The sequence below is a fragment of the Microvirga ossetica genome (assembly GCF_002741015.1).
Classification (GTDB): Bacteria; Pseudomonadota; Alphaproteobacteria; order Rhizobiales; family Beijerinckiaceae; genus Microvirga; species Microvirga ossetica.
On record NZ_CP016617.1, the window covers coordinates 1,082,492 to 1,138,718 of the forward strand.

53 protein-coding genes and 6 pseudogenes (2 of these 59 cut by a window edge) are annotated in these 56,227 nt (G+C 62.4%); 30 read left to right on the forward strand and 29 right to left on the reverse strand.

From position 1 onward, the window contains the following. The 3 genes from BB934_RS33190 to BB934_RS33205 form a co-directional block, all read left to right on the forward strand. A protein-coding gene (locus BB934_RS33190; RefSeq protein WP_099514072.1) for an SOS response-associated peptidase crosses the window boundary here: on the forward strand, positions 1–332 show its 3' portion. It extends 319 nt beyond the left edge of the window; the window shows 332 of its 651 coding nt (coding positions 320–651); the start codon falls outside the window, past its left edge; its stop codon occupies positions 330–332. Positions 333–451: 119 nt separating this feature from the next. Continuing rightward, entirely contained in the window at positions 452–631 is a 180-nt protein-coding gene (locus tag BB934_RS33195) for a helix-turn-helix domain-containing protein (RefSeq protein ID WP_099514073.1), read from the forward strand. Between the two features lie 967 nt (positions 632–1,598). Continuing rightward, entirely contained in the window at positions 1,599–2,105 is a 507-nt protein-coding gene (locus BB934_RS33205; RefSeq protein ID WP_099514318.1) for a Ros/MucR family transcriptional regulator, read from the forward strand. A gap of 47 nt (positions 2,106–2,152) precedes the next feature. Here BB934_RS33205 and BB934_RS47685 read toward each other — a convergent pair whose 3' ends face one another. The 5 genes from BB934_RS47685 to BB934_RS50700 form a co-directional block, all read right to left on the reverse strand. Beyond that, a complete protein-coding gene (locus tag BB934_RS47685) occupies positions 2,153–2,308 on the reverse strand; it encodes a hypothetical protein (RefSeq protein ID WP_157934469.1) in 156 nt (51 codons plus the stop codon). An 88-nt stretch (positions 2,309–2,396) separates the two neighbouring features. Further along, positions 2,397–2,777, reverse strand: a complete 381-nt coding sequence (locus BB934_RS33210; RefSeq protein WP_099514075.1) for a hypothetical protein — start codon at positions 2,775–2,777, stop codon at positions 2,397–2,399. A 475-nt stretch (positions 2,778–3,252) separates the two neighbouring features. Beyond that, positions 3,253–3,927, reverse strand: a complete 675-nt coding sequence (locus tag BB934_RS33220; protein WP_237050426.1) for a transposase — start codon at positions 3,925–3,927, stop codon at positions 3,253–3,255. 195 nt (positions 3,928–4,122) lie between these two features. Continuing rightward, on the reverse strand, positions 4,123–5,274 hold the full coding sequence (locus BB934_RS33225) for an IS110 family RNA-guided transposase (RefSeq protein WP_099514077.1): 1,152 nt from the start codon (positions 5,272–5,274) through the stop codon (positions 4,123–4,125). A 34-nt stretch (positions 5,275–5,308) separates the two neighbouring features. Further along, positions 5,309–5,536, reverse strand: coding sequence for a winged helix-turn-helix domain-containing protein (locus BB934_RS50700; RefSeq protein ID WP_335645653.1), 228 nt, complete (start codon positions 5,534–5,536; stop codon positions 5,309–5,311). A gap of 75 nt (positions 5,537–5,611) precedes the next feature. Between BB934_RS50700 and istA the strand changes: the two genes are divergently transcribed. The 4 genes and pseudogenes from istA to BB934_RS33250 form a co-directional block, all read left to right on the forward strand. Next, a complete protein-coding gene (gene istA / locus BB934_RS33235; RefSeq protein ID WP_099514078.1) occupies positions 5,612–6,865 on the forward strand; it encodes an IS21 family transposase in 1,254 nt (417 codons plus the stop codon). Next, a pseudogene (locus BB934_RS33240) lies at positions 6,862–7,482 on the forward strand (ATP-binding protein); the annotation flags it as partial. The gene istA and the pseudogene BB934_RS33240, both read left to right, overlap by 4 nt. 50 nt (positions 7,483–7,532) lie before the next feature. After that, positions 7,533–8,674, forward strand: a protein-coding gene (locus BB934_RS33245; protein WP_418294697.1) for an IS3 family transposase whose coding sequence is annotated in 2 segments (ribosomal slippage) — positions 7,533–7,791 and positions 7,791–8,674 — 1,143 coding nt in all. Because the reading frame shifts where the segments join, the coding sequence is not laid out codon by codon here. A gap of 32 nt (positions 8,675–8,706) precedes the next feature. Next, positions 8,707–8,967: pseudogene (locus BB934_RS33250) on the forward strand (ATP-binding protein); the annotation flags it as partial. 19 nt (positions 8,968–8,986) lie between these two features. Here BB934_RS33250 and BB934_RS33255 read toward each other — a convergent pair. Genes BB934_RS33255 through BB934_RS33270 form a run of 4 tightly spaced genes read right to left on the reverse strand, consistent with a single transcriptional unit; the run spans position 8,987 to position 12,394 of the window. Beyond that, positions 8,987–9,403 (reverse strand): helix-turn-helix domain-containing protein, encoded by a 417-nt coding sequence (locus BB934_RS33255; protein WP_237050427.1) that lies wholly within the window; start codon positions 9,401–9,403, stop codon positions 8,987–8,989. A gap of 49 nt (positions 9,404–9,452) precedes the next feature. Continuing rightward, positions 9,453–9,848 carry an NUDIX hydrolase gene (locus BB934_RS33260; RefSeq protein WP_237050428.1) on the reverse strand — a complete coding sequence of 132 codons (396 nt, stop codon included), beginning with the start codon at positions 9,846–9,848 and terminating at the stop codon, positions 9,453–9,455. A 12-nt stretch (positions 9,849–9,860) separates the two neighbouring features. Further along, entirely contained in the window at positions 9,861–11,675 is a 1,815-nt protein-coding gene (locus BB934_RS33265; protein ID WP_099514081.1) for a carbohydrate-binding protein, read from the reverse strand. Continuing rightward, positions 11,672–12,394 (reverse strand): hypothetical protein, encoded by a 723-nt coding sequence (locus BB934_RS33270; protein ID WP_099514082.1) that lies wholly within the window; start codon positions 12,392–12,394, stop codon positions 11,672–11,674. Before BB934_RS33270 ends, BB934_RS33265 begins: the two co-directional genes overlap by 4 nt. A gap of 182 nt (positions 12,395–12,576) precedes the next feature. On the opposite strand from BB934_RS33270, the gene BB934_RS33275 reads away from it, so the two are divergent. Both BB934_RS33275 and BB934_RS33280 read left to right on the forward strand, forming a co-directional pair. Beyond that, positions 12,577–12,804, forward strand: a complete 228-nt coding sequence (locus tag BB934_RS33275; RefSeq protein ID WP_099514083.1) for a hypothetical protein — start codon at positions 12,577–12,579, stop codon at positions 12,802–12,804. Positions 12,805–13,037: 233 nt separating this feature from the next. Continuing rightward, positions 13,038–13,292 (forward strand): hypothetical protein, encoded by a 255-nt coding sequence (locus BB934_RS33280; RefSeq protein ID WP_099514084.1) that lies wholly within the window; start codon positions 13,038–13,040, stop codon positions 13,290–13,292. Positions 13,293–13,632: 340 nt separating this feature from the next. Here the strand turns inward: BB934_RS33280 and BB934_RS33285 are convergent, their stop codons facing one another. After that, entirely contained in the window at positions 13,633–18,588 is a 4,956-nt protein-coding gene (locus BB934_RS33285) for an AAA domain-containing protein (RefSeq protein WP_099514085.1), read from the reverse strand. Positions 18,589–18,705: 117 nt separating this feature from the next. Beyond that, positions 18,706–19,662, reverse strand: coding sequence for an IS630 family transposase (locus BB934_RS33290; protein ID WP_099513636.1), 957 nt, complete (start codon positions 19,660–19,662; stop codon positions 18,706–18,708). Positions 19,663–20,515: 853 nt separating this feature from the next. Between BB934_RS33290 and repC the strand changes: the two genes are divergently transcribed. Both repC and BB934_RS51165 read left to right on the forward strand, forming a co-directional pair. Beyond that, a complete protein-coding gene (gene repC / locus BB934_RS33295; RefSeq protein ID WP_099514086.1) occupies positions 20,516–21,661 on the forward strand; it encodes a plasmid replication protein RepC in 1,146 nt (381 codons plus the stop codon). 467 nt (positions 21,662–22,128) lie between these two features. Beyond that, positions 22,129–22,476: an HNH endonuclease gene (locus BB934_RS51165; protein WP_418294800.1), complete on the forward strand. Its 348-nt coding sequence runs from the start codon at positions 22,129–22,131 to the stop codon at positions 22,474–22,476. A 435-nt stretch (positions 22,477–22,911) separates the two neighbouring features. Here the strand turns inward: BB934_RS51165 and BB934_RS33305 are convergent, their stop codons facing one another. The 4 genes from BB934_RS33305 to BB934_RS47695 all read right to left on the reverse strand — a co-directional run bounded on the left by BB934_RS33305 (position 22,912) and on the right by BB934_RS47695 (position 25,858). Next, on the reverse strand, positions 22,912–24,282 hold the full coding sequence (locus BB934_RS33305) for a transposase (RefSeq protein ID WP_099514088.1): 1,371 nt from the start codon (positions 24,280–24,282) through the stop codon (positions 22,912–22,914). 166 nt (positions 24,283–24,448) lie between these two features. Continuing rightward, complete coding sequence (locus tag BB934_RS33310) at positions 24,449–24,853, reverse strand: helix-turn-helix transcriptional regulator (RefSeq protein ID WP_099514089.1); 405 nt, start codon at positions 24,851–24,853, stop codon at positions 24,449–24,451. A gap of 335 nt (positions 24,854–25,188) precedes the next feature. Next, a complete protein-coding gene (locus tag BB934_RS47690; protein WP_162299240.1) occupies positions 25,189–25,335 on the reverse strand; it encodes a hypothetical protein in 147 nt (48 codons plus the stop codon). A 361-nt stretch (positions 25,336–25,696) separates the two neighbouring features. Then, positions 25,697–25,858: a hypothetical protein gene (locus BB934_RS47695; RefSeq protein WP_157934471.1), complete on the reverse strand. Its 162-nt coding sequence runs from the start codon at positions 25,856–25,858 to the stop codon at positions 25,697–25,699. Between the two features lie 257 nt (positions 25,859–26,115). Here BB934_RS47695 and BB934_RS33320 point away from each other — a divergent pair, with 257 nt between their 5' ends. Together BB934_RS33320 and BB934_RS33325 are read left to right on the forward strand one after the other, a co-directional pair. After that, the gene (locus BB934_RS33320; RefSeq protein ID WP_099514091.1) at positions 26,116–26,469 is read left to right on the forward strand and encodes a DUF6894 family protein; all 354 of its coding nucleotides are present in this window, start codon (positions 26,116–26,118) and stop codon (positions 26,467–26,469) included. Between the two features lie 9 nt (positions 26,470–26,478). Then, entirely contained in the window at positions 26,479–26,673 is a 195-nt protein-coding gene (locus BB934_RS33325; RefSeq protein ID WP_099514092.1) for a hypothetical protein, read from the forward strand. A 910-nt stretch (positions 26,674–27,583) separates the two neighbouring features. On the opposite strand, the gene BB934_RS33330 is transcribed toward BB934_RS33325, so the two are convergent. Then, entirely contained in the window at positions 27,584–28,993 is a 1,410-nt protein-coding gene (locus tag BB934_RS33330) for a DUF1254 domain-containing protein (RefSeq protein WP_162299250.1), read from the reverse strand. Between the two features lie 14 nt (positions 28,994–29,007). Beyond that, the gene (locus BB934_RS33335) at positions 29,008–30,441 is read right to left on the reverse strand and encodes a DUF1254 domain-containing protein (RefSeq protein ID WP_099514093.1); all 1,434 of its coding nucleotides are present in this window, start codon (positions 30,439–30,441) and stop codon (positions 29,008–29,010) included. A gap of 714 nt (positions 30,442–31,155) precedes the next feature. Between BB934_RS33335 and ltrA the strand changes: the two genes are divergently transcribed. Both ltrA and BB934_RS33350 read left to right on the forward strand, forming a co-directional pair. Continuing rightward, positions 31,156–32,439 (forward strand): group II intron reverse transcriptase/maturase, encoded by a 1,284-nt coding sequence (ltrA, locus tag BB934_RS33345; protein ID WP_237050430.1) that lies wholly within the window; start codon positions 31,156–31,158, stop codon positions 32,437–32,439. Between the two features lie 355 nt (positions 32,440–32,794). After that, positions 32,795–33,136 (forward strand): annotated as a pseudogene (locus BB934_RS33350) (YnfA family protein). Positions 33,137–33,150: 14 nt separating this feature from the next. Here BB934_RS33350 and BB934_RS33355 read toward each other — a convergent pair. From BB934_RS33355 to BB934_RS33365, 3 genes are all read right to left on the reverse strand, one after another. Continuing rightward, a complete protein-coding gene (locus BB934_RS33355; protein ID WP_237050107.1) occupies positions 33,151–33,549 on the reverse strand; it encodes a Fur family transcriptional regulator in 399 nt (132 codons plus the stop codon). Positions 33,550–33,721: 172 nt separating this feature from the next. Further along, positions 33,722–34,936: a ZIP family metal transporter gene (locus tag BB934_RS33360; protein WP_237050431.1), complete on the reverse strand. Its 1,215-nt coding sequence runs from the start codon at positions 34,934–34,936 to the stop codon at positions 33,722–33,724. Next, complete coding sequence (locus tag BB934_RS33365; protein WP_099514096.1) at positions 34,933–36,051, reverse strand: multicopper oxidase domain-containing protein; 1,119 nt, start codon at positions 36,049–36,051, stop codon at positions 34,933–34,935. Before BB934_RS33365 ends, BB934_RS33360 begins: the two co-directional genes overlap by 4 nt. A 720-nt stretch (positions 36,052–36,771) precedes the next feature. Here BB934_RS33365 and BB934_RS33375 point away from each other — a divergent pair. The 5 genes and pseudogenes from BB934_RS33375 to BB934_RS33400 all read left to right on the forward strand — a co-directional run bounded on the left by BB934_RS33375 (position 36,772) and on the right by BB934_RS33400 (position 40,249). After that, positions 36,772–36,963: a hypothetical protein gene (locus BB934_RS33375; protein ID WP_099514098.1), complete on the forward strand. Its 192-nt coding sequence runs from the start codon at positions 36,772–36,774 to the stop codon at positions 36,961–36,963. Between the two features lie 191 nt (positions 36,964–37,154). After that, on the forward strand, positions 37,155–37,916 hold the full coding sequence (locus tag BB934_RS33380; protein WP_237050432.1) for a gamma-glutamylcyclotransferase: 762 nt from the start codon (positions 37,155–37,157) through the stop codon (positions 37,914–37,916). A gap of 110 nt (positions 37,917–38,026) precedes the next feature. Continuing rightward, positions 38,027–38,317, forward strand: a pseudogene (locus BB934_RS33385) (ABC transporter substrate-binding protein); the annotation flags it as partial. Between the two features lie 139 nt (positions 38,318–38,456). Then, the gene (locus BB934_RS33390) at positions 38,457–39,206 is read left to right on the forward strand and encodes a DUF1194 domain-containing protein (protein WP_099514100.1); all 750 of its coding nucleotides are present in this window, start codon (positions 38,457–38,459) and stop codon (positions 39,204–39,206) included. Between the two features lie 818 nt (positions 39,207–40,024). After that, complete coding sequence (locus BB934_RS33400; RefSeq protein ID WP_099514102.1) at positions 40,025–40,249, forward strand: DUF6894 family protein; 225 nt, start codon at positions 40,025–40,027, stop codon at positions 40,247–40,249. A gap of 51 nt (positions 40,250–40,300) precedes the next feature. Here BB934_RS33400 and BB934_RS50295 read toward each other — a convergent pair whose 3' ends face one another. Continuing rightward, positions 40,301–40,432 carry a hypothetical protein gene (locus BB934_RS50295; protein ID WP_257792376.1) on the reverse strand — a complete coding sequence of 44 codons (132 nt, stop codon included), beginning with the start codon at positions 40,430–40,432 and terminating at the stop codon, positions 40,301–40,303. A 259-nt stretch (positions 40,433–40,691) separates the two neighbouring features. Between BB934_RS50295 and BB934_RS33405 the strand changes: the two genes are divergently transcribed. The 4 genes from BB934_RS33405 to BB934_RS33420 all read left to right on the forward strand — a co-directional run bounded on the left by BB934_RS33405 (position 40,692) and on the right by BB934_RS33420 (position 43,487). Then, positions 40,692–41,360, forward strand: a complete 669-nt coding sequence (locus BB934_RS33405; RefSeq protein WP_099514103.1) for an exopolysaccharide biosynthesis protein — start codon at positions 40,692–40,694, stop codon at positions 41,358–41,360. Positions 41,361–41,433: 73 nt separating this feature from the next. Next, the gene (locus tag BB934_RS33410; RefSeq protein ID WP_099514104.1) at positions 41,434–42,726 is read left to right on the forward strand and encodes a hemolysin family protein; all 1,293 of its coding nucleotides are present in this window, start codon (positions 41,434–41,436) and stop codon (positions 42,724–42,726) included. Further along, entirely contained in the window at positions 42,726–43,193 is a 468-nt protein-coding gene (locus tag BB934_RS33415; RefSeq protein ID WP_099514105.1) for a hypothetical protein, read from the forward strand. The genes BB934_RS33410 and BB934_RS33415 overlap by 1 nt, the downstream gene beginning before the upstream one ends. Positions 43,194–43,292: 99 nt before the next feature. Beyond that, positions 43,293–43,487, forward strand: a complete 195-nt coding sequence (locus BB934_RS33420; RefSeq protein WP_099514106.1) for a hypothetical protein — start codon at positions 43,293–43,295, stop codon at positions 43,485–43,487. A 509-nt stretch (positions 43,488–43,996) separates the two neighbouring features. On the opposite strand, the gene BB934_RS48615 is transcribed toward BB934_RS33420, so the two are convergent. The 4 genes and pseudogenes from BB934_RS48615 to BB934_RS33440 all read right to left on the reverse strand — a co-directional run bounded on the left by BB934_RS48615 (position 43,997) and on the right by BB934_RS33440 (position 46,632). Then, positions 43,997–44,575 (reverse strand): phosphate acyltransferase, encoded by a 579-nt coding sequence (locus BB934_RS48615; RefSeq protein ID WP_418294772.1) that lies wholly within the window; start codon positions 44,573–44,575, stop codon positions 43,997–43,999. Positions 44,576–44,585: 10 nt separating this feature from the next. Continuing rightward, positions 44,586–44,810, reverse strand: a pseudogene (locus BB934_RS33430) (SDR family NAD(P)-dependent oxidoreductase); the annotation flags it as partial. Between the two features lie 87 nt (positions 44,811–44,897). Continuing rightward, on the reverse strand, positions 44,898–46,070 hold the full coding sequence (locus BB934_RS33435) for an acetyl-CoA C-acetyltransferase (RefSeq protein WP_099514107.1): 1,173 nt from the start codon (positions 46,068–46,070) through the stop codon (positions 44,898–44,900). A gap of 235 nt (positions 46,071–46,305) precedes the next feature. Continuing rightward, a complete protein-coding gene (locus BB934_RS33440; protein WP_099514108.1) occupies positions 46,306–46,632 on the reverse strand; it encodes a DUF1476 domain-containing protein in 327 nt (108 codons plus the stop codon). An 810-nt stretch (positions 46,633–47,442) separates the two neighbouring features. Here BB934_RS33440 and BB934_RS33450 point away from each other — a divergent pair. The 4 genes from BB934_RS33450 (at position 47,443) to BB934_RS33465 (ending at position 50,982) form a co-directional block, all read left to right on the forward strand. Continuing rightward, positions 47,443–48,411, forward strand: coding sequence for a Bug family tripartite tricarboxylate transporter substrate binding protein (locus BB934_RS33450; protein ID WP_099514110.1), 969 nt, complete (start codon positions 47,443–47,445; stop codon positions 48,409–48,411). Positions 48,412–48,500: 89 nt separating this feature from the next. Next, positions 48,501–48,977: a tripartite tricarboxylate transporter TctB family protein gene (locus BB934_RS33455; RefSeq protein ID WP_099514111.1), complete on the forward strand. Its 477-nt coding sequence runs from the start codon at positions 48,501–48,503 to the stop codon at positions 48,975–48,977. Positions 48,978–48,985: 8 nt separating this feature from the next. After that, positions 48,986–50,485: a tripartite tricarboxylate transporter permease gene (locus BB934_RS33460; RefSeq protein ID WP_099514112.1), complete on the forward strand. Its 1,500-nt coding sequence runs from the start codon at positions 48,986–48,988 to the stop codon at positions 50,483–50,485. A gap of 161 nt (positions 50,486–50,646) precedes the next feature. Next, a complete protein-coding gene (locus BB934_RS33465; RefSeq protein WP_099514323.1) occupies positions 50,647–50,982 on the forward strand; it encodes an acyl-CoA thioesterase in 336 nt (111 codons plus the stop codon). Between the two features lie 26 nt (positions 50,983–51,008). Here BB934_RS33465 and BB934_RS33470 read toward each other — a convergent pair whose 3' ends face one another. From BB934_RS33470 to BB934_RS33480, 3 genes are all read right to left on the reverse strand, one after another. After that, positions 51,009–51,986 carry an ABC transporter substrate-binding protein gene (locus tag BB934_RS33470; RefSeq protein WP_157934472.1) on the reverse strand — a complete coding sequence of 326 codons (978 nt, stop codon included), beginning with the start codon at positions 51,984–51,986 and terminating at the stop codon, positions 51,009–51,011. Between the two features lie 110 nt (positions 51,987–52,096). Next, entirely contained in the window at positions 52,097–53,500 is a 1,404-nt protein-coding gene (locus BB934_RS33475) for a sensor histidine kinase (RefSeq protein WP_099514114.1), read from the reverse strand. Continuing rightward, entirely contained in the window at positions 53,497–54,162 is a 666-nt protein-coding gene (locus BB934_RS33480) for a response regulator transcription factor (protein ID WP_099514115.1), read from the reverse strand. Before BB934_RS33480 ends, BB934_RS33475 begins: the two co-directional genes overlap by 4 nt. Before the next feature lie 220 nt (positions 54,163–54,382). Here BB934_RS33480 and BB934_RS33485 point away from each other — a divergent pair, with 220 nt between their 5' ends. Beyond that, positions 54,383–55,669, forward strand: coding sequence for an ATP citrate lyase citrate-binding domain-containing protein (locus BB934_RS33485; protein WP_099514116.1), 1,287 nt, complete (start codon positions 54,383–54,385; stop codon positions 55,667–55,669). Positions 55,670–55,706: 37 nt separating this feature from the next. Then, positions 55,707–55,913 (forward strand): annotated as a pseudogene (locus BB934_RS51170) (hypothetical protein); the annotation flags it as partial. Here BB934_RS51170 and BB934_RS33490 read toward each other — a convergent pair. Next, a protein-coding gene (locus tag BB934_RS33490) for a recombinase family protein (RefSeq protein WP_099514117.1) crosses the window boundary here: on the reverse strand, positions 55,828–56,227 show its final stretch. Its footprint extends 1,340 nt past the window's final position; 400 of the gene's 1,740 nt are visible here — the last part of the coding sequence; the start codon falls outside the window, past its right edge — the gene reads right to left on this strand; the stop codon is at positions 55,828–55,830. The pseudogene BB934_RS51170 and the gene BB934_RS33490 sit on opposite strands and share 86 nt — an antisense overlap.

Here is a 56,227-nt window from a genome sequence, read left to right on the forward strand (position 1 = left end):
GCAAGACGCCCATCTGGTTCGCCCTGTCGAAGGAGAGGCCCTTGGCTGCCTTCGCCGGGATCTGGCGGCCTTGGACAGGTGTGCGCGGCACCAAGGCCGATCCGGTCGAGGGTGAGCACCTGCTCTACTCGTTCCTGACGTCAGAGCCGAACGGGATCGTCGGGCCAATCCACCCCAAGGCCATGCCGGTAATCCTGACGACCCCTGAGGAATACGAGACCTGGCTGACAGCGCCGACCGAGGAGGCCCTGAAGCTGCAGCGCCCGCTGCCTGACGATATGCTTGAGATCGTGGCAGAGGGGCAAAGGTCGGATCAGCCAGAGGCGGCATAGGATTCGGAGGCCTCGCGCTCGCTTCCCTGTGAACATCGGGGAAAAATCCCCCGCCATCTTGGCTTTCTGGCTTATAGGCAGATTGTTCCTGTTTCGTTCCTCACGAGTCGAGCGGGTACATGCGGCGGACTACCAAACTGACGGTGGAGCAGGTCTTGGAGGCTAGGCTGCGCTATGCGGCCGGCGAGCGGGAGTTCCAGAAGCTCGCTCGAGAGTACCGAGTCGGGCGCTCTACCATCACCAAAGCTGTCCTCGGCTACACTTTCAAGGAACTGCCCATGCCGCCGAGGAGGCTCTGATGCCGCTTAAGTGGAAATCTTGTGAACAGAGTGGGGATAGGAGCTTTAAGGGCGGCCAGGGCCTCCACGGCTTTTGCGTCTATCGGCCAGGGGACGTCTGGATCAGCAGCCGCTGCAGATACTTTTAGTCGTTCTTCTCAGCTTCTCGTCGCGAGTGCGCTCCAGAGCCTCCGACTTCTTGCGTTGGGTCTCAGCCATGGCGGCCCCATCCTCGTGGCTAAAGGGCTTAGCGGTAACGGAGCCAGAAGCAGACCCCTTTGCCGCCTGTCCTTGGGCCTGTGCAGCGTGGGAAGCAAGGGAGAGAGCAAGGACAGTGACGGCGGTGACGATGCGCATTAAACTGCTCGCTAGGAGGGACCTGATACCCAAGCCTAGCACGTCTATGTGCGCAGCACGGACGTCTATTCCGCAGTTGATCGCTCACTTAAGGGTGATGGTTCATATTCCCGGGTTAGTCTCAGCCACTCCGCAACGCCCAACATGAAAAGGGCCCACGCGAACATTGTGGACCCTTAAACTTTGGAGCGGGCGGGCGGTGCTGCCCCGCCGCCGTGCAAGGTCGACCCTTGCCGTTGCCTGCTTCACCCGCAATGCATCGAGGATAGTCAGCATTCGACACCAAACAACTGAACTCGTGGGCTACCCCAACATTCCGCGACTTTAATTTTTTGCCGGGCAAAGTATCGCCGCATCCACTCAATAGGATCGAAGGATAGCTTTGGGAATTGCAATTGGCGTCGGTGTTGGGGCTGCTCTTGGTGCGGCTCTGGACATATCGCAATCGGCATTGCGCTAAGTATCGCCCTGGGGGCCAGCGTGGACCATGTCTCCGAACGCTGGTAAGCCCTTCTACTCCTCAGCGTCGGCACACTTGGCCGGGGAGTTCCTGCTACGCCTCGAGGAGCTTGACCCGAAACGGCACCTGTACGATCTAACGCACGACAATTTCCCATGTATTGGACGAGTTATGGACCAGCCTGAACAGCAGTTAGACTTTGCCAGCATTACGGCAGACATCGTTTCATCTTACGTTGCGAATAACTCGGTCCATCGCGCCGACCTTCCGAACGTGATCGCAGCCGTGCATGCGGCGCTCCAAGGCATAGTCGCTCCCAAGTCGGCGGAACCTGAGAAGCCACAGCCTGCGGTTTCGATCCGCAAGTCCGTCACCCCTGATTTCCTGATTAGTCTTGAGGACGGGAAGAAGTACAAGTCCCTCAAGCGCCATCTCAGAGGGTTGGGGCTGACCCCGGAGCAGTACCGGGCGAAGTGGGAGCTCCCAATCGATTATCCGATGATTGCGCCGAACTATGCTGCGAAGCGCTCGGAACTCGCCAAGAGCATAGGCCTTGGCCATCTGAGAAGAAAAGCGGCGCCAAAGGCAGCTGTCATTGCGGACGAGAAAGTCGCGACGCCTGTTGAGGGCGCAAAGCCGAAGCGCGGTAGACCTGCCAAGAGCAAGACAATCGAGTAGGACCGGAATGCCTCGGGACGGCGTAGCATGAACGCCGTCCCAGCCGCCTAGCTCAGGCGCGGTTTTCCTAACTCACCATTTAAGGCCTGCAGCCTTACCCTGTTTGCTTCGGCCATTGGCAGAGTTCGGGCGATGCAAACTCCGTCGACAAAGACCGCATAGGTCTGTCTCGCCTCGTTGTCGAGCTTGATCGAGATGTTCATGGGAGCGTCCCTTCCAGGACTGACATCGTTGCTGGATAACGCAATCTGGCTCGCTCAGTTCTCAGAGGCCTACCGCCACGCGAACTCCTTATTCGACAGCGATCGCTTTGAGCGCCCGTCTGACGGCAACCTTGGCGGCTTCAACGTGTCCTGCAGCCAGCAGTTCATCAACGATCCTGAGAGCCATCACGGCATCAGGTCGCTGGCCCGCATCTGATGTTATTGCGGTCGCGCCGGCAGCCCCCATAGCGCCAGCAAGGTCGTCGCTCTGGCCCATAAGGTAGGCCGGATTGCACTTGAGCACGGTTGCGAGGCTCGAAAGGGCATCTTCTCCTGGAACTTGGGAGCGCCCCGTGATGATGTCCTGAATGAACCCCGCTTCGAAGCCCGCTTCTAGGGAAGCCCGGCGCCACGAGATCTTGAGCGCAGTCACGCGTTCTCCGATGCGCTCTTTCAGGATCGCGTTCACGCTTAGCTCCTTCGGGTGAAGACGTGACCAAAAGCCAAAAGGCGGGAAGGCGGTACATCCGCACTCTCCCCGCCTACCTTTTGGCTACCATCATCTTAGGCCGGGTATGGTTAATAGTGCGCTAACTCAGCGGCCGTTGACGCTCTCCAGTATATCGACCTTCGCCGGGTCCGACTCCGTCTCGTGGGCTTCGTCGAGCAGGTTGATCGTCTGCATCGCGCGGATGCTGTACTCCCCCAGATCGCCTGACGCGTCTTAATCGCCTCCAACCACTAAATCCAATTTGGCGGCGGCGCTGAGCCCGAGAAGCAGAGACGCAACGTCGTGCGCTTGGATGAGCCCGCCCGTTTGGCTCATTCTGACGGCCTCGCCAATGCTCACCAGGTGAACGTCAATTGTCTCCGCAGGGTCTGGCCTCTGTGCCCCATCCGGCCGTGCGTTCATCGCCAGAACGACATGGAAGAGGTTCGTGCGGCTAAGTAGGTCGCCAAAAGTTCTGCAACAGCTTTCTGAGCCAGAAGTGTTTGGATGCCATGCCCGCCTTGCGACACGCTTGTTGTGGCGTCAGCGCCAGAACCCAGGCTGCGGCATCGGCGGCCAGGGCATCGATGGATGCGGCCTGCCGGTTGGCCGCTACCAACCTCTTGAGTTCGCGCCAGAGCTGATCCATCGGGCTCAGTTCGGGTGCCTGCCGGGGCAGCCACACGAAGCGGATCCGCAACCGGTCTGCCAGCGCCTGGGTCTGCGGGGCGGTGTGGGCGCTGGCCCGGTCGCTCAGCAGCCAGAGCCAGCCGGCGCCGCGGTAGCGGCGCCGCAATGCGCGCAGGAACGCCTGGGCATCGGCCTGACCGGCGCGGTGGCGGATCAGCACCACCCGGCGCGCGCTTCGCAGGTCGATCGCCCCAAACAGCACCCGCTTCGCGTTGCGGCCGGTGATCGGCACGGTGGCCTGAGTGCCCTTGAGCGCCCAGGTCGCCCGCAGCGGCGGAAACAGCCGCAACAGCGTCCAGTCGAGGCACAGCAGCCGATCGCCTCTGTGCCAGCCCGCCTTCAGACGCCGGGTGATGCCCCTTATATGGGCCGATACGTCAGTCAAGTGCTGGTCGCAGATGTTGCCGTGATCTCCGAGGTTGAGCCCGATGGCGCTCATGCGAACCGGTCGTCCGCATCACCTTATATCCGGTTGGGCCATAGCCCTGACCATGATCCCGCATGCGACGGGCACGGGCTCCAAGGTGAGCGCGACCATTCTTTTTTGCGGCATTCTTCCAGCCAGGGGGCGAAAGCGGTCGCGCTCCCCTCAGACATCACGCGCTGACAATCCAGCGCCAGCGCGCAACGAGGTTCAGGGCTTCACGACAACATCGGCCGGAAGGGCGCCTGTTTCGACATAGCGCCACAGCAGGATCAGCAGCTTGCGGGCGAGCGCCACAATCGCAATGCGTCGGACCCGACCGGTGGCTGAACCCACACGGCTGCGGAACCAGCCCGCGAGCGCACTGTCAGGTTGGTTGCGCACCCACAGCCAGGCGAGTTCGATCAGCGCCTTGCGGGCGCGGGCATTCCCGGCCTTGGTGATGCCCTGCTCGCGTGACCTGCGGCCGCTCGCAAACGGACTGGGGGTCAGCCCTACATAGGAGGCCACGTGGCGCCGGCTGGCAAAGCATCGGTAGAACACCTCCTTGGCGAGGACAGTTGCAAGCTCAGGCCCAATGCTCTTCACGTGCAGCAAGGCCCCGAGCTTGGATGAGGTCGCTGCTTTCGCCGCCGCCGCTTCGGCATCGCGCCTCGTCTCGACCTCTGCCAGCTGCCGCAGCACGAGTTCGAGCCAGTCGAGCTGATGGGCGATCTCCTCCGACAGTCGCGGTGGCAGGGGCCGACCATCCCCCGTGATTAGCTGCGGCAGGCGCCGACGGCGATCCGGCCGCAGCGGCTCGTAGTCGGCGATCCCCTGCGTGGCGCACAGCCCCTGGATCCGGTTGACGAGGCGGATGCGCTCCTGCAGCAGCGTGGCGCGCTCGCGGCTCGGACGACGCGCATCCTCCTCATCCGGCGACGGCGGGCGGACCATGGAGCAGACCTTCGGCTCGCCGCGGGACCAGGCCATCAGCGCCCGCAGCAGAGCCTGGGCATCCAGGCGGTCTGTCTTCGCCCGCCGCGCACGGCGGTCAACCTGCAGAGAACTTGGGTCCATGACATGGCTGCTGACGCCGTGCGCCTCGAGAAGGCGGTGCAGCCAGAACCCGTCGCGGCCGGCCTTGTAGCAGCATGACACGTGCGGGCTTGCGCTGGTGCGTCGTTCCACACGGGTTTGGATGCGGGCGAGCAGGTCGAGCACCGCCTGTCCGTCACCGGCGGGGAGCCGATGCAACTCGATCTTGGCGGCATCGGGCGCATGTAGCGCCACAAGCCAGGAGCGGCGGCTGAGTTCGAGAGCCAGAAAGATCGTGTGGGTGCTGTCCGAGAATGAAGCGTCGGCTGATGGAGAGTGGAACATGAGCGACCTCCAGAGGTGAGGTGACCGCCTTACTTCACCAATCTGGCGGTCCCTGGCCCATGAGATCTTTTTTCTGCGCCAGATGAGGCGCGCGCTCGACATAGACGTAGCGCGGGCGCTTCCAGCGATAGCCTGCCTCGTGCAGCCGGCGCCGCAGGGTCCGGGGGCTGACCGCGAGGCCCTTCGTGGCCAGGTGTTGATGCCGGAGTAAAACTCCCCAGACCTGCCGATTGAATTTTCCCCAGGTGAGAGCGGTGGCCAGTTGGTTTGGCCGTCTCGGGGAAGACGGGCAGGCCCTCTTCGCTGATGCTGCTCCTGATGATCAGGAGGGCATGCGGTGATCCAGCTTGGGGAGTTAGTCATGATCCTGGATTGGCACCGGCAGGGCATGTCGGTCTCAGCCATTGCCCGACAGAGCGGCCTCGATCGCAAAACCGTGCGCAAGTATATCCAACGCGGCCTGGAGGCTCCGGCTTATGGCCCACGCAAGCCGCGTCAGACCGTCATTGATCCCTTCACCGGCTACTTGCGCGAGCGGGTGAGCGCCTTCCCGGGCCTGACCGGAAGCCGCCTGTTCCGCGAGATCAAGGAGCACGGCTATGCCGGGGGCTACACCGCCGTCACCGACTTCCTGCGCGAGATCCGCCCCACCCCGTCATCCTCCTTCGAGGTCCGCTTCGAGACCGCGCCCGGCCTGCAGGCCCAGGTCGACTTCGCCCAGTTCCAGGTCGTGTTCGCCGACGAGCCTACAACCCCGCGCATCGTCTGGCTGTTCTCACTGGTGCTCGGCTACAGCCGCCTGATCTGGGCCCGCTTCGTGCTGCATCAGGATCTGGCCACCGTGCTGCGCTGTCACGTGGCGGCTTTCGAGGCTTTGGGCGGAGTGCCGCACGAGGTGCTCTACGACCGCATGAAGACCGTGGTCACCGGCGAGACCTCTCCCGGCGGCATTATCTACAACCGCGCGCTGATCGACCTGGCCCGGCACTTCGGCTTCCATCCCAAAGCCTGCCGCCCGTACCGGGCCAAGACCAAAGGCAAGGTCGAGCGGCCCTTCCGCTACATCCGCGAGGACTTCTTCCTGGCCCGCTCCTTTCGCAATCTCGAGGACCTGAACCGGCAGCTGCAGCACTGGCTGTCCACCGTGGCCAACCCGCGCGTTCATGCCACCACGCGCCGCGTTGTCATGGAGGCCTTTGCCGAGGAGCATCCCTTCTTGCGGCCTCTGCCGCTGGCCCCCTTCCGGTCCGTCTTGCGGCTGGAGCGGCGGATCTCGCGCGACGGCATGGTCAGTGTCGGCGGCAACTTCTATAGCGTGCCCGATGCCACACGCCGGCGCGTGGTCGAGGTCCACACCCTGGCTGATGAGATCCGCATCTTCGAGGAGGGTGAGCTGATTGGCGCCCATCCCGTTCTGGAGGGCCGCCACCAGCGCCGGGTCGCGCCGGGCCACCGCAAGAGCTTTCCCGCACCGCAAAGGCGTGAAGCCAAGGTCGCTCCGGTCGGCCGCACCGGCGACGTGGTCGCCCAGCGCTCGCTCGCGTTCTACGACGCGGTCGCCCGTCACCTGGCCCGGGAGACGCGCGCATGAGTGCGCCCCTGGAGCTCATTCCCACGACCCTGGAGCGGATCCGTCAGGATCTGGTTGGCCTGAAGATGCCGCGCGCCCTGGAGGCGCTCGATGCCATCGTGCGTCGCCTCGAGCAGGGCGAGATCGGTGCGCTGGAGGCGATCGACACGCTGCTGTCCGAGGAATTGAGCCTGCGCGAGAACAGCCGCATCAAGACCGGCTTGCGCATGGCGCGGCTGTCGACGATCAAGACCTTGTCGGGCTTTGACTTCACCTTCCAACCCTCGCTCGACCGGGACCGCATCCTGACCCTGGCGCAGTTGGGCTTTATCGCCCGCTGCGAAGTGGTGCACTTTCTTGGCCCGCCCGGCACCGGCAAGAGCCATCTCGCCATCGCCCTGGGGGTAGAGGCGGTCAAGGCCGGCAAGAGCGTGTACTTCTGCACGCTGGCGGATCTGATCGGCATGCTGGCCCGCGCCGAGCGTGAGGGGCGTCTGCCGGAGCGGATCCGGTTCTTCTGCCGGCCTTCGCTGCTGATCGTTGACGAGATCGGGTACCTGCCCGTGGTGTCCGGCGGGGGCAACCTGATCTTCCAGCTGGTCAACGCCCGCTATGAGAAAGGCGCCATGATCCTGACTGGTCTTGCTTCGAAAAAATGGAGAGCTTCTGATGAAGCAGGAGGATCTCCATGCCGAAGACCCGTTTTAAGAGAGAGTTTCAGGATGAGGCCGTCCGCCTCGTTTTGACGAGTGGGCGCTCGCAACGCGCGATCGCCGACGATCTTGGGGTGAACCGTTCGACGCTCGCGCGCTGGATGGCGGAGCACCAGGATATGCGGCCTTCGTCGGCCCCGCCGCCCAATGAGGATGTCATGGACGAGCTCAAGCGCCTCCGTCGCGAGAACGAGGTGCTGCGGCAAGAGCGCGACATCCTCAAGAAGGCCACCGCTTTTTTCGTCAAGGAGGGAAGTCGATGAGGTTCACGTTCATCGATGCGGCGAAAGCGGAATTCCCCATCCAGCGCCTGTGCCAGGTTCTTGAGGTGAGCCAGAGCGGCTACTTTGCCTGGCGAAGTCGTCCGGCCTGCCAGCGTCAGCGCGACGATCTGGTGCTGCTCGCCCATGTCCGATCCGCCTTTCGAGAATCGAATGGCACCTATGGCAGCCCACGGATGACGCGCGAACTCCAGGATCAGGGCCTGCCGATCGGGCGCCGTCGGACGGCCCGACTGATGCGCGAGAATGGGCTCAAGGCCCGGCAGAAACGTCGCTTCAAGCGCACCACCGACAGCCACCACGCCTTTCCTATTGCTCCCAACCTGCTCGAGCAGGACTTCTCGGCCGAGCGCCCGAACCAGAAATGGAACGCGGATATCTCGTACGTGTGGACGAGCGAGGGCTGGCTCTACCTGGCCGTGGTCCTGGATCTCTTCGCGCGCCGGGTGGTTGGCTGGGCGGTGAGCGACCGGCTGCACAAGGAACTGGCGCTCGAGGCGCTGCGCAAGGCTCTGGCGATCCGAAGACCCGGTGAGGGGCTGACCCATCACGCGGACCGCGGCAGTCAATATTGTTCGATCGAGTATCAGGCCGAGTTGCGGAAGCACGGCATCCGGATCTCAATGTCCGGGACAGGCAATTGTTTCGACAATGCCGTGGTCGAGACTTTCTTCAAGACCTTGAAGTCCGAGCTGGTCTGGCGCACCGTCTTCCAGACGAGAGCCGAGGCCAGGAAGGCGATCGGTCGTTACATCGATGGCTTCTACAATCCCGTCCGGCGTCATTCGACACTGGACTATGTCAGTCCGGCTCAGTTCGAAAGGCTGGCCGGATAGCTACCAAACCGCTCTCCACTAAACCGAAGCAAATCCAGACCTCCAATCGCGGCTTTGCGGAATGGGGCGAGGTTTTTGGCGATCCCGTTGTGGCCACGGCGCTTTTGGATCGCCTTCTTCACCATGCTGTGGTGGTGCAGATCGAAGGCTCGAGCTACCGGCTGCGGCAACACGCCGAACTGATGCCCGAGCATGTGCGCTCCAAGGCGCTGATCACGCCACCCAATCCGGTGTCCGTCTCCCGTCCGCGAGGTCGGCCTCCGAAAAATGGTCCCGAGCCCCTGGGGACGTAAGCGGCAGAAGTGGGGAATTTTACTTCGGCGCTTCTGGGGATGATTCACACGGCATTGACACCAGGTCGTGCGCCAGCAGCGGCACCGTCCAGCTCGTGGCCTGATAGCCGCAGCGGCGCGGGTCGCGCGCCAGGGCCGCCGCCAGCCGCCGCGGCGTGAGGGTGTGGTGAAGGCGAGGCCGCCCGCTACGCGGCCGGTCGCACAGCGCGGTGGCCTCATGCTCGGCCCGGTACTGGGCCAGCCAGCGGTGGACGCTGGAGCGGTTAACGCGGCAGCGGCGGGCCGCCTCCGCCATGGAATGTCCCTCGGCCACCAACAGCAGCGCTTCGAGGCGGCGATACACACGGGCCTCACGGGCGCCAGCAAGCGCGGCGGCCAGCCGCTTGCGATCCGCCTCGTCGAGCCACGTCTCGGGAGAGTGATCATGTCGTTGCATGCTCCCCAGAAAACACCCGCAGCTCTCGCGTTGCAAGACTTATGGCGGCCTACTTAGCTGCTCCAGCCGATAGCTGCCCCACAATGCGCAGATCGTCGGAGAAGTAGCCCGTCTCGTCGGCCAACTCCCGGGCTGCCGCGGCGATCGGGTCGGGGTCGCTCGGATCGATAATCCCGCCCGGGAACTCCGTCGTTACCTCGCCAAGGCCATGCCGGTACTGCCGGACCAGAACGACCTGATCGTTGGCTGTGATGGCGAGGACCAGCACCACGTCGGGGTACTCGAGCACGTAGAAGGGCGCGACATCGACGCCGTCGGCCGTAACGCAATCGTCGGCCCGGACGCTGATCCAACGATCTTTGTGGATGTGGCGGGAGGCTTTCACCCGCCATGGAAGCAGTCGGTTCTTGGTCATGCCGTGGGTATAGACAGATGCTAAAGGCACGCCAAGCCGGCATTAGGCCGTGTAGGTCACGCCTCCGGCGCCACCGATCACCATGTTCACCGAGTTGCCAGCAGGAGCCGTTCCGATCTTCCCCGGACCTGCCTCGGCATAGCCGCGGATAACGACGTGATTGCCGGATCCACAGTAGGTGAAGTCGACCGCCCCAAGGTCGCAGCCGTTGACCTGGGAATTGATGATCGCGAAGTTGACGTTGTTAGCGCCATTCTCGTTGTCGCCGAGCTGGATGCCCTTCGATGCCGGCCGTCTCGCTCCCGAGGCCGGCCCGCTGACCTTGCCGTTGAAGACGATGCCGCCCTTAATGATGACGTTCTTTCCATTCCAGGGCGCATAGAAATAGCAGCTCGCGTCGACAGAGGTATCAGGCCCCTTGAAGAGCGCGTTGCAGTACCAAGCGCCCTCGAAGTGCGAGGATGAGATATGAAGCCCACCAGACTTATCGTGAAGCGCGATATTATGCCGGAAGGCCAGAGACCCATTCGTTGCCATATGGGTTTGGACAATCCCATACATGCGATTGTTCGCGTGACAGTTGGATAGCCGGGACGGCGCGAACTTCTCGAACAGGAAGGCCTCGTAGGTGTGATCGGCAGCCTGGCTGGCATCGAGCACCACGACGTTGTTCAACTTGCTGTCGTTCGGGCCGGCATTCCAGAAGCCGTACTTGCCTACGGTGTCGATGTAGACATTGTCGTAGAGATTCTCGATACCACCCCGCGGCCCGCCTTGGGTCCATTCTGTCCGAAGCCCATGGTCCCGGAACATGGTGATGAAGACGTCACGGAAGATATTGCTGTAGCCGAACACTTCGACGCCGGATCCGCCAGCGTTGTTGAACCAGTTGCCGTCCAGCGTCAGGCCGATAAGGCCGGCGCTGTAGATACCGCCGGCTGTCGGAGCAGCAAAAAGCGCATCTGCGTTCTCGCCCTTGATCAGCGACGTATTGGTCCCGTTGCGTAAGCGCAGGACTGAGACGTCCTCTCCGGAGCCACGCAGAATGACCTTGGTGCGGAGGGTCAGAGTTCCACAGCAGTAGACGCCGGGCGGGATGTCAACGTAGCCGCCACCCTTTGCCGAAACGAAATCGATCGCGGCCTTTACGGCCGCAGTGTCGTTAGCCGCGGTTGCCGTCGAAGCATCAATAGGAGTGACGGTGCCGTTTCCGATCGCGCCGAACATGCGAATGTTGATGTTGGTTCCGATCAGCTCCCACCAGGCGCCGTTTGCGCTCTGGAAGTGCCAGGCCTTGGCCAGCGACGGCGCCGCTCCGAGCTTTTTGTAACTGGCCTCGCCGCCGTCGCCAGCGCTGTGATACCCACCCAGCCGGATAGCTTCTGCTGCCTCGGGAATTGCGGAGGCTGCAGCGACGGCTCGGGTTGGATATTGAGCGGACACGCTGAGCGCTACGTCCGGTATCACGATATCAGCCAGACTGAAAAGGAAGCGCCACAGCTCCGTCGCGATGGCCGGGGTGCTGCCAACCTCGGAGGTATGGGCCTGACGGGCAGAGTACAGCGCGTTGTCGAAGTAGACCCCGTCACCCGCCGAATAGGCCACGCCCGAACCCCATGTTCCACGCATAGTGAAGCCGATACTCAGGCCGGCCGCTAAAGCCTCGGGCCCCACGATGCCGTTCTTGAGCTTTCCGTCGGATCGGCGCACGTCATTGAGGCCGTCGATGACCCCGCCGATCGACTGCTCGATGTTCTCGAGCTCGTTGTCGACCTTCGGTGCCGGGAGCGGCTGGCGCGGATTCGTGGCCTGGTAGCCGGAGAAGCTGTAGCTGCGCTGATATTTTGTCGGGGTCATTTGTTGTTCCAATCAGCGTCGTCGGCCTCACTGCCGAGATCGAAATCGTAAAGTTGAGCCTTGGATTGCATGGGGTCCTCTGCTGCCGATGCGCCGGCGCGGCCTTCGGGCTCTGAATTTTGGAAGTCGCATTGCTCGCGGGCGTGACTTTCGGGACCCATTTCAGATGGTGCCATTGCGTTGCCTTCCTTCAGTAAAGGGTTGCTGTCGGTCTGCAGCAGCGAGTGGATCACCTCGGCGCGGCGCCGATGGGCGCGCTCTTCAATCTCTTCGGCCAGGCTGATGTTGTGGAGCTGGTTTCGGAAGATCCGGGCGTGGGCACAGGTGTCGGCGTATGTGTCCCGCGGCCAGACGGCCCGCTGCTCGTCGTCCGCAGCCCAGTAGGTGACTATGCCTGCAAGGGCTTCCATGCCCGTGAAGATCATGGACCGTCGGCAGAGTGGCGGAAGCGTTCTATCTGCTGTGAGGTAAGCGGAGGTGATAGCGGCCAGGAGTCGGTCCCGTTGGCGCTGGTAGGGCCTTAGGCCGTTGCGCCGCCTGTATCGCGACATGATCGAAGCCATCGCGCTCGAGAGGGCCCACGCAATGTGTTCACCTCGGGCCGCCTGGTTCAGGAGGCTGATGTCGAACTCAACGATGTGGTCGAACCCGATCTCCTCGTGCGTCGGAGGATCGGGCGAGAAATCTTCGTCGGCGTAGTTGGGAAATAGTTCGGCCATATCGGCTGCGCCTGAGTTCCTCACTGATCGGTATCGTGAGGTTAGGCCGTCTCGGTGTGCGAAAAAACATAGGCTAATAGGGCTCCAATTCGCACATGTCAGAGGGAGTGTGCGCTTCCCACTCACTTTGAATGCCCGCATAGTCGTTCACCGAATCAGCCGGCGGTGGGAGCAGCGGGACGATGATAAAAGGCTATCCGCCTATCGACGCTCAGACGATGGGCTTAGTGCGGGAGTTCATCCGTCAGTACGGGTGCCCCGATGAGGTGGCGCTGAAATACCTGCTCAAAGTCGGGAAGTATCCTCAAAAGGCCAATGAGGACGATAAGGCCTATGCGGCGCGGCTCGATCGGCTATCGGGCTCGAACGTTGTGGTGGCTTGGGGCTTGCGGGCCGCGAATGACCTGTGAGGCGTAAGGGTCAAAAGTTCGGCGCGGCCGAAAATTTCTAGCGGGGTCGGACGTGGCCCCGGCACGGCACGGCGCACTGCCACCCAGGGGGTAGGGTCCGGGTGCCAAGTAGGGCATGGGCAGGCACCGACACCACGTCCTTGACCTCAAGATCAAGTTTCCACAGCGTCGGCTGGCCGATACGCTTTCTCCCGGGCCTCCCACCTGGCGTTCCATTCGAGAACCGCCGCTTCATGAGCTCGGTCGCGATCCTCAAACGTTTTGAAACGGTGAACCCCGTTGATGTTTCGATGATCGATCCCAAGCTCTCTTATCGCAGCGTCAAGTGCGCCCTTCCAAACTGGATCTGGCCTTCCACGACCTACTTTGCGCTTTGGCCATGTTGGGCGCTCGCGAGCCCGGATGGTGAATGGGTCGATGTCAGCCCGTACCATCTGAACTCTCTGCTCTCTGAGCGGAGCATCCTCTGGCAGGTTGTCGAAGAGTAAGCGCTTGCTGAAACTCATGGTTTTTCCACGGTGGCCGAAGGCCATCATGGCTTCCAACATGCAGATCCGCAACCTGTAGTCGGGCGCTAGGTTGCCAAGCGCCTGGTTCAGTTAGGGTACGGTTCAGCGAAACCAATCCTAGTCCGGTTCCGTAAGTAACTATGACGGTTTAAACTGAACCGGAATTTGTAAACCAACTCATATATACAGCGGTATTCTCGCAGTGCTCCTTTAATGATCATTATGCAATTGGATGTGAGAGTATAAGAAGCCTGTTACGGGACCTCAGCCCTTGTGGGAACGGTTCTACACGAACTTAGGAGGATATCTGGTTGGGATGTTAGTGAGTTGCGACCGTCCTCTCGGTTCGCACAATGAGCACACGCCTCATACGGCCGTTCACTTCGAATTCGGTCTCGTCCTCCTCAGTCAGGCCGACCAACTCTTTCCCTAGCGGAGAGTTTACAGCCAGAAAGCCATTCGTGAGATCGTCACGGGTGGGGCTCAACATGAATGTCGCTGTCTTGTTGTCATCAAGGTATCTGATCACAACTCGATCACCAACGCGGATCCCATTGGAGAAGCCAGTGAACCCTTCAGCGCTTTTGCCGTCTATCTCATTGTACTTCTGAGTGGGAGGCTGGGTTCTCTGCTCGGGCTCGCTTGACTTGAACGTATCACCTTTCGCATGTGCCTCCGGCGCCGTGATGTGAGCTGTAAAAACACCACCATTGGCAGCACCGTCGCCTGGCTCAATTCCATTGCGTTCCAAGGTTAAGAACAGATCGTCCATGCATCCATTGGGATCGAGTGTGAAACTCGACGCCCAGCAGCGCCAGAAGCGCCAGCCAACCCGCTCCAGAATGCGCTGACGGCGCATATCGTCCGCCCAGCGCTCCGGACCATGATACTGATCCCCATCACACTCGACGGCCAAGCGCCGTCCGTTTGCTCCTTCGACAACAAGGTCGATGCGGTATCCCATAGCTCCGACTTGGGGAGTGACCCGGTATCCCCGCTCCAGAAGGCGGCGCAGCACCTCGCGCTCGAAATCCGACTCGCACAATGCCTCAAGGTCACCCGTCGGCGTAGCCGCGCCGGACATCGGGTCACGGAAATGGCGGATCACACGCGCCTTCAGGTCATCGGGCTTTAGCTCCTGCTCACGAACCGAACGAACGAGCACAAGACGGTCGCGGGCACGGGAGAGCGCCACGTTGAAGCGCTGCTCAAACTGGGCGGCCGTTTGCGCCTGCTTGCTGTTGGGATCAGCAATCATGGACAGGAAGACGACGTCGCGCTCATTGCCCTGGAAGGTGGCGCTGTCACCGCAGGCTATGCGGTGACGCATCATCACATCTTCCCCAAGCTCATCGAGAAGCATGCGGTTAATGAGGGCAGCCTGCTTTGCTCCGATCAGCGATACCACGCCGATCGTGCGCCAGCGGTCCTGTGCCTCGATGCGGGCAAGGCTGGGATCATCGACGATCTTGCGGATCTCGCTGACGATGATCTCCGCCTCCCGCGGGTTCTGCTTATCCCCTTGGCGGCGCCCGTCCGGCACATAGATGTCGACGAGCGGCGGGTTGAGCCGCTCATGCGCCGTTGGCACGCGCAGCGGCACTAAGGGTTCAGGGTAGAACTGCATAGAGAACCGGATGATCGGCTCGACGCACCGGAAGTGCTCCTTGAGCATGACCAGCTTGTCCGGGAACATGACCTTGGCGAGGTCGTAGAGCGAGGCTCCTGGAAGGAGAAGCGTCTTGAACGGCTGCCCTTTGAGGAAGCCGTGCTCCAGGCGGTCGATCTTCGCATTCTCGATGAAGGCAGCCGTCGGGCTCACCTGCTTGTCGTCACCGACCACGAGGATCTTCTTGCCACGAAGGAGCGCTGGGACCTCACGGATGTCCGATTGTGAGGCTTCGTCCATAATGACGAGGTCGAACGAGCCGACCTCACCCGGTAACTGCTCGGCGACGCGCCATGTCGGCATGATCCAGCACGGAATGGCGTCGTAACACTGGGCCATGGCGCTGCGGGCGTCGCGGCGGTGCCGGACAGCCCCTTTGCCGGTGCCCTTGCCAGTCTTGCGCAGGGCTGTGGCGAACATCATCAGGGCAGACCGCACAGGCCCAGACATGGACCGACCAAGCTCATAGAAGGTTCGCTCGCGCACCACCCGCTCGAAGGTCTTTCTGATTTCAGCATCAAGGCGGACCCGTTCCTCGGCCAGGCTACGCAGCCGGTACCGGTCGTCGATCCGCGCCAGATAAGCCGAGGCTGCGGCCCAATCCCATGCCTCACGCCAGTCGACGGGGATCAAGGTATCCGTTTCGCCTTCGACTGGTTCTGTGGCCAGACGCCGGCTCCAAAGAGGAGCCCCTGCTTCGCGGATCCGGCCTGTGACGGTACGGACAAGCGCCAGATGGTTCTTGTGCTGATTCAGGTCATCGATCTGGCGCCTTAAAACACCCCAAAGGCGGGCGACGTTCTGCGTCTCGATATCGGATCGGCCAATCGCCTCGCCCAGCAGGTCACGAGCCAGTTTCCCGATCTTGCCTGATGCGTCCGAGAAGAGCCCCTCAAGACGGGACACTTCAACGCGCGCGGCAGCGAGCCGTGCGGAGGCCGCCGCATTCCGAAGCGCTGCCTCGGCATGTTCCATCCGAGCAGGATCGTGCCAGAGCTCCCGAGGCGAGCTCGCCCCAGGTACGACTTGGCTGAATACCTCCTCGAGCGCACGCATAGCGCCGGCCCCCTCCACGAGGATGGCATTCAGGAGGCCGACGAGTTGCTCGATCTCCCGCGCCGATCCTGCAGACGGAGCGCCAATCTCCTCGGCCAGCGCCCGCCACCGTACGCTCAATGAAGTGACTTGCTCCCGCCAGATGAGGTATTGGCGAATGTGATCCCAGTCCTCCCGAGCCGCTGGTGTGCGCCCTTGCACCTTGATGGCCTGCACAACCGGCCGGAGTGCCTTCTCGCGAAACGCAAAGAAGCCAAACACCTCCTCGCCGTTGGCGAGGCGGCCGATCAACGTGGTCGCCTCAACGGCCGCGAGCTCGAAGGTATCGGGCAGTTCCACCGGCTGGGCGAGGTAGCGCTTCCGCTCCTCGACAATCGGCTTCGCGTCTTCCGCAAATTGCAGGAGCAGTTCCAGCGCGCCGGCTCCTCGCTCACCAGCAATCGCATGCTGAGCCACCGGCTCAAGCCAGGGATTGGCCTTGGCGAGCGTCTGAACACGCTGGAGGGTCTCAAGGGCTTCGGCTCCTCGCAGCGCCTGCCCGGTGGCACCAGCCGAACCAATGCGGATCGTCAGCGAGCCATCCCGTGCGGCCGCCTCCGCGAAGCGCTCGGACCGGACGAGGTCCTCATGCAGCCGGGCAATGACCTCTCCGTCGGGCAGATCCTCAACCGACGGGAGCACCGCATCCAGATGCTCGAGCCGGGAGCCGAGGGCCACACGTGCCGCTCGGAGGGCGGAGATCTCATCGTCCGACAGACCAGCATCCTGCGCGGACTGCTCCGGGCGATCCTCGAACCACCTGTATTGCTCTGCCGAGGAGACAATCCGTTTTGCAAGCTCCGCCGGCCGCTCGTCAGCCGCGGTTGGGGCGAGCTGCAACAGCGCGAACCGCTCGATTTCCTTGTCGACCTCCTCAAGTCGGGTCCGGAGGCCAACAACAGAGGCTTCCAGGTCCCGGATCAGACGCGACTGCTCGCTGGGCCTGATGCTCTCGACCACCGACTGCAGGAGGCGCACGGCTGTCTCAAGCTGTTTGAACCCTTCACGCTCTGTCGCCGTGATGCTGATTGCAAGATCCCGAACACCCTCAGGTAGCTGGCTCCGCAGGACCGCAAGGGCGGGCTCGCCATGCGACACGACCAGGACCCGCCGGCCTGTGGCCATGTAGTGGCAGATGATGTTGGAGATCGTGTGCGTCTTGCCCGTGCCGGGTGGTCCCTGGACAACGATGCCATCGGTGCCTTCCAGACGCCGGACGATCTCGATCTGGTCATCGTTGAAGGGCTTGGGAAAGAAGAGGTCCGTGGCTTCAGTCTGAGGTGCGGCCTCGGCTGTGCCGCCAACGGTCTCGCCGACGCGATTTCCCAATGGAGCCCAGATATCATTCGGCTGTGCTGTGGAAGGCCCCATCACGAGGGTCTGAGCCGGACCTGGCAAAGAGCCTTCCTCGGCTGCCTTCTCCACCGACTTCTTCAGGTTCTCGAGGTCGGCCAGGATGAAGCTGTCAGACCGTCTGCGGGCAAACAGAACCCAACGATCTGAGACGGTGAGGTGTTCGTTGGCCGCAGGCATCGGCTGGTCGGGTGCCAGTGCCTGGCGATCGGGCAAATACACGCCTTCGGCATCCAGACGGGCCTGACAGGCGCGAAGGACTGGCTCGAACCCGTCGCGTCGGTAAGGTGAGACACCTTCATCCGCATCCACCGCTGCGATCGCCCGGCGCGACGCGTCTAAGGCCAGGGAAGCCCCTTCGACACCGAGTTCCTCAAACGGACGCATGTTAACGCTGGCTGTTGCCGCGCGGGGGCGGACCTTGATCTCACCGCCGGCAAGATCGTCAATCTCGATTTCCACGAGACGCTCGACCAGAGGCAGGTCGACCTCATTGCCATCCCTGAGCCAGCGGGAGAGCCCCATGCCCCAAACGAGCTCGAAGGATTTGTCCCCGCCTCCGAGCTCGGCGAGCTGGGTGACCTCGAAGAGCTTTTGATAAAGCGCCAGCGATCGGCGAACCGGACGTTCCGCCACCGACCAGGGCAGCCATTGTTCGGTGATCCACGTCTCGGCGGCGGTCCTGACGTCAGGACGATCCTCCAGGCGCAGGCGCACATCCCAGCGGGGGATGGTCTCGTCCTTCTTGATGGCTTCCGCCACATCCTCCGGGCGCACGGCTCCGGAGGCCAGAAGGTCGTCCCGTTCCGTCTCCGTTACCGTCCGAAGCATGTAATCCCGGAGTTTCGGCTCCCGCTCTGGATCGGGGGAGATCTCCAGCCAGTCTGCGGCTTGTTCTGGCGGTGCGGGAGGATCACTGCGCCGGAGCCGCTCCACGGCAAGCCACACCGGGCCATCCTCGTCCACCAGATCGTGACGAACCCCAGGCATGGCATGCAGTTCGTGCTGGTGCAGCACAAAGGTCTGTCCGGTTGGAAGCCGATGCTCGGACAGCCGCAGGGCTGGCCGCTCATCCAGCCGGACCACTTGCTCGACGTATCCCAGAAGATTGTGAAGGCGCTCAGCGGCAGGTGCGACGGTATCAGGTGCAGACATCATGTTCTTTGGTTTGCTTCGTTCCTAGCCCCTCGAACGAAGCTTTGTTGCTAAAGAGACTCATCTGAGCGTCCAGCATTGGTCAAGCCTAAAGTGTTGGTCCATTAGAGCATCGGACGATTACACGGACGCATATCCGGCGGCCTTGAGATAGTTCCAGCATTCCTGCGGCTCGAACAGATTGCAGATGTTGCCGACAGCTCGCCAGAGCGCGTCAACGGTTCGGGCTTCGGCTTTGTGCAGGTGTGCTTTGATCTTTGCGAAAGCCTGCTCAATTGGGTTCAAATCGGGCGAATATGCAGGCAGGAACAGGAACCAGGCACCTCGTTGCTTCAGACATTCCGCCGCCCTCGCACTCTTGTGGACCGCAAGGTTGTCGAGGATCACCACATCACCCTTCACCAGCGTGGGCGCCAGTTGCGTCTCAATATAGATGTCAAACGCCGAGCGCGTGATCGGGCCATCGATGATCCACGGCGCACTCAGCTCATGACAGCGCAGCGCGGCCAGAAAGGTGTGGGTCTTCCAGTGGCCAAAGGGGGCTGCAGCGCGCAAGCGCTGACCTCTGCAGCTCCGGCCGCGCAGGCGCGTCATCTTGGTATTGACGTAGGTCTCATCCAAGAACACCAACCGATATGGCTGCTGGCGCATCCGCGGCTGACGCTGCGTGTGCCAGACCCGGCGCTCCTCACGCACGTCGGCGCGTGCGCATTCCGCGGCCATCTGGGCTTTTTTATAGGTGAAGCCGTGCCGGCACAGCAGCCGCGAGAGAGTGGCCGGGGCGGCGACGATCCCATGCTCCTCCAGCAGCCGAGCCGCGAGTTCGGGCATGGTGATGTCCGGCTTGGCCTCGACGGCTTGGATCAGAAACGTCTCGTAGGGCGAAAGCCTCCGGCGTCCGGGTGGACGGCCCTGTCGCGCCGGAGTGGGCGATCCGGACGTCTTCTGGCGCTGAAGCAGCTTGATGGCGAAGCTGTCGCTGACCCCAAAGTGGCGCGCCGCGGCCCGGCAAGAGTGACCCGCTTCCACAAACGCCACCACGCGCACGCGTAGATCGAGAGAGTAGCTCTGGGTCATGATCCACCTCCTGGTCAGAAGGGAATCACAGCTCCCGCCCAAAGTGAACCCGTTGAATCCGCGTTCCTGTCCGATGCTCTAGCGTCACAATGACCACGGCGAGACAAGCAGACGGACAGAGCTCCTCGCCTGCAATCGCAAGTGATGGCTGTCAGCCTGACGCTTGGTAGCCCCAATCGGCCTTCATCGACACTGATAGTATTCAAGATGATGAATGATGATTTCGAGTCTGTGTGGCACTGCCGCAGTGACAATGATCTTAGCGCATCCAGCAGCCCCCCAGAGTCAAAAGCGATTCTCGCAGAGTCAAGGCAGAACTTTTATCTTTCTTTCGACTCGCCGCTTTCGACCTCAAGAATCCTGCAGTTTCAGTTTTCCAATGCGATCTGCGTTAACAATCGCTCAATCATTTCAGATCGACTCCACACGCAACATCGAATCAGCCATCTCTTGAACGGTTGCGAGAAGAGCGGGTGCGCAGGCTCCAGTTCTTTGCGCCACAAGAGCAGCGCTCCCACAGGCCTATCGTCCCGGTAGGTCGGTGGGAGCCTGACGTGTTGGCGCTCACGAACGTCGATGGCGGGACCAACGTCCTCACTGAGGCTCCGTCCGCCTAGGCAGTCTGCTCCGAAACTCCCGCAGCCCTCTTCGAACAGGAGAAGCAACCCGTGAACTAAGGCCAGGCAAAGCAAAAGGCCCACGAAGCTGGAAACTTCGAGGGCCTTTGGAGACCCACCGAGGGGTGGGCGTATGGAAACTTAAGCACCTTCCTTATGCCATCCCGACAAGCTGACTGTCAAGAACATCGGTTTCGGTGAACGCTCCCGCTTTGCCCTCACATTGGAGGGACGCGATGCAACTCGCATCGTCAGGAGGCCGGCGGCTGAGACATGCCGCTCTGGCCGCGAGAAGACTCGTGCTCGAAACCGAGCACACTGTGACGCGCAAGGAACTCTCGGCCGCAGCTCGGGACGCTGAAAAGGCGCTCCGGCTCAGCGCCACCCAGCGCATCGTGTTGGGTCAGCTGGTGGCATGCTGGGGTGAGCAAACGGCAGACCGGCTCCTAGTGTGGCCATCCAACGCCCGTCTAGTGGCGACCACCGGGCTGTCCGAGCGCGCGATCCGCAACGCCATCCGCGCCATGATCGACCTGCAGCTCGTGATCCCGAAGGACTCGCCGAACGGCAAGCGATACGCCATCCGCAATGAAGCCGGTGAAGTCATTGACGCGTTCGGCTTCGACCTGACGCCGGTCTATGCCAGACGCAAAGAATGGGCGGAGAGCCTTGCAGAGCAGAAGCGGCTCAAGGACACTCTCAAACGGCGGTTCGACGAGATCACAATTTGCCGCCGAGCAACGGAAGAGGCCTTGAGCGCCCTTGCCCAACACTACCCCGACATTGACCGCTCGGATCTGGAGTACCGTTTGGAAACCGTGAAAGCGAGATCCCCCAAACGATCCGGATCGTCTCTTCCTGACGGCCTGATCGACGCTTGGAGGGAGGCAAGACACCTTGCTGAGGAAGCCTTCTACAAGGCAGGCTGTGACGGCACAAAATGCCGGCACATTGAAGCAGAGAACGGGTTTCCTAGTGAAACTTGTGACAATGCTCTTCGCGCGCCTACCCATGACGTAAGCGCTCCATCGTGTTCTCCGCAGATCGCACCGGGATTGGTGGCCGAGGCTTGTCCCGTGATCTCCTACTATGGGCATCCGATCAGAGATGCTGCCGATGTTGTTTCGGCTGGCCGCTACTTGCGAGCTTCGTTAGGAGCCCATCCCAGCACATGGGATGAGGCTGTCCGGACCATTGGTGATTTTTCAGCGGCAGCCGCTGTCATCTACGTCCTACAACTCTATGACGATGATGTTACGAGCGGACGAAACCGCATCCGAAATGCCGGTGGATACTACCGGTCGGTTGTGCGGATGATCGGGAGAGGAGAAATCGATCTTCAGGCGGACCTCTTGGCGATGCGGAGACGAAAGCTCGTGTAACGAAACCCCATCTTAGACCCACTCAGAGAATTGCTGGCTCGCATTCGCGATGAGGTGCGTGGCGTGTTTCACTGAGTGACAGGCGCTGTTGATGCGAGGCGGGATGTTGGCATAGCGGATCTGATCAGGCTAAAGGAGAGACAGTGGACATGAAATTTTTCTAGACGCTCCGGTAACGCGAGAAGCGCTACAGCATGACAATCTACCGATGCCCGTATTGTGCTGTCGACACAGGTGGCTTCCGGTCTCTCTGGGCCCATATCGTCAAGCGGCACAAGCCTTCGTACGACTTTGATCTCGTGATGGCCGAGGCTGGGGATCGTTTCATCGTCAAGCGACTACCTAAGCGATCGAAGGAGGCAAAGACGTCCGCCCCGTCTGTGGCGCTGACGCAGTCCAAGGAAACACCGTCACAGGCCCCTTCTCCGCCAAAGAAGCCGACTGGGCTCAACCGCGCGTTCTACGTGATGCATCGTGGCGACGCTCTAAGGGCTCAAAGGCACACCTGCTTCTACTGCTATTGCCCGCTCACAGTCCGCGTGGCGACAGCCGATCATCGGATCGCGCAGGCGAAGGGCGGAAAGCACAGCCGAGACAACCTGGCGGCCGCGTGCGCAGACTGCAATGGCCTGAAAGGCGCCATGAGTGAGGTAGAATTCAAGCGATTAATCAAGGTTCCGCCGGCGGGCGTCTCTCTGCCGCTCTTACTCGCTTGGTCACGGCGGAGAACTTGGCTTGCCACCCATCGAGCCACTAGGCGGCTGTCGCGCCTATTTGGACTACGCTATGACGGCCCCTCGATCGGACGGAATTAAGTGCGACGGAGGATAGAGTAGGCCTCAAAGCATTGGTGAATGCTCTCTTCGTCTTACTTGTCAAATCACTCTGAAAGTCCGGCGCGCATAACCTGCGTGCCATCTTCTGCTTGAGCGCGGCAGCATCGGTGGGGACGCCGACGATCATTCATCGAAAGAAGGGAGCAAGCCTTCGAAAGCTGCGGTGGTTCGTCCGCCAATGTCCATTGGCACCATCCGTGGCGATCTGAACAGCCGCAATCGTCAGCAAAGGGTTAGGGGCCGAAATTCCTGATTCTTTCTGAACGTCTGCTTATGTGAGGATTGCTGCCCTCCGGCTAACGTCTCAGGTGTGCCGATTTCGTTGAAAAAGTCGGCATTCAGACGGGCTGGGACAGCGACGAAGGTTGCTTTGTTGAAGTTGAGCCTGAGGTGAGGTGTGCCCTTCGGGTCTTCTCAGGCTCCTTGGGTCATCTGAGGCCCTGTTGGCAGGATCCGCTGGGCGAGCTTTCTCAGATTCTGGGCGGTTGCTGCCAGCAGGAACTCATCCTGAGCCCCGCACGGACCACGCAGCCGCAGACGTCCCATCTTCAGGATCCGCTTGAGATGGGCAAACAGCATCTCGATGCGTTTGCGACCCTGCCGCGACCGCTCGAAGGCCGGCGTGCCTCTCAATGAGCGCGCGACCTCCCGGGCATGCTCATAGATACTGCGCGTGATCCTGCGGGCTGGCGTGTTCGGGCAGCAGCGCTCCTTCAGCCGACACGGACTACAGTCGAAGGTGCTGCCCAGAAAAAGCCTGTTCGTGCCCTCATTCAGAATCCGGCCGCTGGTGGTCAGGATCTTGCCCTCAGGACAGATGTAGGTGTCCGTCTCAAGATCATACGTGAAGTCTGATCGCGAGAAGGTGCCGTCCTGGCGCTCGGATTTGTCGATGACGGGGATATGCGGGTCGATCTTCTGTTCGTCCACCAGCCAATGCAGCATCTCGGCCGAGCCACAGGCACTGTCGCCGGCCAGCCGCTCGGGTTTGAGGCCAAAGCGCTCGGCCGCGCGCTCCAGCATGGTGCGGGCAGCCCCCACTTCGGCCTGGCGTACGGCCCGGGAGGCTTCGACATCCACGATCACGGCGGCCTTGAGGTCGATGAGGTAATTGTCTGCATAAGCAAAGAACGCCGGGCCGCGCATCGCACCGGTCCATTGAGCCGCCGGGTCGGAGGGTGAGACGAACTTCGGCTCAACGTCTGTCGCTGCACCCCAGGCGGCCTCGTCCAGGGTGGCGAGATACTCCTGCACCGCTCGCGGGGCAGCCTGCGGGTGGTCCTGAGCCCTCCAGTCGGATCCGGCCAGCGAGCGCTGCTTGTTCGCATCGGCGTGGATCAGGCTGGCATCGACCGCAAAGCCTTCGCCACCCACCAGTCCCTCGTCCAGGCAGCGCTGCACCACCGCTTCGAATAGATGGCGGAAGAGATCGCTGTCGCGAAAGCGCCCGTGCCGGTTCATGGAGAAGGTGGAGTGGTCGGGCACCTTACCCTCCAGCCCCAGGCGGCAGAACCAGCGATACGCCAGGTTCAGGTGCACCTCCTCGCACAGACGTCGCTCGGAGCGGATACCGAGGCAATAGCCGATCAGCAGCATGCGGATCATCAGCTCGGGATCAACGGAGGGCCGTCCGGTGGTGCTGTAGAAGCCGTCCAGATGCTGGCGAAGTTCAGAGCAGTCGACGAAACAGTCGATGGAACGCAGCAGGTGATCGGGCGGGACATGATCCTCGAGCCGGAACGTGTAGAACAGGCTCTCCTGCATCACCAGACGCTCGCCCATCATGGCCCGATCCTCCTGCCGAGAATGCCTCATCAGGGAATCACGATCCGGCGCCGGTCACGAGGACTTTTTCAACGAAATCTGCCATTTGAAGACGTTCCGGGTACATGAGCGAAATTTCGCAGAAGGCCCGTTTGAGGGCTGGTCGCCCTCCTGGACGAAGCCAGGCTCAAGCTCGGCGACGCCGTGACCGTCCTGCACGCGCGCGATGACTGCTGCGCCAGACCGACGGGGGCTGACCCGACCAGCGCCGGAAGGCCCGGCTGAAGGCGCTGATCTCGGAGTAGTTCAGGATCTCAGCAATCTGCCTGAGCGTCAGGTCCGTCTCGGCGAGCAGCATGCAGGCAATCTCGCAGCGGACCTCATTGGCCACCTGCCGAAACGTGCCGCCTTCGGCTTTCAGGTGTCGGTACAAGGTCCGGCGGGACACCGCGTAGAGGCTGGCGACCATGTCAGACGTACAGGTATCCCGGATGAGTTTGACCCGAAGCGAGCGCTGCACCTCCTCGGTGAGCGGTCGTCGGCCATGACGCGATCGGGGCAGGTCTGCCCGGTGGGGGGACGGCAGTTCCATCGCATCAGTTTAGCGCGGCCGGAGGGCCGTGCTTGATCGCTTGGGACAGCCTTGTGACCGTTTGGGACCCGTGGCTCACCCCGGGCGTGAAAACCGGCCGCGCGCGGCTGTGGGGCACCTTGGCCATCGTCGCGATGCTGCAAGTTGATGCCGGCTCAAGGCGGCACATGATGAAGGCCTGCGTGGAGAGAGGGATCTGGCCCTGGTGCAAGCCGGGTGCAAGGTACCGCCCACAGCCGAGGCCCTGGAGCGATCCGGGGCTTCTGGCGTTTTAGGGCTGCGAATGTCCGATAATGCCCTGTTCTGAAACAGAGAACATGGCACTTGGGCGAACGTCAGTGCCGCCCGAGCACAAAGCCGACGAGCAGTACCGCGATGATCAGCCCGGCCATTGTGGTCGCCCAGGCGAACAAGGCCACATCGGCCGGGGACCACACGGTGCAGCCTGACAAGCCGAGCAGCTCACAAACCCATCTCGCCACCGTGTCCATGCTTACCCCCGATCCGGACCACAAGGCGCAACTTGGAATTTCCGTAGTCCAGATCTGGCCGCCGAAAGGTCACGCCTCACAGCGCGCACCGCCACCGTAATTCGCATAACGTCGATTAGGGAACAGGCTGGATGCGACCTTCACGAAGAGCAGAGGGCGCTCCAAAGAGAGCTGCTCCGTTAGGCGGTAGGATGGCGCAGTGAGTTGAATATCTCACTGTCTCATCCTGCAATAAGCGGATTTCTCCGCACCAATGCCCGTCGGCTGTTTCACCTCTATCCCCGGGCAGCGCCCGATACTGGATCGCGTGGTCCGGCACGGCGATCCAATTGCCATCGACGAGCATTTGCACTCAGGCCGGCGTCACCCGGTAAGGGACAGGGCGACAATCCTGGTCGTTGCAGCAACTGTTTCCCCATCGGTCCTTCAGGGGCGCGTAGATGTCGTGGGCTTCGGTGGGTGGGTCGAAACTGAGCAGGGCGATCGCCGTAAAGAGATCAAGCTTGAGAGACATAGGCCGCTCTCCCTCATGATGGGCAGGCGGCGCTCGTCAGAGCGTCGGGAACGCTACTGCGGTCATTTTACTCCCGAATAAGGGTCCTGTCGCGCCCGCACCTAAAGCCGCGCGCAATTTCGCATAACCCTCAGTATGGAACAGGCGCTGGCGCAGCCGGTCTGGCCCGATCCAATAAGCCGTTGGCCCAAAGTAGCAAGGCATCCGGATTCTTTTCCGCTAACAATCCGGCTCCACGGACCGTGGGGGCAATCCCGGTGCCGAATCCGCTCGCCTGCAAGGCAGCCTGGCAAGAGCGCCAGCAGGCGGGCGGACTGCCTTTTCTCTCACCGGTCACATCGCCGATGCCGCGCTTCTACTTCGACCTTGTCTTGGGTGCTTTTCCCAACCGCGACGAGGTTGGTTACGAGATCGACAGCCTTCACATGGCCGAGATCGAGGCCCGGCGCACCGCGGGTGAGCTGACGCGGAACCGATTGCTCCAGGTGCAGGGTGCAACCTCCGAGGACATTCGGGTCGAGGTGAAGGATGAGCAGCGACAGCCGGTTCTCACCGTGACGGTCTCGATCCAGGTCGACCACGAGGCGCTGATGCCTTCATTGCGCATGTGACGATCAACCATGTCTGTCGATCATCTTAAGAAAGCTGCCGACTATCGCCGGCAGGCGCAGGAAATCCGGACCATTGTCGAGAAGATTGCGATCGACGAGGCCCGCGAGCAACTGCTTGAGGCGGCCGAGCACCTTGAGCAGCTCGCGCAGGAAGAGGAGCGCAAGGCTCACGCCAACGGCGCCCCGCCGGAGGACCTCGGGTAGGTCAGTCGATAAGACAATGAAAGCACATCCACGCAGTGCGGTCGTTTCAGCCCCGACAACCTTTTCTATTCATGGACGTGAGAAATAAACCGGGATCGATTGACCCATGAGCGATGATGATTTCGACGACTGGCTCGACCACCATCGGCCGTCTCCAACGACCGACAGGTTGGCTCATCTGCTCAGGTGGCTGGGCTTGTTCGGTGCAATAGGGCTGTTCGGCGTGGCGGTCCTAATGGCCAGAAAGTAGGCTCAAAAACCGCGCCGCGTTTTTCGCATAATCTCCAGTATGGAACGCGATTTGGAGATTTCGGAAGGTGTTCGTGCGGGCTTGTGGAATGCCGCGCAGCCTATTCAGTAAAACCGGCTCGGGAAGACGCCTCGGCGGGACTGCGAATCCTGGCGAATGCTGTCCTTAAAGCGAGCGGGTGAAGAGGGATCGGCGGCGCCACCTTCCGACCCCTCCTGCCCGGTCCCGAACACCAGGGGATTGCCGCATCTCCAAGGCGGAGAGACCATAGTCGGCTTTGAGGGTCCTGGCAGCAGGGCGATTATCCCACTCTTAGGACAACGGCCGGCAGTGGCTCATCTGCCGAGTGGGGCAGAGCGGTCAAAGGTCTGCAAATCCTTGCACCCGACGGCAAAGGAAGCGGTGACGCGCAAAAGGCCTCATGAATCTTCATGCCAATGGGATCCGGCGCTCTGTCTGGCATGTGTCGCAACCACACGATGGTCCGGAGTGGGTCAAACTCGGTAGGAGCAAACGTTCGAACGAAAGTCCGCTCATCCCAGCAGTGCGGAAGTACGGCTAAGGTCAGCCCCGTGCCAGGAGCAGTCCTTCGCTCTGCTTTCTATCCCCCTCCCCTTGCTTTCATGGCGTGACGCGCACAGCACCGGTCCAGAAGGCGGGTTATTGCATCCGCTTAACCGCCGGCAGCCTATAGGACCCATCGAGTACCGGCGTCTCCGGCCCGTAGAAGCGCATGGTGAGATTGAAGGGGCCGGACGGCGCGGGCAGCCAGTTCGAGGTGTCGGCCGGGCGTTCCTTCTGGATCAGGATCGTCAGCGACCCGTCCGCGTCCGGCTTCAGTCCCTCCGTCATGCTGCCGAAACTGTAGCGACCGAAGTCGTTTTCCACGAACAGCATGTCGGAGCCGTACATCGCCACGTTCCAGAACACCGAGACGGGCGGCAGCCTGCCGGCATCGAAACGCAAGACGTATTTCCGTTCTCCCGTCAGAGCCTCGCCTTTGTCGTCGACGGCCGTGTTGGGATAGAGCACCTGGTCTGAGAGCTGGGCGCCCAGCTCGTACTTGATCAGCGCGGCGCGCAGGCCAGGATCGTAGCCGGCCCGCCCTCCGGCAAAAGTGTACTTCCAGCCGTTGGCCGTCTCGCCCGCCGCCTCCCATTTGCGATCGACGATCTGCTCGCCCGCCTTGGCGGCACGGACTAGGCCGCGCCGGGTCGGCTCATCCAAGGTCTGCCACTCGAACCCCTTGCCGACGCTCAGCCCGATCTGGCGGAACGAGGCGACGAGCGCGTCATCAAAGTCGGCTGAGGCCGGAAGCCTTTGGCTCATCGCATGGCCGAGTTCGTCGAAGAAGCGGATCTCCTCCGGGGCCTTGCTGTCGTAGGCCGCCATCATCGGCCGCTCAGCCGGCGGCTTGTGAGCCAATCCCTCGCGCAGGTAGGCCGAGAGCGGCATCAGATGGAAGCCCTTCTGGGCCTCCACGGCCTTGGGCAGGTCAGCCGCGCCCTTGGTCAGGATGCGAACCGCCGCCACGCCGATCTTAGTGCGCATCCTCACCTCGGTCATGTCGCCAGGCACGGTGCCGGCAAAGTCCGGGCCGGTGATGAGGTAGACGCCCGGTTGCGCCCCCTTTGTGCCGCCGATGTTGCGGACGACCTCGTCGAAGCTGTCGCCGATCTGCACGATGTACCAGCGTGGCTCGGTCAGGGCGGGCACGAACACCACGACCGGCTCAGCCGTGAGATCCAGGGTCGCGTAGGCATCGACCGTGACGTTGTTGGGCGTGACGACGAACCTGTCCTTGGCGGTCTTGAGTTCGGGATAGCGCCGGAAGTCGTTGAGGTAGCTTCCTCCGACGGCAACGGACTTAGGGGTCGATTGGCCGTAGTAGCGGAGCGGATAGCCCCACAGGAAGGCTTGCAGGCCGACCGCGTAGGCATTCTCCTCGCGGGCCTGCTCGGCAGACAGCGCGGTGCCAGCTCCCGGGGCGGACTGGGCCTGGACGGCCTGAGGCACGACCGATGCCGTCAGCAGGAAGGTTGCCGCGATTGGTAGAATGAGTTTTCGCATAGCGTGTCCTCAGGTCATTGTGCCGCGACCTTCTCGATGTCCGGCAGCTTCCACGTCTTGTCGAAGAATGCCTTTGTCGGCGCATAGGCGCGGAACATGACCTCGAAGGCGCGCTGCGGATCGGTCGGGATCCAGTTCGGCTCCTTGCCCGCCGGCGCTGCCGGGCCGAGGTAGACATCGACCGAGCCGTCGGCGTTCTTCTGCATTTCGGGGATCTGCGATGAGCGGCTGGCTCGCGGCATGTTGCGGATGAGAGTGTGCCTTTGCCGGTCATACGCCGTCAGCGACCAGTATTGCTCAACAGGCGGATTCGCTGGAACCGTCATCCGATAGGTCTTGCCCCCGTCGAACGGATTGCCGTCCTTGTCTCTGAGGCTGACCAAGTAGAACTGGCCGGTGCCGAGGCGCTTAAGACCGACGAACGCATAGGTATAAGTCATGCCCCGCGCATCGACCGGGTATTTGTCAGGATCATCGAAATCCGACTGAACCGCTGCGATCATCTCAGGCGACGCCAGCGAATTCCAATGGCTCCCGGGATAGAAGGGTGGAAGTCCGGTGTCGTATCGCGCTTCGAGCCATGCTTGCGCTTCCCTGGCGCCGGTTTCCAGCGCCGCCTTGGTTTTGGCATCCGGATTGAAGGTTTTTCCCTTTTCGATCCCGAGCGTGCGCAGCACATCGATCATCGCGCGGTCGCGCGACAGCCACGGCTCGCTCTGTACCACGCGGTCGAGCGAGGTGAAGAAGCTCGCGTCGTAGCGAATTGTGGAATCGAACAGAACGTCCGCGGCGTCGGCGAAGACCGTATGCGGCGGACTGGCGGCCTGCGATAGCGGATATAATTTCACCTTTTTGCCGTAGGCCACCGATCGGGCGATGTCGGCCTCGCTGTGGCTTTTTAGGTTCGAGCGCAGCAGCGCATAGCCGCCGTATGTGGTGGAACGCAGCGCGATGTAGCCGACAGGAACTGAACCCGTGTACCCCGGTGGCAGCACCAGATATTTCCCGCCCTTACCGGCGTCGGCGCCGGACGGGCCGGCGTCTTCCAGCGGCACCTGCCAGAAGTCCACGATGTTGCCGTTCAGCGATCCGTCCTCGCCCGCCGCTGGAATTTCTAGCACGATCGGTCCGGCATCCTTGGTATTGAAGAACGCCATGAGATAGATAGCGTCCGGATTGGGCGTGAGTGTCTGATTGCGCCAATCCAGTGGGCGCGACCAGTAAACGATTTGGTTCATTTTGCCGGTCGTCTTGTTGAGCATCTCCTGAAGCATCAGGTCGGTGTTGACCGCCGCCATGCCCCAATTCATGGCCTCGATGGCACGGCGCTCGACGGCGCGGGAGGCCAGATCGGCGGATGTCCCTGACGGTTGCGCTTGTACGACCGTCGCGAAGCCAACGATGGCGAGGACGGCGCCCACCAGTCCTGTCCAGCAGTCCCTGATCATCGCGGACCTCTTCCGTTCATCGGATCACGGCATGCGAGGAGACCAGCGTGCCTCGGTGCCCGGCTCAATCATTTCCAAAATAGGTGACTTGCTGATGTCAGGTATCGGGTGAAACCCTGATATCGAGACAGACTAGACCTGAAAGCTCATGTGTCCCGAAGGTCCGCAGCGGGTGTGCGCCGTGACAAGGCGGCGCTTTCCAGTGGGTGCAAGTCCCACCCGGCCACCGCTCCAGCCGGAAGCAACCGGAGCAGTCATGGAGGTAACGAAATGGCTGAAGCCTTCGGATAGCGGGTCACGAATTGGTGACCGCGCGAGTGTGCAGGCCGCAACGTGAGTGAACGCTGAGCAAGCCTCGAAAAGGACGATGTGCAGGCCGACCCGACAACCCTTTCGGGGAAGGCTGATACGGCTGGGTGAATGAGCAAAGAGTACGCCCAGGCGCTGCACCGGGGTAGTGGCGGCAGCATGGACACAAGGAAAGCGCACGCAACACGGGAAGCCCCAGGACGTGGTCAGGGATGACCAACCGGAGGCCCGCGAGGGACAGGCCGGGCGCCCTGGGGTGGCGGAGAGGTCCGTAGTACCGCTGAAGCCAGTCAACGCTGGTCGAGGAAAGGGACCTCAGTTCAAGACAGACGCAAGACGTGGTGAGGGATCTGGAGATTGGGCAACCTATCAACTCCAAAGAGTGTTCAGAAACTGCAGACGGCGTTGCACGCGAAAGCGAAGGCAGAAGCCGGTTATCGCTTCTACGCCCTGTACGACAAGATCAGCCGCGAGGACATTCTGGCGCATGCCTATGCCCAGTGCCGCTCGAACAAGGGCGCACCGGGTGGCGACGGTCAGGACTTTGCGGACATCGAGGCGTATGGGGTCGAGCGGTGGCTGGGTGAACTGGCGCTTGCGCTCAGGCAGGAGACTTACCGACCGGACCCGATCAGACGCGTGTTCATCCCGAAGGCCAACGGCAAACTCAGGCCGCTGGGCATCTCGACCGTGCGGGATCGGGTCTGCATGACAGCAGCGATGCTGGTGCTGGACCCGATCTTCGAGGCCGACCTTCCACCAGAACTCTACGCCTACCGGACTGGGCGCAATGCCCAGCAGGCGGTGATCGAGGTGGAAGAGCTGCTGTTCCGAGGCCATCCGGACGTCGTGGACGCCGACCTCGCGGACTACTTCGGGAGCATTCCCCATGCCGAGCTGATGACGTCAGTGGCGCGCCGCATCGTTGATCGGCGCGTGCTGCACCTGATCAGAGGGTGGCTGGACTGCCCCGTGGAAGAAACCGACACACGAGGACAGACGACACGGACAACGGAGGCGCGCGATCAACGGCGCGGCATCCCGCAGGGTTCACCCCTCTCACCCTTGCTGGCCAATCTGTACATGCGCCGGTTTGTGCTGGGATGGAAGAAGCTCGGGCTGGAGCACAGCCTCGGCAGTCGCATCGTGACCTATGCGGATGACCTCGTGATCCTGTGCAGGAAGGGCAAAGCCGAAGAGGCCTTGCACCGGCTGCGCGAGATCATGGGCAAGCTGAAGCTGACGGTGAACGAGGAGAAGACACGCATCTGCAAGGTTCCGGAAGGTGAGTTCGACTTCCTGGGATACACGTTCGGACGGATGTATTCGGCGAGAACCGGCCAGGCCCGCCTGGCGCAACGGCCCTCGAAGAAGAGCATCCGGCGCGCGGTCGAGAAGATCCATGCGCTGACCGCCCGAGCGGGAACATGGCAAGAGACCACAGTGCTGGTGGGCAAGTTGAACCGCACGCTACGCGGATGGGCGAACTACTTCTCAGTAGGCACCGTCAACCCGGCGTACCGGGCGCTCGACACCTATACAGCGGTGCGGTTGCGCCGGTGGTTGCGCTCCAAGCATAAGGTCAGGCGACGCAAGGGCGGGGCTTATCCCCTCTCGCATCTTTACGGGCACTTCGGGCTCGTCCGCCTGAGCCGGCTTGGGCACGACGTGCCGTGGGTGAAGGCGTGAGGTCTTGTCCGAGAGCCGGATGCGGGAGATCTGCATGTCCGGTTCGATGAGCGGGGTGTGGAAACGGAGCAACGGCTCGGCTAGTGAGGCACCGCTCGGCGAAAGCGGCGGAAACAGATAGGCTGATCCTACCGCCACCGCGCCACACCTCGACTCTACCAAAGAGTAACGACCAGCAAATGAAATGAAGGTCCGTTTACCGCGTCATGAGCTGACCAAAGCGTTTCTTCCAGGAAGTGCCATTTCATGACCGTCGGGAGTTCACGGTGTCCGGGCCAAAGATGCTCGTTGAGATTTGATGGGCAACTGGGTTGACGATCGTCGCGCTTGGATTGTGGGGCGTTGGGCCGGCAGAATGGTTGCGGCCAGCAGCGACCCCGCGAACCGGCTCTGGTATGTGGGTGCCGCGCTGGCTGAGATCGCCGGCTGTTTTGCCTTTCGGTCCTATTTCCGTCTCGGACAATCGGTGTGGTGGCTGCTCCCCGGCATGGCATCGCTCATCGTGTTTGCTTGATGTCTGATCCTGGTTGACGCTGATGCTGCGGGGGGCGCCTATGCAGCCTATGGTGGGATCTACATCGCCGCGTCGCTTGGTTGGCTATGGCTTGTAGAGAACCGTCAGCCCGACCGCTGGGATCACCGGCGCCGTGTTTGCCTGGCCGGTGCGGTCATCATTCTGCTCGGCCCGAGGGACTGACAGCCGGAACTGGATCAGGACTCGTCCTCGTTCGAGCGAGGGTCGACCGGGATCGGCACGGCGTAGAGTTCCAGGCGATGGCTGACCAGCCGGTAACCGAGTTGCCGCGCGATCTCGTGTTGCAACCGCTCGATCTCGGCATTCCGGAACTCGATGACGCTGCCGGTTTCGAGATCGATCAGGTGATCATGATGCGTCTTCGACGCCGGCTCGTACCGGGCATGGCCGTCGCGGAATTCACGCCGCTCGAGGATGCCCTCCGCCTCCAGGCGCCTGACCGTCCGGTAGATGGTGGCGAGTGAAATATGCGGGCACTGCGTCACCACGCGGCGGTGCAGTTCGAACACATCGGGATGATCCTGGGCCTCCGAGAGAACCCGGGCGATCAGGCGGCGCTGATCCGTCAGTCTCATCCCCTTCGCCCGACACTGGGACTCGATGCGGTTTGCCCCCGATAATGCAGCGGGTCCCCGCGAGCCTCCGGCCCACGCCCGTGTCCGGCGGTTGGCCCTGATCCTGTCGCCCGGGGTTCCCGGGCGAGTATGCTTCGTCCCGCGAGCCGTCATCGAACCCGTCCCTCGCTTGCTAGACCTTCACCAGGACGGCGGTGGCATACATCAGCGAAAGACCAGCCACGAGCCCGCCGAACACGCTGACAGGGACCGCCCCGCTTTTCCATCGGTCGTCCAGACGCCAGAGATAGACCCCAACTTCGACGATGACCTGAAGAATGGCCCCGGCTCCGACCGCCAGCGCCAGGGCCGCCCATTGCGGGCTGTAGGCGAGGCTTCCGAACCACATCCCCAGGATGGCCGGGGCTCCCGCCAGCAAGGCCAGCCAGACGAAGGCGGAAAGCGGCGGAGGCTCCTTCACCAGCGGCGCGGCGATCCCGACGCCTTCGGTGATGTTGTGGAGCGTGAAGCCGAGCACGAGGAAGGTGCCGAGCCCTGCGGCTCCGGCCGTGAAGGCGGCACCGATCGCGAGGCCCTCACCGAGGTTGTGCAGGCCGATCCCAATCGCGATGGCTGTCGCCAGCCCCAGCCCGGTCGGGGTGCCCCGGCGTCGGCCGATGACCCACAGCAGGAGAAAGCTGATGATAGCCGCAAGCACCACCATCACATGACCCTGAAAGGCGACGGCCGCCTCCCCGGCCAGCTCGAGTGCGTCCTCGAGCGAGTCGACGAACAGGAACGCGAGCAGGCCGATGGTGAGGGCGAGCAGGAAGCTCATGCCCTGTGCCCCGACCCCGCGCAGCACCGGGTAGAACATCAGGCCGATCGCAACCGGCACGATGCCGACAAAGGCGCCCAGCACGGCCTGCGGCACGAGCTGGCTCGAGTGAGCCTCCGGGGTGCGCACGGCCACCGGGATTTCATGGTCGAAGGTCGTCCCGGTTTTCGTCACGACCCGGACCTCATGCGCCTCGCCGAGGGTCCAGGGGAAAGGGATGTGGATCCAGGCGGTCGCGAGCCGGGCAAGATCGCCGGGCGGATCTTGGACGAAGGTCCAGTAGGCGTCATCCACCTGCACCTGCGCGATGGTGATCGGCTCGGAGCCGCCGGCCCGCACGCGGAGGTGAATGCCGGTATTGTCGAGGATGCGGCGCTCGAACGTCAGCCGCTCGACGGGCGGCGCGCCGTTGTTGAAGGCCCGCAACGGATCGGACACCGCGAGCCACGTGGCTACCAGTCCAAGCAGGAACAAGGGCAATGCGATCCACAGCACGAATGCGTATCCCGGCCGTACCGTGGGCGGACGTGGCGAAGCAACAACCGTTTCAGGACCCGCGCGATCGTTCATGCGGCCGCCTCCACCACATCGAACATGCCCATCCAGCCGAGCTCGGTGAACTCGGCCTGGTGGGCGTGGAACATGTACAGGCCTGTCTCATGCGCGCGGTAGGTGAACTCCAGGATGCCGCGCTGCGCCTGGCACTGCATCACCGTATCGATGGTGCGCAGCGTCGGCGTCAGGGTCGTGCCGTGGTCGTAGTAGTCGAAGAAGTTGCCATGCAGGTGCAGCGAGTTGATCGGGTCGAACTCAACCACATTGATGAGATAGATGCGGACCGGCCTGCCGCGGATGACGGTAATCGGGTGCTTGGCGTAGTGATGCGCGACCGTGTTGACGGCGTAGACCTCGTTCTCTCCATCGAAGTTGGTGTCGAAGCCGTTCATCACCATGACGAACTCCTGCCACTCCCGGTTCTCGGGCGTACCGAGGAGGCGGGAGCGGGCTACGTCGGCTTGCTCGGGATGACGCGCCGGATCGGGATCGATGATGAAGGCGCCGTACATGCCCTTGTGGATGTGCCGCTTCAGCGGCAGGGCATGGCAGTGATAGAGATGGCAGCCGAAGGGAAGCGCATCGAACTCGTAGATGAATTCCTCGCCAGGACCGATTTCGCCCGCTCCGGGAATGCCGTCCATGCGGGCCGAGTGGATGCCGTGGAAATGGATGGAATGGCGGTGCGACCCGTTGTTTTGGAAGATGATGCGAACGCGGTCGCCTTCGGTTACCCGCAGGCTGGGGCCGGGGACCCGACCATTGTAGGTCCAGGCCGGAAAGAGGATGCCCGGCGCGATCTCGATCTCCTTGTCCTCGCCGATGATCTCGAAGGTTCGCAGCGTGCGCCCGTCCGGCAGACTTGAGACCACGCCGGTGTTCCAGTCCGTCAGGAGCGATGTTGGGTCGAAGCCGTTGCGGGCGTTGCCGACGTCGCCCACCGTGATCATATGGCCGTGCGCGCCGTGATGACCGGCCCCATTCGCATCGTAGGGTGGTGCGGAACCACGCTCTGCATGCGAACTCTGACCGGTCGCCGCTGCTCCCCCGATAAGGAAGCCGCTTGCCGTGGCGAGGCTGCCCCAGAGAAGGTGACGTCGGTTGACGGTCTCTCGCAGCCAATTGCGCATGGCGCACGACCTTGTCGCTCTTGCAAAGCATTTGCAGCATATCGCGTTTTGGGGGTTAGCTCAAGAACTTGCCTTCGGCTGTTTGGGGTCGCATCGAATTTGTCGCGGCTTTACGGGCCCAAGAGCGGCTCCGGATGCGTTAACCTGAAGTCCCCGGCAGCAATCGCTCTGGAAAGGAAAGGCCATATGGGCGAGACGTGCTGCCCACGATGTTCCTGCGACGCAGCATCCGTCCTGAGCTTCGCCACGCATGATGGTGGCTTCGCCGCCACCGTTCAGTGCCACGTCTGCGGCTTCGAGACGATCACTGACCATGGTTTCCAGGACGAGCGGACCGCCCGCGAGGCCGCAACCCATGCCTGGTTGGAGGGAACGGTACCCCTCCCCTTAACGCCTCGCACTTGATTTCGGCATACTTCCGGGATGTGCCGAGAGCGGGAAGTTCGTCACGGTGGGTATCCTCAGGGTGCTCATCGGCGCGCTGATACACGCAGGTGCGGGATCATCGTTTCCTGTCGGCCGCCCTTGGATTTCACCGCCGACAGCTTCGGTGCCGTCTTGCCTAATCCTTGAAAGGGGTTTCGGTTGATCGGGCGCTCGTTCACCCTGGTGTAACACCCTGGCCGATCTCCTGAGGACAACCGCCGGCGGCTCAGGCCGTGGTGTTGCCGGAAGGTGTCGGCTAAGGCACAGGCTGAGCGGCTACGGTAGAATGCATCCATGACGCCACGACCCATCGCCACCGCTCCGCACGAGGACGACCACCCTCTCCTCCTCTTCTGCCCCCATCAGGGCGGCTGGCACACCGGCGTCTGGTTTCGCGGCAAGTGGCTGGCCTATCTGGATACGAGTGTCGTGCTTGAGCCTTCGCATTGGCTGCCGGTCCCCCCTGACCCACCGGATGGCGAGTGATCGATGTTTGCCGTCTGGCAATGGCAGGTGTTTCGCTTGAAGCGGACATTTTGCCCGCGGCGTGACCCTGTCCTGCGTCACAGACATGTGCACCGGGCTGGTGCAGGATCCATATACTGTGCCCGGGCTGGATCCCGTCCTGACTACATGGTGCTCGCGGCTCGGTTCTGGACGCCCAAGCGGAGGATGGAATGGACGAATCGATGGGGGAGAAGCGACGCCATCCCCTCAGCCGGGAAGCCATTCAGAACGGCTTCGTCAGTGAGCTGATCGCGCGCTCGGGAACCAGCCTTCGGGTGCTGAGCGATGAGGAACGCCGTAGATCTCTGGACGCGACGCTCGCTGCTCAACCCACTCAGGGTGATGATGTCTGGCTGTTTGCCTATGGCTCGCTGATCTGGAACCCAGCCTTCCACTACATCGAGCGGCAGCCCGTCCTGATCCGGGGCTGGCATCGGCAGTTCTGCCTGTCCACGCCTATCGGACGAGGAACGCCTGCGCGCCCCGGCCTGGTTCTCGGGCTGGATCGCGGCGGCGCGTGCAAGGGCGTGGCCTTCCGCATCGATTGCGCCGAGGCGAAGGCTGAGCTTGAGTTGGTCTGGCGGCGTGAGATGGTGACGGGAGCCTACGTCCCCCGCTGGGTCAGGCTGCACGGTCCAGGCCTGATCCACGACACGCCCGGTATTGCCTTCACCATCAACCGCGCGGCGCCGAACTACGTGCGTCCCGTATCGGAGGATGCCACGGCCCAGGTGATTGCGACCGCTTGCGGGGCGCTCGGCTCCTGCCGGGACTATCTCTTCGACACGATCCACGGCTTGGAAGGCTTCGAGATCCAGGACCGCCATCTCAACCGAGTTGCGCGCTTGGTGAGCGAGTACCGGGATCGCGCCACCGACAGCCCACCTCAAGCTTCTGGTGAACTCCCGATGACCGGTCCTGGCACTGGCTGATGGCAGATATCGACGGCGTGTCTTCATCGACTCGTCCGTGGTTACGATGGTCCCGCGAGCCGTGCTCGCAAGATTTGCGGGATTCGGTAGCAAACGCCCCCAGACTTAATGGAGATTATCCCGCGACCCTTCATTATCTCATGGCCGTTGAGGCCCTGAAGGACAAGGATCCGACCAAGGTCATGGCCAGGATGAAGGAGGTGTCGACCGACGACCCGGTGTTCGGCAACGGCAGCATCCGGCCGGACGGGCGCAAGATCCATGACATGCACCTGGTCGAGGTCAAGAAGCCCGGCGGTTCCAAGGGCGAGAGGGGCCTCTACAAGCTCCTCGCCACCGCTCCTGCCGACCAAGCGATCCGCCCTCTCAACGAAGGTGGCTGTCCCTTGGTGAAGGGCTGATCGGCAGAATCGGGCCCCCAACGTGGCAGGCGCCTGGTCGACCCGCAGTCTGGGCTGGTCAGCTTTGCGGCAGCGCCGGCCGGGCGTATGATCGCCATTCGCCCGGCGGATCGCCTTACCTCTCTTCTCGGAGGCGGCTATGAACAGGCTTGGAACGCTCGGTGTCGTGGCGTTGGCGTACGTTCTGCTGGAGGGAGGCCCGGCAACCTCGATCGAGACCGAGACCGACATCAACGTGGTGACGGGCCTGGATTTCTCCCATTCCGTCAGCCTGGACGAACATTGGATCGTACAGGAGGGGCTCGCCAAGGCGCTCCTTTCGCCCGAGGTCATCCGCGCCATTCAGCATGGCCATCATGGCCGGATCGGCTTCGCCCTGTTCGGCTGGCATACCAAGACCCTGCCTATGCTGCCGTGGATGCTGATCGGCTCGGCGGACGATGCCAGGGTAGCCGTCCAACAGATCAGGGCAGCATTCTCCGAACAGATCGCCACCGAATCGACCCTGCGCCGGGTGGAGCAGCGCTTCGGCAGGCCCACTGATCTCTCCCGTGCCTTGTCGTCCGCGTCGGACATGCTCAAGGCTGCGCCCTTCCGGTCTACACGCTCGGTCATCAACATCATCGGGAATGGTCCCGACAATGTGGGTGCTGACGCTCAAGGAGCGCGGAATGCGACGCTCGCTCTTGGCTTCACGATCAACGGGGTCGTGCTGGGGCAGGATCCTGATGTGATCGAGTATTTTCAGCAGAAAGTCGTAGGCGGTCCCGGCTCCTTTGTCGAACACGTGCCCTCAAGCGAGTTGATGGCCCGAATCCTCACTCGAAAGTTCATCAACGACATCGTCATCGGGTTCGCTGATGGCTCCGAACCGGAACCCGACCACTGAGAACGGTGCCATCGCAAGTCTGCCGCTCCTATAGGGCCGAGTAGTCGGTATGAGAGCCACTCGTTGCAGTCCATGTCCCGATCATTGATGAAGTTAATGCAGGACGATTATCTATTTCGCCCCGACACCGACTTGGTGTTGGTGGTGCCTGCTACCGAATGCCGAAGATTTGTCCCGTTCAGGCTCAGTCAGGAGCACCGATTCCCCGTCAGGAAGACGCGGGCCATCTGGCGGCGCTTGGACGTGCGGAGACCTTTGTTGCGCAGGAGATGCACTCCCCGGCAGGAGCACCGAAACTCATCGGGGACGCTTGGTGAGCTGATGGTTGTCGCGTTCCAGAACGTCCTCCACCACAAGTCGACCAATGCCCGGACATGGAACGGGCCCGGTCGCTGGACGACGGGCCCGTGGTGACCCGCAGGTCACACGTCACTGACGATGTTCCGGATGATCCGGTCAAAAGGCTCAAATTGTGGAGCTGAGACAGGCGCCTCAAACGCACGAAGCTGGGAGAGGCGCTCGCAGCCCAGGCGGATTATCGATTGCAGCCTCCCTTTCAGCCCAAGCCGTGGTGGGTGCGCGGTTCAGGCGAGTGCGTGAGCGGGGCTGCTTGAGGAACCCACGGGTGAAAGCCACCCCACTCCAACTGTCAGCCTGCACCGCCTCTGACGGAGATGCTTTAACCCAGGTCAAAGAGAGCCACCGAAATCAGGCGCCAGGCATCCCTTCTCTGTGCGGAGCATCCCGAAATTTAACCTGGATGATAGCAGCACCTCCGAAAGAGCGGCACGGATGCCTTGGCTCAAGCGAGGGCGCCCATGCCACGATACCTTTTCAACGCTTACAGCGGCCTGTGCCATGCGCGGGATTTCGAGATCCTCGACCTGCCTGACCTGGATGCCGCCTGCGCTCAGGCACACAGGGTGGCCCGACAGTTCCGCGCCTACCTGCCCGGCACCCTGCGCCGGGAGGATCTGACGATCGAGATTGTGGAGGAGACGGGCCAGGAGTTCAGGGCCATGCGGTTTGATTCCGTGACGTAGCGGTCATCGTCGCCAGGGTCGGAATCCGATATCCACCGTTCCAGGTAGCCATCATCGGGCAGTGACGAACGGCACCTTCCCGATCGCATCCGTGATCACCAGGATCTGGCCCGGCTGGATGCGGCCTGCGATGATGTCCATCCACACCGCCGCAGCCCGATCCGGGTCGGGGGCGATCTTCACGTCAGGCAGCTCGAGCCCGACGGCGTCCTACATCATCCGATCGCCCACGCGATGGTGGAAGAAGTAGCGGGGCATGGAGCCTCCCAGCGTCATGCCACCACCGTCCTGTGGTTTTTGGAACTCGTCTATGATCCAGGTTAGAGTTTGGAGCTGTCATACCCGCAGATGCGGGATCATCCTTTCCTGTCGGCCGTCCTTGGTTCTCACTGGTACCCGATCAGACTTGCCCCGACCGTCCGGGATCGCTACACACGCGACCATGCCCGAACCTTCGAGTAGTCTCGCTGCCGCCCCATCCCCGGATGAGGGCCCCGAACCTCGACAACGGTTTTCCGAGGTCCTGAGTGATCTCGCCAGCCGCCCCAGCCCAACCATCGCCATCAACGATGTGCTGGGCGCCTTCGGAGATCGGGCCTTCGGAGCCCTGATGCTCGTCTTCGCAGCCCCCAACATTTTGCCGCTCCCACCGGGTACGTCGGCCGTCCTGGGAGCGCCGCTTCTCTTCATCACCGCGCAGGTGATGCTCGGACGCCCGACCCTTTGGATGCCCGCCTTCATTCGCGAGCGTTCGATCCAGCGCGACTCCTTCGCCCTGCTGACAGCCAAGCTCAGTCCGGTCCTTGCCCGCGGCGAGCGGTTCCTCAAACCTAGGCTGCCGTTTCTCCTGCATCGCGCCCCGGAGCGGATCGTCGGCGCGGCCTGCCTGCTGCTTGCCCTCATCCTTTTCCTGCCGATCCCGTTCGGCAACATTCCGCCGGCCTTTGCCATCGCGGCCTTCTCGCTTGGCATCCTCGAGCGGGATGGCATGGCCACGATCATCGGCTGGCTCGCGACGGTCGGCAGCATCCTGATCCTCGTCGCGATTTCGTCCGCGATCCTTGCCGGAATCCGCGCCTTTCTCGACCAGTTGTGGGTTCTCATCGGATGACACGTTTCGTGCAGAACCGTCCGGCAACCACATTTAGGACTTCGGAGCGGTGCCCCAAACACCGGAAGATCCCGTGCTCGAACTCGGCATAGCTTTCCTTCTGATCGGCCTGAACGGCCTCTTCGCCCTGTCCGAACTGTCCATCGTCTCGGCCCGCAAGGCCCGCCTGAAGACGATGGCCGACAGCGGACGCGCGGGTGCCGCCACAGCCCTCAGGCTGGCGGAGGATCCCGGACGGTTCCTGTCGACAGTCCAGATCGGCATCACCCTCGTCGGCATCCTGGCAGGCGCCTTCTCCGGCGCAGCACTTGGCGACCGCCTCACCCAGATCCTGCTCGATCAGGGCATGCCCGAGCGCGCGGCTGAACCACTCGGCTACGGCCTCGTGATCGGGACCATCACCTATCTCTCCGTCGTGGTGGGTGAACTCGTGCCCAAGCATCTGGCGCTGAAGAACGCTGAGGGTATCGCCTGTACGGTCGCACCCCTCATGGCGCAGATCTCCCGGATCGGGGCTCCGGTCGTCTGGCTGCTCGATGCCTCGACCAAGCTGATCTTCCGCCTCTTCGGCCAAGGCACGGAATCCGACAGCGCCGTGACCGAGGAGGAGATCAAGACCATCATGGCCGAGGCGGAAACGGCCGGCGTGATCGAGACCGACGAGCGCAAGATGATCGCGGGTGTCAAGCGCCTCGGCGACCGGGCGGTGCGCGGGGTGATGACGCCACGCACCGACGTTGACTGGATCGATCTCGACGATGACGAGTTCGAGATCCGCGAGACCCTGATCAAGACCCCACATTCCCGCCTTCCCGTGGCCGAGGGGCATCCCGATAACATGCTGGGCGTCGTGCAGGCCCGGGAACTCCTGGCCGCCTCGCTGCGGGACGAGCCCCTCGACATCCGCAAGCACATTCGCAAGGCGCCGATCATCCCCGACACCCTTGATGCGCTGGATGCCCTGGAGGTGCTGCGGCAGGCCGAGGTTCCCATGGCGCTCGTGCACGACGAGTACGGGCATTTCGACGGCATCATCACCCCGGCCGACATTCTCGATGCCATTGCCGGGGCCTTCCGCTCCGACGAAGGCGAAGCCGAGCCCGAGGCGGTGCAGCGGGAAGATAGCTCCTGGCTCCTTGCCGGCTGGACGCCGGCCGACGAGATGGCCGAGCAACTCGGGATCGCCCTGCCGGAGCGGCGCAACTACGAGACCGTCGCCGGTCTGGTGATCGGCGAACTCCAGCACCTGCCCAGCACGGGCGAAGCTGTTGAGACAATGGGATGGCGTTTCGAGGTCATCGACATGGACGGCCGCCGGATCGATAAGGTGCTGGCCACCCGGGTTGAGGGCCAGGAGGCGGCCTGATGATGCGCATGCGACTTGCCGTTCTAATCGCCAGCCTCGCGCTGTCACCTGTCGTGGCAGAGGCTGCAGCCTGCAAGCTGGAGCACGCCACGTTCCGGCCGAAATACGCGCCCGAGCATTTCGAGATCCACAGCAGCCGCATCGGCAATGATTCCGTTTTTGATCTCATCGTCCGGAAGACTAACGAGACCTTTCGGTTTCGAGTCGACGTCGACGGGAGCACGGGGGAAGGAACAATCACCTCCGTTCCCGACGGAGCCGGCCACGATCCCGGGATCAGGACGGGCTTTCGGCTGCTGGATGGCAAGGGCCTGAGGACCGTCCCGATGGGAGAGATCGGCCATATGTCCTTCTACGATCTCGGACGGACGTTCGTTGACTTCCGTCTGCGGGGGCGCCGCAATCTAGAGCCTTACACGTCCCCACCCTCCGGTATCTGGCACGTGACCGCATGTCGACCGACCTAAAAACATCTAGGCTTCGGTGTTACCCACTTGCGGTGACGGGCCTCTCCGCCCCCTCGGAGACTGCTGGCGAAGAGCGGCGTTGGACTCAGCAATGACGCCGTGACGCAGGCCGGTTGCGAGGCCACTCCGGCGTCTTCCGGCGAGGGTGTGCCCGATCTTCTGGCGGCCGCCAAGTTCGACAGCCTGAATTGCACCATCGCGGTCCCCGGCCGGGAGGTCGGCACCACCTTCAGCTCCATCTGGCCTGACCGTCCGGTGATCTATGCCTCCGCGATCTCCGCGCCGCGCCTTTGAGGTGACAGCCCCTGGCAATTAGAGTTCTGTGCCGACATCCAACCGAGTGTGAACGCCGCGATCACCAGATAATACGCGGACATGGCCACTATGATCGGGGCGAGATACCCGGGAAGATGCTGAATGAGGAATCCAGAGCAGATCCCTCTACGATCCCTTGGAACTGTACAGGGAAGCATGGTTACTTCGCGTGGTTGAGGCTGATGAAGTCGCCGCTCCCGGCCAGCTTCAACATCGGCTTAGCGCGGAAGAGGGCTACCGCGGCATTAGGAGCTTCGATCCGCTGGGGTCACCACTTCCGCGAGTGCAAGGATACGGGTTGGTCGCACTTTGAGCTTACAGCTCGCTAACCGTGACAAGCGAGATCCTGCGGCCTTGTCCCATCAAGCGGCGTCAGCAACCCTATCGGCATAATCTCTTCATGCGTTTCAGCGGTCACTCAGCGATGGCGGCCTCTACCGAGGTCAGAGCCGTCATGTTCGTGATCCGCCGTACTGTGCTGGTGGGCGTCAGAATATGGACTGGTCGCCTCGCCCCCCAACAGGATCGGGCCGACCGTAATCCCCTGCCCGGCCAGCCTTGAGCACGTTGAAGGTGATGTTCGCCGCATCGAGGTTCGGCATCACCAGCAGGTTGGCTGCCCCGGTCAGGCGCGAGCCTGGGAACACCCGATCGATAATGCCTTTGTTGAGCGCTGCATCACCGTGCATCTCGCCCTCGACTTCAAGATCTGGCGCTTGCGTCTGGATCAGTTCCAGAGCCTGCCGCATCTTCACGGCCGAAGTCGTCTGAGCGCTCCCAAAGCTCGAATGTGAAAGCAGTGCTACTCGTGGCATCACGCCGAAGCGCCGGACCTCGTCGGCTGCCAGCAGGGCGATCTCAGCGATCTGTTTGGCGGTTGGGTTCTCGTTGATGTAGGTATCAGTGATGAACACTGTCTGGTTTGGCATCATCACCACATTCATGGCAGCCAGCGTGTTGATGCCGGGCTTCCGCCCAACGACCTCGGCCACCGGCTTCAGATGGGTTTCATAGGTCCCATAGGTGCCGCAGAGAAGTCCGTCCGTCTCGTGATGACGCAGCAGCATGGCCCCGATCGGGGCCGAGCTCGGCTTCGACGGCGCGGATGCCCGTCTCGCAGGCAGCGGAATCGGAGACGTCGAACTTGAAGACCGGGATGCCGGTCTCAGCTTTGAACTGGTTGGCGGCTTCGTCATTGCCGCCGTAATTGGCCGCAACTTTGTAGCCTGCGTCCTTCAAACCTTTTGAGATTGCGGCACCGATGCCACGAGTGCCGCCGGTGACCAATGCAACGCGCGCCATGTCTTGCTCCTTGTGAGATTCCATCCTGATAGGATCACTCCGGATCCCGTGTCGAAAGCAGCCCGGTTGATCCGGGCTGCTGGTGACTTAGCGCTCCAGGCACATGGCGACGCCCATGCCGCCGCCGATGCACAGGGTAGCGAGGCCCTTCTTGGCGTTGCGCCGGCCCATCTCGTGCAGCAGGGTCACGAGCACGCGGGCGCCCGAGGCGCCGATCGGGTGGCCGATGGCGATGGCGCCGCCGTTCACGTTCACGATCGACGGATCCCAGCCCATGTCCTTGTTGACCGCGAGCGCCTGGGCCGCGAAGGCCTCGTTGGCTTCGACGAGATCGAGGTCGGAGACCTTCCAGCCGGCCTTCTCCAGCGCCTTGCGGGAGGACGGGATCGGGCCCGTGCCCATGATCGCCGGATCGACGCCGGCCGTCGCCCAGGAGGCGATGCGGGCGAGCGGGGTCAGGCCGCGCTTCTGGGCCTCGGCCTCGGTCATCAGCACGAGGGCTGCCGCGCCGTCGTTGATGCCGGACGCATTGCCGGCCGTGACCGTGCCGTCCTTCGAGAAGGCGGGCCTGAGCTTCGCCAGGGATTCGACGGTGGTGCCGGCGCGGATATACTCGTCCTGGTCCACCACGATGTCGCCCTTGCGGCTGGAAATCGTGACGGGCGTGATCTCGTCCTTGAAGCGGCCTTCCTTCTGGGCCGCCTCGGCCTTGTTCTGGGAGGCGGTCGCGAACTGGTCCTGCTCCTCGCGGGTGAGCTGCCAGCGCTGGGCCACGTTCTCGGCGGTGGTGCCCATGTGATAGCCGTTGAAGGCGTCCATCAGGCCGTCCTTCAGCATGGTGTCGACGAGCTTGAAGTCGCCCATCTTGGTGCCGGAGCGCATATGGGCGGCGTGGGGGGCGAGCGACATGGATTCCTGGCCGCCGGCGACGATGATGTTCGCATCGCCATTGGCGATCTGCTGCAGGCCGATGGCCACCGTACGCAGGCCCGAGCCGCAGAGCTGGTTGAGCGCCCAGGCGGTCTTTTCCTGCGGCACGCCCGCGGCGATGGCGGCTTGGCGGGCCGGGTTCTGGCCCTGGCCTGCGGTCAGGATCTGGCCGAGGATGACCTCGTCCACTTCCGCGCCGTCGACCTTCGCCCGCTCGAGGGCCGCCTTGACGGCGATGGCGCCGAGCTCGTGGGCCGGGGTGTTGGCGAAGGCCCCGTTGAACGAGCCGACGGCCGTGCGCGTCGCTCCGACGATGACGATGTTAGTCATGGGTTCCTCTTTCGTGTTGTTCAGGGATTGCTTTATGGTGCCGGCACGTAGCTGCCGGACCTATCCTAGGCCAGACGATTCATGTTGCTGGCTCAGCGATGTGGATCATTCATTTTGAAGTCTGCTCTCGGTAGCGTATCGGATCGTGCTTGTGCTGTCATACGGTCGCCCTGCTAACAGCACAGTCGTGCCCAAGAAGCTGCCTTGCGAAAGGCAGCTGCATCGTACCTGAGGCTCAATCGGTAACTGCTACCTGACGAAACGCTTCACGGTGATAGGCGCGGAGTTTGTCCCGGACCTGCCGCTCGGAACATGACAAGCCGTGAAGCGAAAGATCGCGAGTGATCTTCCCGACGATGTCACCATCGCCGTCCATTTCGAAGTCGGCCCGGTGAACGTCGGTAGCATAGGACGAAAGATCGGCGTTCGACAAACCAAGGAGGCGGCCGGCCCACAGGCCCGCGAGCACATTTCGACGCGCGATCACGCTGTCACGGGTGTCGTTATCGAGACACCAGGGTGACGAACTCTGATTGAACGTCTTTGTGCCTGTCACATTCATCGAAGCTCTCCGTCAAAGGCTTAGCAATCAGCCAATTGGATTTGACAACCGTCATGTCATGACGATGAGCCTGTAGACGCCTCACCTGACACGAACCTGACAAACATGATGGATTTCTGCAGGGGAGCTATGCATGGACGTAACTCTTTCAGGGTTGCCTCCAGCGACAGGTCGCATATGTCCTACCCTGGAGAAAGGCGAAGCTCCGGTCCAATCACCAAGCCTCCGATCAAGCAGAAGCCTTATCATCCATAAAGAAGGACCCGGAAAGGCGGGTCAGACGCTCAAGGAAGCGCTCGGGCACCTATCCAGCTCCAGGATCGTCAGGTGAACCGATGAAGCAGACCCAAACCGAGACAGACGAGGCCCTCGCCCATATCAGGCGGAATACAGCCGCTCCGATCCAACGCTTCCTCGACTCAGTTATCGCTGCGCGGCTTGAGGAGACGGCCGGCCCGCCGAATAGAAAGCCAGTGAGGCCATCAAAGCTTGGCATTTTGGGCATGGCTAAGGGCTTAAGACGATCTTTTGAAACGCTTAGCTTCTTCCTGAAGAAAGATCTGTGCCTACAATCCGTTTCTCGCGTCATCCACCGCATTCGCCGGCGTCAGCAGCCGCGCAACGAACCATAAGCGTGGTCGCAAACCTCCCCATTTGAGAACGCCCTTCTAGCCGATAACCGCCTACGCTTCCCTGCTCTTGTTCGCCCCAGAAGTTAGTCAGGTTGCTGTCAGGTTCATCCCTTAGGACGGCTCCTGCGACTGCATCAAGCAGCCGGAGTGAACCTTCACCATCCTGGGAGGATGATCCATGATCCACTTTCGCCCACGCCTGTCACGGGCATTGATTGTCGCTGCAACGGCCCTATTCGCTACCTCCGCCTTTGCTCAATCCGAACTGAAACTTATGGCGCCAGCGGCGCCGGGCGGCGGCTGGGACCAGACGGCCCGCTCGATGCAGCAGGTCCTGATGCAGTCTGGCATCGCCAAGAGCGTGCAGGTCACCAACGTGCCGGGTGCCGGCGGCTCGATCGGCATCGCCCAACTTGTCAACAACTCCAAGGGCGACGGCCACCAGCTCATGGTCAACGGGTTCGTCATGATGGGCGCGCTCCTGACCAACAAATCGCCGGTCACCTTAGAGCAGGTGACGCCAATTGCCCGCCTCACCGCTGAGGCCGAAGCCATCGTCGTTCCGCCAGGCTCGCCAATCAAGTCGGTCCAAGACCTCGTGGCCGCCATCAAAGCCGACCCGTCGAAGGTCACCTGGGCCGGCGGCTCGGCTGGCGGTGTCGATCACATCGCCGCAGGTCTTTTCGCCAAGGCCGCAGGGGCCGACCCGACCAAGATCAACTACATCCCGTTCTCTGGCGGCGGCGAAGCCCTCGCAGCAATCCTCGGTGGCAAGGTCACCGCCGGCATTTCGGGACTCGGCGAATTCGAAAGCCAGATCAAGGCTGGTAAGCTGCGCCTGATCGCGGTTACCGCGCCGACCCAGCGCGAGGGCATGGCAACGCCCACCCTGAAGGACCAGGGGGTTGATCTCGAGATCACCAACTGGCGTTCCGTCGTGGCTCCTCCTGGCATCAGCCCAGAGCAGCGCAAGACCCTGACTGAGACCATCGGTAAGCTGGTGACGTCTCCCGCTTGGCAGGAAGTCCTCAAGCAGAAGGGTTGGGACGATGCCTATCTCTCAGGCGATGAGTTCGCAGCCTTTCTGAAAGCGGAGAATGCTCGGGTTCATGAGGTTCTCACCTCCATCGGCCTTGTGAAGCCCTGATCGTCAACAGCCGACGGGCGCGTTTCGGCGCGCCCGCTTGAATCGCATGAATCGCGGAGATGCCAATGTCCAAAGTCCAACAGGTATCAATGTCCAGTATACAACGCCGCACGCGCCTGGACGTCGCCGGACTCGTGATTGCCGGCGGGCTGTTGCTGCTATCGGCTCTGGTCTGGTGGGACATGACCAAGCTTCAGCTTCTGTCCCCCTACGATGTCGGCCCAAAGGCCATGCCGGTGATTGTTTCAGCCGGCCTTGCCCTGCTGGCCATAGGGAATGGGATCAGCGCCGTCCGGGGCGACCTGCCGGCCCGCGACAGCCTCGACTGGAGGCCGATCATCCTGATCCTCGGCGGGCTCGTGGCCCTGATCACTCTCATCGCGATTGGCGGCGGCTTCATGATCGGCACTGCCATCCTGTTCGCCACGACGTCTGCGGCGTTCGGACGAAAGGCCTTCCTGATAGATCTGCTGATCGGGGCTGTGCTCGCCGTCATCATCTACCTGCTCTTCGCCAAGCTCCTGACCCTGTCGCTCCCGGCAGGGCCGCTCGAGCGGCTTTTCTGAGGCCCGCCATGGAAGCCTTCGTCTCTCTCGCCAACGGCCTGTCCGTCGCGATCCAGCCGATGAACCTGCTCTTCGCCCTCATCGGCGTCCTGCTCGGCACCGCCGTCGGCGTTCTGCCCGGCATCGGCCCGGCCCTGACCGTGGCCCTGCTCCTGCCGATCACCTTCAAGCTCGATCCGGCAGGCTCGATCATCATGTTCGCCGGCATCTATTACGGCGGCATGTATGGCGGCTCGACCACTGCGATCCTGATCAACACCCCTGGAGAGAGCGCCTCCATGGCGACGGCGCTCGAAGGCAACCTGATGGCCAAGGCCGGCCGCGGCGGCCCGGCGCTGGCCACGGCGGCCATCGGCTCCTTCGTGGCGGGTACTTTCGCGACGCTGGGCCTAGCGCTGCTCGCCCCCTATCTCGTCGACATCGCCGTGAGCTTTGGCCCCGAGGACTACTTCGCCCTCATGTGCGTGGCCTTCGTCACCGTCTCGGCCACCTTCGGCGATTCCCCCGTGCGCGGCCTCACCAGCCTGTTCATTGGATTGCTGCTGGGCCTTGTGGGTATCGACATCCTCTCGGGCCAGTCGCGCCTGAGCTTCGGCGTGCCGGAGCTCTACGACAACATCGAGGTGACGACGCTCGCCGTCGGTCTCTTCGCGGTCGGCGAAGCGCTCTACGTCGCCTCGCGCCGGCACGTGCACGAGGAGAAGTTGGAGGCCGTCCGCGGCTCTCTCTGGATGACCAAGGAGGACTGGAAGCGCTCGTGGAAGCCGTGGCTGCGCGGAACGGCCTTCGGGTTCCCCATCGGCGCGCTTCCCGCCGGCGGCGCGGAGATCCCGACCTTCCTGTCCTACGCGACCGAGAAGCGGCTGACCAAGCATCCCGAGGAATTCGGCAAGGGCGCCATCGAGGGCGTGGCCGGTCCGGAAGCTGCCAACAATGCGTCCGCCGCCGGCACCCTCGTGCCGCTGCTGACGCTTGGCCTCCCGACCTCCGCCACCGCCGCCATGATGCTGGCCGGCTTCCAGCAATACGGTCTCAATCCCGGACCGCTACTGTTTGCCGAAAAGCCGGACCTGGTGTGGGGCCTGATCGCCAGCCTGTTCATCGCCAATGTCATGCTGCTGGTGCTGAACCTGCCGCTCGTCGGTCTGTGGGTGAAGCTGCTCGCGATCCCGCAGCCCTGGCTCTATGCCGGCATCCTGGTCTTCGCCACCATGGGCACCATCGCGGCCAACCCGTCGCCGGTCGAACTCGTCATGCTGACGATCTTCGGCGTGCTCGGCTTCCTGATGCGGCGGTTTGACTTCCCCATCGCCCCGGTGGTCGTGGGCCTCATTCTGGGACCTGTCGCCGAGAGCCAGCTGCGTCGCGCCCTCTCGATCAGCCTCGGCGATCCGATGGTGCTTCTCCAGAGCCCGATCTCGGCGACGCTCCTCGTCATCGCGCTGATCGCCCTCGTCGCACCTTTCGCCCTCAAAAGTCTCGGACGCTTCAAAGCCGTCGAGGACTGATCCGACCGCAGCATCCTCGGCCCCACCTCAGGAGTCGAGGATGCCCTATCTGAACACAGTAAAGGTCTGGCGCGTCTCGCAAGCGCTTTCAATGGCAGGAGGTCAAGCCCGTGGAAACGACAACGCCACCCATTCGCGAAGCGGTGATCCGGACCATCGCGATGCCCTCCGACACGAACCCGGCGGGCGACATCTTCGGGGGCTGGCTGATGGCGCAGATGGATCTTGCCGCCGGCAATGCAGCCGCGCGACGGGCGCGCGGCCGCTGCGCCACCGTCGCAGTCGACGGCATGGCCTTCCACAGTCCGGTACATGTCGGTGACGAGGTCTCCGTATATGCGGATCTGATGTCCGTCGGCCGCACGTCGATGACGTTCAAGGTTGAGGCGTGGCGCCGCTCGCGCGACGGTGATGAACAGATCAAGGTCACGGAGGCAGTTTTTATCTTCGTGGCAATCGACAGCGGCTCCCGCCCGCGCCCGATCCCACCCAGCTAACTTGGTGAGCACCCTGGATCGTTGATCTATTGATTCTCGGGCTCGATGTGAGTGGAACGGCGCCATTCGCTCAGGAACCGCTGGCGCTTGGCGCGATCCTGAACGGCCAGCAATTCAGGCCCAATGGTGATCGGCCGCAGAAGCCCTGATGAGGCAAGCCAGAGCGGACCGTCGACCTCCTCCGGAAGAGCTCCCTCAAAACTGAAGAAGAATGAGGCCTCGCGGCTCTTCCTCTGGCCTCTTTCCGAGAGCAGGTACTCCAAAAACCGGAAGGCGCTCACCGGATTTTTTGAGAACTGGGGGATGAACACTGCACGACTGAGGACAACCGTGTAGTCGCGCGGAATGACGATGGCCAAGTGGGCACCGCGCCTTACGGCACCCACGGCATAGGATCCGATCAGGTTATAGCCAATGGCAAGACGCCCGGAAGTCAGGTCGGACACGAGATCCGTCGTGCAACAACTTGCCACCAGCCCTGCTCGCCCGAACGCCTCAAGGAGTCGCCCGAAGGTGGTCGTGCCGTGCGCGTCATAGGACGCAAAGAGATATCCGACTCCGGTTTGGGAGATATCGTAGGTGCCGACCTTCCCATTGTATTTCTCGGGCTTTGTCCGGAGAAGATCGATGAGTTCCGCTCTGGTTCGCCGTACGTCCTCAGGCGGGACAAGGTCACGATTGTACACGATGACCGCCGGTTCAAACGTGAAGCCGAAGACTTCATCGCGCCATCTCGTCCAAGGCGGCAGCTGAAGGGTTATGGGGGACCGATAGCTTACAGCGCAGCCATCGTTGACGAGTTTGACCAAATGGTCGACAGACGATGAGAGGACCAGATCCATCGTTCCGTGCGTTGCATTGCACTCGGTGGTCGCCTTGCTGAACAGATCATTGGTCAGGTACTCGTTGTATTCGACCGTCACGTTCGGCGACAGGTCCTGGAAGTCACGGATCAACGGTTCCATGGCAGCAAGATCCGTCGCACCATGAACCGACAGGGTCATCTGCTCCCCGCCCGGAGCTGGAAAAACCGTGTTCCCAGCCGCTGTGATTGGGCCAGGCCACATTCCAATGAGAACCCAGATAGCAACCAGGGCAGCCTTTATTCTCGGGTTCAAAGTGCATCTCCGCTGTCGGGCGGCTTCGGAGCATCACGCAGTCTCCTGAAGTGCAGGATGACTGCAAATCCATCCTCCGAGCGCTCGCGAAACCGAAGTTCACCCCCATGCGCACGAACGACGTCTCCTGCGATGGACAAGCCCAAGCCGGAGCCGGTGGCGCTCTTTGTATGGAAGGGTTCCCGGACCTGCTGCCATTCGGATACTGGGATCCCTGGCCCGTCATCGACCACTTCGACGATGGCGGCGTCGTCCTCCGCAAAAACGCGAACCTCCAGGCGTGTCTCCGCCCCGTGCTTGAGCGCATTGTGGATCAGGTTCGACAGGGCTTCGCGCAGGCTGACGGCATCTCCTCGCATGAGAACGGGGTCAGGTGGCTCCTTGAAGGAGATGTCCACGTCACGATCGAGCGACAGGGGAACCGCATTGATCAGCATTTGCCGCGCGAGGACAGCGAGATCGATGGTATCAAATTCTGCGATCTCGGCCCGGTGGATGATCATGGCATGGTTCAGCAGCTGGTTTGTCAGGCGGCCGAGTTCGGCGGTTCGCTCCCTGACTCTGTTGAGTTGCTGTTCGCGGCGCTCAGGCCGGGTCTCTTCGGTGAGGAGATCCACTTGCGACGCCAGTCCCGCCAGAGGGGTTCGAATCTGGTGCGCCGCGTCCGCAATGAACCGCTGCATCAGAGCAATCCGGCCGGAGAGCCGATCCATAAAGCGGTTGATCGTGAACACGAGCGTTTGGATCTCGCGGGGGATCTCAAGATCGAGCGGGGTCAGATCCTTGGGGTCGCGCGATCGCAGCTCCCGCTCCACGCGGGTCAAGGGCTCCAGGGCTCGTCGAACAGCGAACAGGACGCCCATGAAGGCCAAGCTGGTCATGGCGAACACCAACAGCAGAGCCTTGAGCGTCAGGTCTCGCGTGAGGCTGGCACGAGCCTCACGCGTTTGAGCCACGATAACGTGGGTCCAGCCGGGCGCCACTGGATCTGAGACGAGCCGGCCGACGACGGCGACACGCACCGGAAAGCCGCGGTATTCGCCATCAGAGATCAGGGGTTCGCGCGCGTCGGCAAAGGACCCGGCCGGGGCCAGATCATCGTATCCCGTGAGAACCTCCCCACGTGGGTCGACAACCTTGTAGAAGATGCGGTCGTTGACCGAGAGGGAGAGGGTCTCGAAGGCCGAGACCGGAGGATCGACAGATATCGCCCCTTCTTGGGCATAGATGCTCTCTGCGATCTGGAGGGCGGCTCCCACCAGGAGACGGTCATAGGCATCATCGGCGGCAATGCGAGCGTAGAACCACGCTGCCGTTCCCAGCGCGACGGACCCTGCAGCGAAGACGACAGCGATGATCAGAATAATGCGTGAGTAGAGGGAGCGACCCGGCCTGATCATTGGCACACGATCTGATAGCCAAGCCCCCGCAGCGTCCGGATTTCCGCGCCGGACCCGGCCAGCTTCTTTCTCAGGCGGGCGACATACTGTTCCACGGCATTCGGACTGGGCTCGTCGTCAAACCCGAACAGCTGGTCGACAAGCTCGTCCTTGCCAAAGATCCGGCCTGGTCGTGTCGCCAGGATCTCGAGCAGCGTCAGTTCCCGCCGGGTCAGATCGATCGGGGTCCCATTGACCGCGACAGCTCTTGTGCCCCGATCAATGGTCACCTGTCCGCAGACCAGCTGGTTGGTGGATTCCCCGACACTGCGCCGAAGAAGCGCCCGGGCCCGGGCCTCCAGCTCACGGGAATCGAACGGCTTCACCAGATAATCGTCCGCACCAAGATCGAGAGCATCGACACGGTCGTCGACCTGTGATCGCGCCGTGAGGATGAGGACCGGGGTCTTTGATTTGCGCTGCCTGAGCCGTTTGAGGATCGAGAAGCCGTCGAGCGCCGGCAAGTTCACGTCGAGGATCAGGAGATCGTAGGCCTGAACCTCCAACACCTCGTCCGCCACGCTTCCATCCTTCTCCCAGTCGACCGTGTGGCCGATCCGCTCGAACCGGGCAACGATCGCCTCTCCAACGTCCACGGTGTCCTCGACGAGCAGGATCCGCATCTTCGCCTCTCATCAACGGCCGCTGTCAGGTTGATGACAGGTTCACAGGGTACGCAACTCCCATGAGGCCGCCAAGGGAATGTTCGAGGTCCGCCCGACAGGCCTCCTAAACGGCTCGCACGAAGAGCCATCACGCATGGCTGTAGCAGGATGACGAGGGTGGTGGTCCAACTGCGACCACCTGCCGTCAGCGAGAGCGATTGTCAAAGGGAGGATACAGATGCAGATCACAGGCATGCTCCACGGAGCCAAGCTGCTTCAGTTCGCCGGGTTCCCGACCTCGGAGGTCCTCGGCCCCGATGCCAGCGAGGAAGAGATCCGAGCGCTCATTGACCGCCATGGCAGCGTGTTCATCAAGCCGGTGTTCAAGGGCGGGGTTGGCAAGAAGGGCAAGGCCGGGCTGCTCGGTCGGGCCTCCGACCTGAAGACGGCGCTCAAGGAGAAGGAGCGGCTCTATTTCGTCGAGCATCGGGTCGGCCCGACCGCGGCCAAGGCCAACGGGGTCACCTTCGAGGGAGCAGTCCCGGCCGAGCACGAGGTCTACTTCTCGATTGCCGACTCGACCCGCTTTCGCGCTCCCACCATGACCCTGACCCACCATGGCGGCATGGACATCGAGGAGATCGACAAAAGCCTCGTGGCCCAGATCCCCTTTGATGCGCTGACCGGCCTCAAGGCCTTCGTGGTCGCCAACGCCCTGTCGGAGCTCAACGCCCTCAAGCCGATCATCTCGCCCCTCGTCCAGCAGTTGCCCAAGCTGTGGGAGCTCTACCACAACTTCGGCATGACCACGCTGGAGCTCAACCCGATCCGCATGCGGCCGGACCGGAACGGGCGCCTGACCCCGGTGGCGTGTGACTTCAAGTGCGGCTTCGACCGCGACGATCCGCGCTGGGAGCGGCTCAACCTTCCCAACCACCTGTTTGCCACCGACTACTCGGACTTCGAGCTCGAGATCAACCAGCTCCGCACCTACCAGGGCCAGAGTGACGTCTACGTCATCAACCCGCAGGGCACCATCCTGGCGCCCACCTTCGGTGGCGGCGCCAACTCTCTCGTCACCCAGATGCTGGGCGACGATGCAATCATCTCGTCGGACTTCGGGGGCAACCCTCCGTATGAGAAGATGAAGAAAGTCGCACAGATCTGCTTCAAGCACTGGCTCAAGCAGTCGAACGTCCTGTTCATCATCGGCGGCAAGTCCAACAACACCGACATCTTCGAGACCTTCCGGGCGATGGCCGATGCCCTGCGGGAGCATTTCGGCCAGCATGGCCCCTCGCCGCTCTACGTCGTGGCCGGCCGCGGCGGGCCGAATCTGGTGCGTGGCATGGGTGTCTTGCGCGACACAATCGAGGCTCTCGGCCTGCCGTATCGCCTCTTCGGCTTCGACTCCGACATGAGCGAGGTCATCAACTACGCCCGTGCCGCAGATGCCTGGATGAAGGCTGGCGGACGTGACGAGGTCGCGGCGAAGCTCCGCATTCCTTTGGCGACCGCAGCCTGAGCGGGACTGACGATACAAACAGACTGGAGGAGACACAATGTTCAAGCAAGGCGTCGGCAGCTTCAAGTATCACGTAGGCATCAGCTCGCTCGACCAAATCGCCACCCGCGACGATCGGGTCTGCGTGCTCAACATCCTGGGCGGCGAGTCGAGTGACGTCACTCCCGTCGGGCACGCCTACTCTGGCGGCAACGTGGTGTTCGGCACCTCGCCAGGCCGCAGCGGCCAGGTCCTGGAAACTCCGGAGGACGTGTTGGACAATGGTGCAAAGTTCGGCCTGCCTCAGATGGACCTGAGACGCCAGGATCGACCCGGAAGATCACCCGAACCACATCATCGGCAACCTCGATGCGCTTGACGAGAGTACAGATGATGTCGCGCCTTGTCGTCCAATCCGCCCCCGCGAGCCGATCGTGCACCAGCGCGGCAAACAGGTCGAGTTTGCCAATCACGAGGTGCAGCGAGCGGACTTGCTCATCGGCTTCCTGGTGAGCCTTGGCTTCGGCTTCCAGCCGGGCTGTCCGGCGGCGCAACGCGGCCAAGCGCGGCTCGAATTCA

What these genes read in the sequence shown, in the direction of transcription:
- BB934_RS33195 (WP_099514073.1), top strand. Translation starts at nt 452, where the DNA reads ATGCGGCGGACTACCAAACTGACGGTGGAGCAGGTCTTGGAGGCTAGG.
- BB934_RS33205 (WP_099514318.1), top strand. Translation starts at nt 1,599, where the DNA reads ATGGACCAGCCTGAACAGCAGTTAGACTTTGCCAGCATTACGGCAGAC.
- BB934_RS47685 (WP_157934469.1), bottom strand. Translation starts at nt 2,308, where the DNA reads ATGAACATCTCGATCAAGCTCGACAACGAGGCGAGACAGACCTATGCG.
- BB934_RS33220 (WP_237050426.1), bottom strand. Translation starts at nt 3,927, where the DNA reads ATGAGCGCCATCGGGCTCAACCTCGGAGATCACGGCAACATCTGCGAC.
- BB934_RS33225 (WP_099514077.1), bottom strand. Translation starts at nt 5,274, where the DNA reads ATGTTCCACTCTCCATCAGCCGACGCTTCATTCTCGGACAGCACCCAC.
- BB934_RS33255 (WP_237050427.1), bottom strand. Translation starts at nt 9,403, where the DNA reads ATGCAACGACATGATCACTCTCCCGAGACGTGGCTCGACGAGGCGGAT.
- BB934_RS33265 (WP_099514081.1), bottom strand. Translation starts at nt 11,675, where the DNA reads ATGACCCCGACAAAATATCAGCGCAGCTACAGCTTCTCCGGCTACCAG.
- BB934_RS33270 (WP_099514082.1), bottom strand. Translation starts at nt 12,394, where the DNA reads ATGGCCGAACTATTTCCCAACTACGCCGACGAAGATTTCTCGCCCGAT.
- BB934_RS33275 (WP_099514083.1), top strand. Translation starts at nt 12,577, where the DNA reads ATGATAAAAGGCTATCCGCCTATCGACGCTCAGACGATGGGCTTAGTG.
- BB934_RS33280 (WP_099514084.1), top strand. Translation starts at nt 13,038, where the DNA reads ATGAGCTCGGTCGCGATCCTCAAACGTTTTGAAACGGTGAACCCCGTT.
- BB934_RS33285 (WP_099514085.1), bottom strand. Translation starts at nt 18,588, where the DNA reads ATGATGTCTGCACCTGATACCGTCGCACCTGCCGCTGAGCGCCTTCAC.
- BB934_RS33290 (WP_099513636.1), bottom strand. Translation starts at nt 19,662, where the DNA reads ATGACCCAGAGCTACTCTCTCGATCTACGCGTGCGCGTGGTGGCGTTT.
- repC (WP_099514086.1), top strand. Translation starts at nt 20,516, where the DNA reads ATGCAACTCGCATCGTCAGGAGGCCGGCGGCTGAGACATGCCGCTCTG.
- BB934_RS51165 (WP_418294800.1), top strand. Translation starts at nt 22,129, where the DNA reads ATGCATCGTGGCGACGCTCTAAGGGCTCAAAGGCACACCTGCTTCTAC.
- BB934_RS33305 (WP_099514088.1), bottom strand. Translation starts at nt 24,282, where the DNA reads ATGATGGGCGAGCGTCTGGTGATGCAGGAGAGCCTGTTCTACACGTTC.
- BB934_RS33310 (WP_099514089.1), bottom strand. Translation starts at nt 24,853, where the DNA reads ATGGAACTGCCGTCCCCCCACCGGGCAGACCTGCCCCGATCGCGTCAT.
- BB934_RS47695 (WP_157934471.1), bottom strand. Translation starts at nt 25,858, where the DNA reads ATGTCTCTCAAGCTTGATCTCTTTACGGCGATCGCCCTGCTCAGTTTC.
- BB934_RS33325 (WP_099514092.1), top strand. Translation starts at nt 26,479, where the DNA reads ATGTCTGTCGATCATCTTAAGAAAGCTGCCGACTATCGCCGGCAGGCG.
- BB934_RS33330 (WP_162299250.1), bottom strand. Translation starts at nt 28,993, where the DNA reads ATGCGAAAACTCATTCTACCAATCGCGGCAACCTTCCTGCTGACGGCA.
- BB934_RS33335 (WP_099514093.1), bottom strand. Translation starts at nt 30,441, where the DNA reads ATGATCAGGGACTGCTGGACAGGACTGGTGGGCGCCGTCCTCGCCATC.
- BB934_RS33355 (WP_237050107.1), bottom strand. Translation starts at nt 33,549, where the DNA reads ATGAGACTGACGGATCAGCGCCGCCTGATCGCCCGGGTTCTCTCGGAG.
- BB934_RS33360 (WP_237050431.1), bottom strand. Translation starts at nt 34,936, where the DNA reads ATGAACGATCGCGCGGGTCCTGAAACGGTTGTTGCTTCGCCACGTCCG.
- BB934_RS33365 (WP_099514096.1), bottom strand. Translation starts at nt 36,051, where the DNA reads ATGCGCAATTGGCTGCGAGAGACCGTCAACCGACGTCACCTTCTCTGG.
- BB934_RS33375 (WP_099514098.1), top strand. Translation starts at nt 36,772, where the DNA reads ATGACGCCACGACCCATCGCCACCGCTCCGCACGAGGACGACCACCCT.
- BB934_RS33380 (WP_237050432.1), top strand. Translation starts at nt 37,155, where the DNA reads ATGGACGAATCGATGGGGGAGAAGCGACGCCATCCCCTCAGCCGGGAA.
- BB934_RS33390 (WP_099514100.1), top strand. Translation starts at nt 38,457, where the DNA reads ATGAACAGGCTTGGAACGCTCGGTGTCGTGGCGTTGGCGTACGTTCTG.
- BB934_RS33400 (WP_099514102.1), top strand. Translation starts at nt 40,025, where the DNA reads ATGCCACGATACCTTTTCAACGCTTACAGCGGCCTGTGCCATGCGCGG.
- BB934_RS33405 (WP_099514103.1), top strand. Translation starts at nt 40,692, where the DNA reads ATGCCCGAACCTTCGAGTAGTCTCGCTGCCGCCCCATCCCCGGATGAG.
- BB934_RS33415 (WP_099514105.1), top strand. Translation starts at nt 42,726, where the DNA reads ATGATGCGCATGCGACTTGCCGTTCTAATCGCCAGCCTCGCGCTGTCA.
- BB934_RS48615 (WP_418294772.1), bottom strand. Translation starts at nt 44,575, where the DNA reads ATGCTGCTGCGTCATCACGAGACGGACGGACTTCTCTGCGGCACCTAT.
- BB934_RS33435 (WP_099514107.1), bottom strand. Translation starts at nt 46,070, where the DNA reads ATGACTAACATCGTCATCGTCGGAGCGACGCGCACGGCCGTCGGCTCG.
- BB934_RS33440 (WP_099514108.1), bottom strand. Translation starts at nt 46,632, where the DNA reads ATGAATGTGACAGGCACAAAGACGTTCAATCAGAGTTCGTCACCCTGG.
- BB934_RS33450 (WP_099514110.1), top strand. Translation starts at nt 47,443, where the DNA reads ATGATCCACTTTCGCCCACGCCTGTCACGGGCATTGATTGTCGCTGCA.
- BB934_RS33455 (WP_099514111.1), top strand. Translation starts at nt 48,501, where the DNA reads ATGTCCAGTATACAACGCCGCACGCGCCTGGACGTCGCCGGACTCGTG.
- BB934_RS33460 (WP_099514112.1), top strand. Translation starts at nt 48,986, where the DNA reads ATGGAAGCCTTCGTCTCTCTCGCCAACGGCCTGTCCGTCGCGATCCAG.
- BB934_RS33465 (WP_099514323.1), top strand. Translation starts at nt 50,647, where the DNA reads ATGCCCTCCGACACGAACCCGGCGGGCGACATCTTCGGGGGCTGGCTG.
- BB934_RS33470 (WP_157934472.1), bottom strand. Translation starts at nt 51,986, where the DNA reads ATGACCCTGTCGGTTCATGGTGCGACGGATCTTGCTGCCATGGAACCG.
- BB934_RS33475 (WP_099514114.1), bottom strand. Translation starts at nt 53,500, where the DNA reads ATGATCAGGCCGGGTCGCTCCCTCTACTCACGCATTATTCTGATCATC.
- BB934_RS33480 (WP_099514115.1), bottom strand. Translation starts at nt 54,162, where the DNA reads ATGCGGATCCTGCTCGTCGAGGACACCGTGGACGTTGGAGAGGCGATC.
- BB934_RS33485 (WP_099514116.1), top strand. Translation starts at nt 54,383, where the DNA reads ATGCAGATCACAGGCATGCTCCACGGAGCCAAGCTGCTTCAGTTCGCC.